Raw genomic sequence first — 57,671 nt, 5'->3', positions numbered from 1 at the left:
CGCGGTCGCCAACTACGGCATTGATATCTTCGGCCAGATCGGCAAGTTCGTGCTGGCGGACTACGCCTCGCTGCTGGCGGTCTGGGTGGTTGCCTCGATCCTGCTGGTGCTGTTCACACGGATATCCTATGCGCGCTTCGTGCGCAAGATGGTGCCGATCTGGCTGATGACCCTGTCGACCACCAGCAGCAACGCCACGTTGCCGGTGACGATGAAGGTCACCAATCAGGGCCTCGGCGTGCCGCAATGGTTGTGCTCGTTCATGCTGCCGCTGGGCGCCACGATCAACCTGATGGGGGCGGCGGCCTACCTATCGGTGCTGGTGGTGTTCGCCGCGGGCTTCTACGACCTTCCGTTGAGTCTGTCGCAGATGGTGAACGTGATCTTCATCGGTACCATCCTGTCGATGGCGGCGCCGGGCATTCCCGGCGGTGGAATCGTCATGGGTACGTTGATACTGCAACTGATGAACCTGCCGTTCGAGCTGGTCGGCGTGATCGCCGGCATCTATCGCATCGTCGACATGGGACACACCACGCTCAACGTTTCCGGGGACGTGATCGGCGCGCTGCTGGTGGCGAAGAGCGAACGCCTGCTGGACACGCAGCTGGCGGCGTCGCCGGTGGCCGCCCCGCATCCTGCCGACGGTGCCTCCTGAAGAGGGCATCCGCCAGCAACGACGTCAGTAAGCGTTGAAATAGAGCTGGTCGAAGCAGCAGGCCTGTTTCGTCAGCTCGACGATCGCGTCGTTGAGATTGGCCTGGCGATCAGCGCGGTAGAGCGCGCAATACCGCACGCGAGGCAGCCCGGGCGCGGTGTTCAGCACCTGGAGCATCCTGCGGTCTATCAGAAACTGCAGACAGTGACGGGGTAGATAGCTGATGCCCACTCCGGCCAGGGTCAGGCCCACCTGTGCCAGCAGATAGTCGCTGACGAGGGTGTTGCGCAGCCGCACTCCATGCTGGGAGAACCAGCGCTCGTAGATCAGGCCGGTGCCGGAGTGGCTGCCCTGGGAGAGCACGGTGAACTCGGCGAGTTCCGCCAGAGTTAGGGTATGGTCCGCCGCCACCGTGCCGGGTGCCGCCATCCAGGCGTTCTCCACGCTCTTCAATGGCTGTGATACGAAGCGCGTATCCGAGAACACGTCGGGCACCACGATCATGTCCAGCTTGTCTTGTTCGAGCTTGGCGAACAGATCACTGCTGAGCTCGATGGACGGTTCGATGTTGAGCCGAGGGAAGCGCCCGCGAATGCTCTCGATCACTTGGGGAAGCCAGGTCAGACCGGTGAGTTCGGTCACGCCGATACGAAAGTGGCTCTGGATCACCGACTCGTCGCTGATTCGCTCGAGCAGGTGATCGCGTCGCTCCAGCAGTTCCCGCGAGAGCGTCAGCAGCTCGGCTCCCTTATCGGTCAGGCGCGCCGAACGCCGGCTGCGGTCGAACAGCGCCACGCCAAACGTTTCCTCGAGCTCCTGTATGCGTTTTGAGATCGCCGACTGGGTAGTGTGCAGCTTGTTGGCTGCGGCTTCGAAACTGCCCAGCTCACTGACCCAGTAGATCGCGTCGAGCTGCTTGAAAGTGATCATCGAAAAAGTCCTTGCCCTCAGCACAGGCTTTCATTCTAAAAATGAATATTTGTATCTGCAAATACATCGTAAAAAAATATGCTATTCGTTTCATGAAACGCATTTGCCCCTACACGGCGCTGACGTGTGAGGTACCTCTGGAAGGGCAGTCGTTGTCTCAAATGGACTGCAGAGGCGGTGCTCAGACTTCGATTTTCAAGACTTAGTTGTCACAGCTACTCGGCCGAGTAAAATCCCGCAATCGATAAAGCCGCTCGCGATGTCATGCGTGAGTCGCTACGCATTATGCTGTCTAGTGGCAGCTTATTCTGGTGTCGTCGGAGATTTGGGCGAGCTGCAGAGTATCAGAGTTGTGCTTGGGCAGTAGTAGGCTGGGCGGAGCTAGGAGGCTCTCCTCTCAATTCTATCCGGTACATTGATAGTGCACATGATGAGCAGCTTCGGCTCCTACTTGCACTAAGTGGAACTGCGGAATGATACGCTTGAAGATTGAGCCATTTTCATCGCACTTAAGTTTGTATTAGGGAAGGGGGTCAACGGAATTGGTCGTCTGCAGAGTACTTCGCTGGGCATGTCATTGTCACCTCAATCGAGCTAATTTTCTGCGTACTATTTTAGGTGGTATTGAACCTTTCACCGGGGCGTATCCTTTCACAGAGATTGCGCCGTGGCGTGCAATCAAAGGCGGCCGCTGTTGAGCGAGGTAGAGTTGGCTGCGGCTAGGTTTTTCTCTTCTTGCAGCTTTTTGTCTTTTTTCGCTTTTCACTTGTGGTGATTTATGCATTGCCGTCGGCTTAGAATCTGCCGCTGACCGTAACCTTGGTATGTGCCGTTTTTGCTTGAACTCCCTAGTGCTCAAAAGATTCTTCTTGGCCCGGCGTTGGAATAGATTCTGCATTTTAAATGCAGATCTGAATGCCGTGAGTATCCTACATGTAACAGTTGGTAGTGTAGAGATCGACACGTACTACCGGGGATGGTCGTGAAGTACTCATGGGGAGGTCGACTTTGGATAGACACGTACTGGTAGGCCTCTGCGTTGAGCGTTCTGTCACAGTGCATATTGAACCGGTCTTCGTTTACCTTGCTAACCGAGGACGCTAGGTCGGCCGTGGTTTGACCACACTCCGCGTCGCTGGTGCGATAGTTAAGTCGGCTGAACGATATACAAGTACAGGAGCTGCTGACCAAAGACGTAGTCGGTCATGATGTGCTCAGACCCGGTGCGCGCGGCGAGCTGGCTGCTTTCGAGTCTTGTAGTAGCAGCTGGCTAGGTCTTGGCAAGAGTCTATAGAGCCCAGTGACCCATGTAGCGCTGAATACGTGTCGAGACGAGTTAACATTTCTCCTTCTCACTGCTGCAGCAAAAAGGCTTCATCGCGAGAACACTCGGCTGTGAGGGGAAATCGATGCTGCTTGAGCGACTTCGCTGGTGGGGCCGCGCGCGTTCGGTGAAGGGGCAGGGGGAGGGGCTGGAGTACCCGCGTAGTGGACCAGAACTCCTCGCCTTACCGCGTCGTCAGCAGATGCTCAAAATGCTCTGGGACACGACATCGCTGACCCAAGAGGCTTTCGACGACTACATCCTTGCACCGATTCAGCGCTATGCGGAGCTGGTGCAGCAGCTTCCCGCCTCGGAGTCTCATCACCACTCTTACGCCGGAGGCATGCTCGATCACGCGTTAGAGATGGCGTGCTACGGGCTGAAGCTACGTCAGCGTCACCTGCTACCTCCGGGGGGCAAGCCCGAAGATCAAAGTTCTTCGGGAGAGTTATGGAGTGCGGCGATCATCTATGCCGCATTGATGCATGACGTGGCGAAGACGCTCGTCGATATCGAGATTCATCTAGAGGATGGACGGAATTGGAAGCTCTGGCACGGCCCGATTCCCGGTCCTTACAGAGTTCGATACCGGGCGGGTCGAGACTACCACCTGCACGCCGCGCTAAACCCGATCCTATGTCAGCAAGTGCTGGGCCCGCACGTGCTTGACTGGCTCCTGTCGCAGCCCCGCCTGTTCGGGCTACTCACCTATACCATCTCTGGTCACACAGACCGCGGCGGCATCATTGCGGAAATCGTGCACCAGGCGGATCGCGCTAGCGTCTCAAAGGCGATGGGAGGTGATCCACTGCAGGCGCTCGCTGCGCCCGTCGAATCGCTCCAACGCAAGCTCGCTGACGGGCTGCGCTACATGGTCAAGGAGCAGTTTCAGCTTAACCAACGAGGGGGCGTGGCCTGGCTCACAAAGGAAGCGCTTTGGTTGGTATCTCCTAGGGCGATAAACGAACTTAAGGCCCACCTCTATGCTCAAGGAGTAAAAAGTATACCCGCCGACCTTGGACGGTTGTATGGGGAGTTGCAAGCACATGGTTTGATTGAAGAAGTGAGTGAGGGAAAGTCAGTATGGAAGTGCGAGGTCTCTGAAGGGGATTGGTCTCAGTCACTGAGCATGATCAGAATTTCGCCGACATTGATCTGGGGAACAGGTACAAAGCCAGAGCCCTTTAAAGGCAAAATTGAAACGAAAGGTTGCGATACGCTTGGTTCTGAATCTAACGCTGATGCCGCTTCAGTCTCAAATGATGAGGTTGCGGCTAATGAAGTGGGTGCTGATGAAAATACTCCATTGCCTGCGAAAAATAAAGACTCTTCTGATGCAGGTGGGTCTGATGGAAAAGCGGGCGTCGATCTCGAGTCAGCTTTGGATGACGAGCTTATCTCTCTGTTCGAGAACAAGGTGGAAGTTGGCGATGAATCGAATTTCGAGACATTCGATGTTCAGGATAATAAAGATGAGCCTGATGCCCCTGGGGAGGTTGGCGAGGCGAAAGGAATGGGTGAGCGGTTTTGGGGCTGGCTCCAGCAGGGGTTGGAAAGCCGGTCTATTATCGTCAACGATAGCAATGCAGTTGTGCACACCGTGTCCGGTACCTATTTTCTGGTAAGTCCCGGCATTTTTAAAAGATTCGCCAGCGCTGAGCTTGGTGGTACCAGGCGCTGGAAAGAGGTCCAGAGTGGATTTCAGAAGTTGGGTCATCATGTCAAAACCCATGGGGTTAATATCCAAAAGGTGGTTGTTGCAGGTCCCAATAAAACGACGTACTTAATGGGGTATCTGCTCAAAAGTCCCCGTGAGCTGACACAGGCGGTGCCGCCTGATAATTGGGTTCTGACACTCGAAAAAGAAGAGGGGAGGGTGGAAGATGTTTGATGTGTCCTTCGCGGAGCTGCTAAGCCGCTATTGTGCCGATACGCACTTGCGGGAAAAGTCGATTGCGAGTTACGCAGGGGCTGTGCGAGCTGCTCGACGTTATTTTGGAAAACAATGCTATCCAAGCATGGTGAGTCGAGAGATGGTGTGCGAGTGGCGCGGGGCCATTCTACGGACGCGTGACAACCCAGCTGGGATCGTTGAGGTGAGCTGGAACAACTACGTGAGACATTTGTCCGCCCTCTATAATTTCGGCATCAGGCACCAGTTGATTATGCGAGAGGATAACCCTTTCGTGAAAGTGCGAGTAAGGGAGCCTAGAAAGCCAAAAAAAACGATAATGCCGCTTACCATGAGGTATGTACGTGAGGTGATGGATGTCTGCAAGCGATTTGAATGCGCGCAGGACGATGCGTCTAAGCTGCATCCCGCCTGGTTTTGGGAAGCGGTTGTCGAGACTTTCTACTATACGGGAATGCGTCTGAGCCAGCTGTTGCACGTCAAGGCAAAGGATGTCGATCTGAAGCGAATGATCATAGTGACGTCGTGGGAGGGCTCAAAAACCTACTCTGAGTCGGTCATACCCATTGCTGACGGGTTGTATCCCTACATAGGCAAGCTGCTTTTAGAGGCTCACAGGCAAGGTTTCAGGCGTGAGGATCAGTTGTTCAATGTCAATCGCTTCTCGAAACGCCATCGCAGAGATGTGATGGACATCAATCAGATCGAGCATTTCTTCAAGCGCTTGTCAGGCTTCTGTGGGGCGAGAGTTACCCCTCATCGTTTCCGACACACCCTTGGAACCGAATTGATGGAGGATCCTGACCGTAATATTCGTGTGACCCAGATGGTTCTCGACCACTCCAGCATGCGCACGACGATGGAGTACGTTCATCCGAGTGTCGACGCGATGCGCAAAGCGCTCAATGGCCGCCGGAGCCTTTGAAGTCAGAGTCGGATGAAGAGAGTAGATTTGGAGGTTGACAAGTGTGGATCCGCCCTACAGTATTTATCATGCCAATGTAGTGTAGGCGTGACACGCACTACATAGCCCGAAGCTTTTTCGCTAAGTCGCTGATTCAGGGCGATTTTAGCTCCCGAACTGCCCAACTGACTGTTAATCATTGGGTCACAGGTTCGAGTCCTGTTCGGGGAGCCATCGCTCACAAGTGAGTTTGCGATTGGCGCTATTCCTTCTCGCTAGCGGTATCCAGTAAAAGTCCCTTCCTGTTTGTGTAATATTGGCTGTCAGACCTCATGAGCGATGAAACGCTCTTGGTCTCGATCCTCTCCGGATGGGTGCCTTCCCCCAAGGCGTCATGACCTCCAGTGGTTGAGCTCCAGCACATCCCAGCTATTTCCTACCCGTTATCCCATCAGAGGCTACCCACAGAGGGCTGAAGGTCTCGATGAGTTCCCTGCTGTCTGGCGCCGGGTGATTCGCGCACTCTTGCCTATCCGAACAAGGCCATAAGGCGCTCTTAACGTCGTGCTGACAGGGTGGCGTGTCCATTGACATGAACGTTTCACGCCCTCGATTCCGGAGCAGTCGCCGATGCTGGATGCCATCGTTACCGAGGTCACTCGACTGGCCGCACAGCATGCTCTGATGGCTTACTCCCTGGTCGGTGTGGCCGCCATGGCCGAGGCGTTGCCGGTCGTCGGCACCCTGGTGCCGGGTTCCATGTTGATCGTGGGTATCAGTGCCCTGGTCAGCACCGGTGCGCTAGCGAGTGCACCGCTGATTCTCGCTGCCCTGTTCGGAGCGATCACCGGCGACGGGATCTCCTTCTGGCTGGGTCATCACTACGGTGCCCGCCTCGCGGGCTACTGGCCGTTCAGTCGTTACCCGCGTTGGCTCGCGCGAGCCGAAGTGTTTTTCCAGCGCCACGGGGGTAAAGGGGTGTTTCTGGCACGTTTCATCCAGGGGCCGCGGGCTTTCGTACCTCTTACCGCTGGCATGAGCGGGATGTCGCCTGGGCGTTTCTACGTCTTCAACGTTGCTTCGGCGGTCTTGTGGGCCGCTACTCACGTGCTGGCCGGCGTCGCGCTGGGGGCGTCGCTGCAGGTCATTGCCCAGGTCGCGATCAGGCTGGTGCTGATGCTGGGGCTTGTATTGCTGTTGAGCTGGCTTGTCGTGTGGACGACGCGCCGAGTGCTGCTGCCCCACGGCGTCACGTGGCTAAAAGCTGGTAGTGGGCGACTGGCAGAGTGGTGCAGACCGCGTTCGACGTTACTTCAGCGCACCATCTATCGGTTGATGAATAGCCTGAGCGGTGAAGGGCTCATGCTGGTCGCTGCGATTGCCATGCTGCTCGGCTGCCTATGGATGTTTACGGCTCTTCTTGAGAACTTGATGGCGGGAGATCCGCTGGTGAGGGCCAATCAGGCGGTCTTTCACGCGATGCAGGCGCTGCGGACCCACTGGAGTGACACCGTGATGTTGGCGATCACCGAGCTGGGAGATGGCTTCGTGACCACCAGCCTCACCATCGCAGTGACGGCTTGGCTATTGCTTCGCCGCGCTTGGCATGGGGCGCTCTACTGGTTGGCAGCGGTAGGGGGAGCCGCGCTATTCACGCCGGTGATCAAGGCGATGGTGCATTGGCCGCGTCCTACTGCCGGGCTTTACAGCGGTTGGGAAGCCTTTTCCTTTCCCAGTGGTCACGCCACCATCAATACCGTTCTGTATGGCTTTCTGGCTTATCTCGTCGCTCGAGGCTTGCCGGCAAGACAGCGTGGCTGGGTGATCGGCGCGGCGATGATGACCGTCATGTGGATCGCGCTCTCTCGCCTCTATCTTGGGGCGCATTGGCTGGCCGATGTCCTCGCGGGGATGGCCATCGGTACGGCATGGGTGATTCTGCTGGCGATCAGTCATCAGCGTCGCCATGCCCCACCAGCCGAAGCAAGAGGAGTGCTCGCGGTGGTTCTGCTGACGTTGGCCGTGGTGTGGCCGTATCACCTCTACCAGAACTTGGCCGCTGATCGTGCTCGTTATACCCCGCAACCTGACATCCAGCAGATGACATGGAGTTCCTGGTCCAAGGGTGGGTATCAGCAATTGCCGCAGCGTCGCATCGATCTGGGCGGTGACAGAGAAGAACCCATGGTCATGCAGTGGGCGGGAGGGCTAGGGGCGCTGCGCCGAAGTCTGAATGATGCCGGTTGGCAGGTCGACACTCCCTGGACCGCGATGAGTTCCCTGCACTGGCTGAATCCCGCCAGTCCCGACAAGGCACTGCCGGCGCTGCCGCGACTCAACGAGGGGCGGCCCCCGTCGCTGATTGCTACCTACGCCATGCCGGGGAGGGCGCGCAGGCGCCTGGTCCTGTACGTCTGGCCCTCTGACTTCACGCTCACGGGTACCTGTCAGCCATCGCCTCAGCCGCTCTGGATCGCCTCATTGAGATGGCAGCAACGAGATAGTCTGCTGGGAGTAGTAGCGCTGGAGCGCGACACTCCGTCTCCTCGCGACGCCGGTAGGGTGTTGGCCAGGAGGCTGCTGCGTCAATCCTCTGGCCTGTCCACGCACCGGGTCACCTCCAGCGAGGCAACGGCACTTTGGCTTACGGCTGCGCAAGACTTGGGCTCCCCTTGCAAGTGAAGTATGGAGCAGAAAGATGGCGTGTCATGAGCGCCTGCGCCGGTGGTGGCGTTGCTGCCGTAGTGCAGTCGAGTTGAGATCACTCGTCGCCTGGCGGACGAACGCGTCGAGCGCCCTGTCAGCCATCTCGCCGCCGCCGTCTTCATCCCGCTTTGGTTCACGGCGGCGGTAGCTGTTTGCCGATTCTGTTATTCGGTGGGGTGGCTTGGGTAGCGAGTCTGGACAGTGTGGTCTGGATAGCCTTGCCATGGAAAATGAGGAGCTCTCAACCTCGAACCTGGGATCAACCCGTAGGCTGATCCCAGGTTCGATGCATGGTATGCCTGTCGCTGGGGACAGGGAGATCGGGAAAGAATTGCGTTCAGCTCATGATGCCGTTTCCAGCGCTCTTGCGCGCCTTTCCCGTCGAGAAAGATAGCCGACCAGGGCGATGATGGTGCACATGAAGAGGACATTGGTCCCCGTGCTACCCAGGCCAAGCCCACCGTTGGTGCCAGGCTGCGTCAGGAGGTCGCCCAGAGAGGCACCCAGCGGGCGGGTCAAGATATAGGCGATCCAGAAAGCGACAATGGCGTTGGCCTTCAGGAAGATCCAGGAAAACGCGGTGAGCGCGATCAATGAGCCAAACAGGAGCAGCGCATGCAGGTAACCGAGGCCAAAATCTTCGGCAACCAGGTCGCCGGCTGCGGTGCCCAGTGCGAAAGTGACGAGAATGGCAGTCCAGTAGAACAGTTCGCGCCGCAAGGTCGTGATCGAATGTATGGAGAGCGTTCTTTCGGTTCGTTTCCAGACGATGAAGACAGCGATTAGTAGTGTCGAAAAGACCAGTGTCGAATCTATCAGAGGAACATGTAGCTGATCAGTCAGATTATCGGTCACCAAGGTGCCGAACACGCTGACCAAGAGCACGTTGCTCCAGTAAAGCCAGGGGATATAACGTTTGGCCTTGAGCTGGGCTGCCAGGAACAAGGCCAGCAGTATCCCGGTCAATATCGAGGTGGCAGTCAACCCGAAGCCGAGATTGAAGTTGAGAAAATCGGCGCCCGTTTCTCCTACGGTCGTCGACATCATCTTGATGAGCCAGAAGACCAGCGTGACTTCTGGTACCTTGTTCGTCCAGCTTGGTCGACGTTCAGCGGATAGTGATGGTGTAGTCATGATGTCCTCACTGTGGGTGGCATCCCTTTTTTAGGGAGCCATTTCAGTGTGAGTCACAAGACTTATGACAAACTGATCGCTACTGCCGAAAAAAGCGAAATCTCGTGAAGGTTATCGATGGATGATGTCTAGTGAAGTAAGTAGATACGCGCCCTGAGATAAGGCGCGTCTTGTTATCCGGTGAGTCGATCATGTTGTTCTTCTTCGCCGCATTGCCCCGCGGAATCGGCGAAGGTTTCGACACCAGCCCTCGCCGAAGGCGCCGCACGCTCGCTCATCAATCCATGGGATGTTTCTTTTCTGCTCTGTCAGCGGGGGCGACGCAGTCTGGATCGAATGCCTCGGGCCGTATGGCGCTGATGGGAAGGATGTCCAACTGCCCGCTTCGATAGTCGAAGTGATGAACGGCACCCTCGTCTACGGTGAGTTGATCGATATCCCGATGGCGCGTGACCAGCCAACCGTCGGGATAGGCGAGACGGTATCGGCACAGAGCCTCGGCGGCATTGTCCAGGGTCATCAGGGGGCGAGTCAGCCGCCCCGCGAACTGGAACGTCGCCTGGTAGCCGCCACCATTGTAAGCCACCGGCAGTTGCCTCGACTCCAGTGTTCCCAGCAGCTCGCCTGGGGCCCTCACGTCATACCGACTCCAGAATGGCCCCATCATCCACTGGGTCGCCACAAAGATCGCGATAGCGGTACCCACGGCGAGCCCGCGTGCGGCAGAAGCGCCATCTGGCCAGCGCTGTCGCCATATCCCCACTGCCAGTAGGACGAGTGCGACGGCGCCCGTTGTCGACAGGTTATCCGGACCCACGGCCCCCTTGCCGAATAGACTCAAGCCGCAGCCAACGATGCCCAGAACGGCGATGGCGAGCGAGGGGAGGCGCGTTCGGACGACAGTATTGGGCGCTGTCGGGCTGCTGGCCAGTCGATCCATGATGAGCAGTGCCAAAGCCGGGAGCATAGGCATGAGGTAATGAATCTGTTTGCCACTGATGAAGCAGAAAATGGCGAAGGGGGTGATCATCCATATCCAGAAGAGTCGCTGGCGTGATTGACGTGGGCGCAAGGGCCAAGCGGGGCGCCACAGCAGCCACGGAAATGTCAGCAGCGGCAACAGCGGGAAGTACCACCAGAAAGGGCGGGCATGAGCCATGGAGTTCTGTAGTCGATTGACGCTCTGACCCCATAGCAGATCCTGGGCGTAATCCCTGCCGCCCAGCCAGGCGGCGGAGAGCGCCCAGCTTGCGAGCAGGGCGCTGCCAATGAGCAGGGAGAGCGCTAGCCGGCGCCAGCCGGCTCCGCCGAGCGGTGCCGAGCGCCACCAGGGTATGCTGGCCACGATCGGCAGCAGCGTGACGAATACCGCCGGCCCCTTGGCCAGCAGGGCCAGCCCCAGCCATATCCCACTGACCAGTGCCTTGCGCAAGGTGAAGTGATCGGAGACGAGTGGGCTGAGGGCTCCCAGTAAGCAGGCGGTCAGCAGAATGTCGAACATCAGCGCGCCGCTGTAGAGATTCCACATCAGCATCGCCATGAGTGCGAGTGGTGCCAGACTCGCCGATGTCTGTGCGTACCCCAGTTGCCTCGCGATGCGGTAGAGCTGCCCCAATGCGAGCAGCGATGCCAGTGGTCCGATGAGCTTTGGCCACCACTCGGTGACGCCGAAAATGGCCCAACCCGCATGTATCAGCCAAAACAGCAGCGGAGGCTTGTCGGCGTAAGTTTCGCCATTCATGTGCGGCACCCAGAATGAGTGGGTGTGCCACATCTCCCACGCGACGGATACGTAGCGCGTTTCATCGATGGGAAGGAAAGAGCGGGAGAGGGCGCTGGTGACCGTCAACAGCCACAGGAGAGCGATGACTAGCATGTCTCCGCGGGGAGGAGCCATGAGCCAGCGAGGCAGAGGGAATCTATGCATGTGAAGCAGGCCGCTCATTGGATTTTGCCGTCAGCTTGCCCAGACAGTCTTAGGAAAACATTATGTGCGGAGAAGACTAGCTGCCGGGCGCCAGATATGGGAATGATTTTTAATAACAGGTGGTGGGGATGTCGTTGAACTCAAAATAAGATTTTTTTAATATAATGATCTCGATGAAGTAACTGGCTGTCGCTTCATTGTGGTTAGTCATCTAGATGTTTTGCTGATATTTAATCATAACAATCCGTGGTTTCGGGGTGATCGAATTGCATCTTTTGATTCATGGAGAAGGTGCCCTCTCTCTTGAACTGTGGCGCCGCTGCCTGGCACGGCTTTGTCAACGAGTCACGCTGTTTCATCGCGTCGAGCAGGCGATGCCGGCGGTAGAAGCGGGCGATGTCAACGCCCTGATCCTTGTGGTCGGCGGTGCTGATATCAGCGATAGCCTGAAGACGCTGAGTTATCTTCGAGAGTTTCTAGAACTCCCCATTCTCGTCATTGTCGATGCCATGAGTTCATTACACGCGGCCCGGTTTCTGGACGCGGGTGCGGACGATTTCCTGACGGCTGATACCGATGCCAGGGAAGTCCTTGCTCGGGTGCGCTGCAAATGTAGACGTTCCGACAAACCTCCGGGTCGAGTCATCTCTGCCTGCGGCTTGAGGATAGACATGACAACGATGGAAGTGAGGTGGCAGGAGCATCCGATCCATCCCTCCGCCAAGGAACTATTGATTCTGAAGGCACTGGCCTCTCAACCTTATCGCGTGTTCACGAAAGCTCAGCTGGAACAGATATTGTATGGTGCCGGCTTTTGTGCCAAGTCGAACACGATACAGGTATTCATTCACGCGCTTCGAAAAATGACCCACCGAGATGCCATCCTCACGGTCCGCGGCGTAGGCTATTGCCTGGGCCCAGCACCTGCGTGAAAACGAAATTCCAAGTGGATCGCTCCGTAAAAGAGAACTCACAGGCGAGGCGTATATAGCTGAACGGATGAGAGCTATTCAGAGAAAAGCGACACAGAGAAGAACGATACAAAAAGAACGACATAGAGAGCTAACAGAGCCCTGCACACGCCTGCCGTTGGATTTTCGAGAGTGTCAGCAAGAGAATTGATGCCGAGCACCGATACGGTACGGCATCTCGTGGGCTCTGCGGTAGAAACGACGGTCACGCTCTCGTTCTGATGCTGCTTCGACAATGCTGCGTTAAGCTTTGGCTGCGATGGTAGGCGGCGTTTACCTCTCTCTGGAGTTCGATATGAGTGCCGTTCTCACCCAGGTTAGACGTCACGATGGGATGCGACGCTTGGGCAAGCGCCTGGAGCGGCGCTGCAAATCGATGGCATACAGCCTGCTGGCACGTTTTTCGCGAGAATCGCAGGCCGTCTCGCCGGAGACATTGCAGAACGTACATCGTGTACTGCTGGTCAGGCCGAATTTTCGCCTGGGCAACGCGGTGATCGGGGCTCGGTTGATCGAGGCCTTTGCGTCGTCCCGGCCGGATATCGCCATCGATTATCTGGGTACGGATACCACGAGCCAGCTGTTCAAACATATGCCTTTAAAGCGCTATTACGCGCACAGCCGTAGTTTTTCCTGGCGCCTCTGGGCACTGATTAGATTGATTCTGGCGCTTCGCCGCAATCGATACGATCTGGCAATACAGGTAGGAGAAGGTTCCCTCACCAGTTGGCTTTTCCTGCAGCTATGTGGTGCCAACCGGCTGCTCGGTCAGCCTGGGCGTTTACAGCATACCTATGACTGGTTGCTGGATGACACCACCCGGCATGCTTATGATTTATCAGGAAACATTGCCCGGGCCCTGGGTCTGACATGTCAGCGGCTGCCTTGGATGCTCGTGACGAAAGACGAGGCCACCCATGTGGAAACTCTCTTGCCGAGCGCCACGCGCGGTGGGGTCGTTGGTCTTTTTGTCGGTGGCCACCTGGACAAGCGGCTTCCACTGAATTTCTGGCTTTCCCTGCTCGAGTCGCTTAACGAGAGTCGTGAGCGCTATCTCGTCATGTTGGGGCCTGAAGAGGAGCAGCACCGCTCGGCGTTGACGAAGGCCTGTGGCGCCCAGGGCCGGATCTTGCCGCTACTGCCGTTGCGTGATTTTGCAGCGGCGCTGACTCATGTCATCACGCTGATCACACCCGACACTGGGCCCATGCATATCGCGAGTGCCTTGGGAGTGCCTGTTGTTGCGGTCTTGAATAGCGAAAAGTCTTACAAGTTCGTGCCTCACGGGATTGCTGACAAAGCGCTGTACCAGCCGAGTGCCGAGGACGTAATGGCATGTCTGAGACGGAGCCCGCTATTGGGCTCACCCGGGATGCGAACCGAGCACATGCTGGATCGCAAGATGCTGCTCCACTGAGAGTGGGCAGCGCTGGATCCATGGGCCTGCCCTATATGCAGTTGCATTCAGACTGGTGTGACTCGGCTGATCGCTTTCTCGTCATCGTCTCGTCAACCAGTGTGTAATCAGGCGTTGACGTCTACCACGAGCCGGCCGCGTATTTCCCCTGCCAGGAGTCGTTCGGCCGCCTCCAGCGTGTCGCCTAAGCGGATGTCGTGCGAGATCTCGTCGAGCAGGGCGGGATCGATGTCCTCGGCCAGCCGGGCCCAGGCTTGCTGACGCTCCTCAGCGGGGCGGGTGACGCTGTTGATCCCGAGCAGGCTGACGCCGCGCAGGATGAAGGGGGCCACAGTGGTGGGGAAGTCCATGCCCTGGGCGAGGCCGCAAGCGGCGACCAGGCCGTCGGGGCGGGTATGAGCGCAGACGTTGGCCAGAGTATGGCTGCCTACCGAGTCGATGGCGGCAAACCACCGCGCCTTGGCCAGGGGCTTGCCGGGGCCTGACAGCTCGCTGCGGTCGATGATCTCGCCGGCGCCCAGGCGCTCCAGGAAGGCCGATTCTTGAGGGCGCCCGGTGGCCGCGATAACGCGGTAGCCGCGTGCTGCCAGTATGGCGATGGCGTAGCTGCCGACGCCCCCGTTGGCACCGGTCACCAGTACCTCGCCGCAGTCCGGCGTCAGGCCATGGCGCTCCAGCGCCAGCACGCTCAACATGGCGGTATAGCCGGCGGTGCCGATGGCCATGGCCTGATGCGTGTTGAGAGAGGGGGGCAGTCGGGTAAGCCACTCGCCTTTGACCCGAGCGCGCTGTGCCAGGCCGCCCCAGTGCTCCTCGCCGACGCCCCAGCCGTTGAGCAGGACGCGATCGCCCGGCGCCCATGCCGAATGTTCACTCTGCTCGACGACACCGGCAAGATCGATGCCCGGCACCATGGGGAAGCGGCGCACGACGGCCCCTTTACCGGTGATCGCCAGCGCATCCTTGTAATTGAGCGTGCTCCATTCGACGCGAACCAGGACGTCGCCCTGGGGAAGTGAGTCGGTGTCGAGCTGCGTCAGCGCGGCGTGACTCCGCTGATCGGCTTCGGCCTGCTGTACGAGAATGGCGTTGAACACGTGAACCTCCTGAGCATTGAACGATGAGTCGGAGAGGGGGGGGGGGACGATCGTCGGATCGATATCAGCGGGATAACCGAGCGAAGAATTCCCGGCTGAAGAGCACCAGAGGCGTCGGCTCGCGTGTCAGGCGGGCTCGCTGTACGGCACCTTCCCAACCGATCCAGAAGAAAGCGGCCAGGGTGTCGCAATCCGTATCGGCGGCCAGTTCACCCTGCGCCTGGGCCAGCTGTAGGCAGTCGGCGACCCGGCGCTGCCAGTCCTGAAGAATGGCTTCCAGCCGTTCATCGAATCCGGCGGGTAGCAGCGTGACCTCCTGGCCCAGATTGCCCACCAGGCAGCCGCGCCGATAGTGGTGGCGCGCCATGCCCTCTTGGGCATCCTGGGTGAACCGGCGGAGTCTTTCGAGGGGCGGCAGTTCGGAAGAGAGCAGCCAGCGGTCGAGCTTGCGCGCGAAATAATCGGCATATCGCGACAACACGGCGTGACCGAACGCCTCCTTGCTGTCGAAGTAGTGATAGAACGACCCCTTTGGCACGCCGACCCGTTTCAGCACGCCGTCGATCCCGGTCGAGACGAATCCCTGCTCGGTGAGCACTTCGATACCACACCGAATCAGGGCGTCCCGAGTGTCCGGGTTGGCGCGGGGAACCTTTGGTGGTCGCCCGCGGCGTTTGCTGGGGGTCGTTGGCGTCTGCATGCGGCCCAATTTAGACCGGTCGTCTCGAAATATCAATGCACGGCAGCCGACGCCATCTGGCGCCTGACCGAAGTTGCGCTGCGTGAGCGTTTCGAGAGGTGACGATCGTGGCTTTGGCCTTCAAGAAGGGCGTGCAGCATCTAATTATAATTAGCAAACTAATTGATCGGCTATTAGTCAATAAATGATAATATGCTCATTGACCGCGTGTGCACGCCAAGGAGTGAGCATTTTCAGCAGCTCGGCTAAGTTTACTAAGCGTCGCAGGGCGATGTTTGACGGCAAAGTAGACTTTGAGTCCTCCGGCTGGATACGGGCTTTTCTAGCTAACGAAACTTAAGATCGATAACAATAAAGGGCCTGATGGGGCGTCGGAACGCGGTCGTTTAGGGGAATCTTTCACCTACCGCGAGGATAACTGTATGCCCCTTCATCATCTTGGCTCAGATGACCAATCGATCATCGGCGATATTTATACCACCGACACATCGCAAGCAAGCCTGCCTAAATTTCGCATCCCGCAGGGCCGAACCGAGCCCCACGCTGCCTACTCTCTCGTCAGAGACGAGCTGCTGCTCGATGGCAACGCCCGTCAGAATCTCGCGACCTTCTGTACCACCTGGGTCGAGGACGAGGTCAAGCAGTTGATGTCGGATGCTGTCGATAAAAACATGATCGACAAAGACGAGTATCCCCAGACGGCGGAGATCGAGAATCGCTGCGTCCATATTTTGGCCGATTTATGGCACGCCCAGAAATCTTGGGAAACGGTAGGTTGTTCGACCACAGGCTCCAGTGAAGCGGCCATGCTGGGTGGGCTTGCGTTCAAATGGAAATGGCGCCAGCGGCGCGAAGCCGCAGGTCAGGACACGAGCAAGCCCAATATCGTGACCGGCCCCGTTCAAATTTGCTGGAAGAAGTTCGCGCGGTACTTCGATGTCGAGATCAGAGAGGTCCCGCTTGAAGGCGATGCGCTGGGTCTACAGCCGGCGGATCTTAGACAATACTGTGATGAGAACACGATAGGGGTTGTGGCAACGCTTGGTGTGACGTTCACCGGTGTCTACGAACCCGTCGAGGCCCTGGCGCGCGAGCTCGATGCCATCGAACGCGACCTGGGTTTGGATATTCCGATTCATGTCGATGCGGCATCCGGTGGTTTTATCGCGCCGTTCATCCAGCGTGACCTGGTATGGGATTTTCAGATCGAACGGGTGCGCTCCATCAATGCCTCGGGCCACAAATATGGACTGGCCCCACTCGGCGTGGGCTGGATCATCTGGGCCTCAAAAGAAGATCTGCCCGAAGACCTGATTTTCTACGTCGACTACCTTGGCGGCAATATGCCGACATTTGCGCTCAATTTCTCTCGTCCCGGTGGGGAAATCATCGCACAGTACTATAACTTCCTGCGCCTGGGACGCGATGGCTATACGGCGATTCAGCAAGCCTGCGCCGATACGGCACAGTGGTTGGGCAAGGCACTCGCCAAGCTGGGGCCTTTCGACATGGTTTACGACGGCCATGGCGGACTGCCGGCGGTCGCTTACAAGCTGACCGATGCCGATCATGGCTTCAATCTCTATGACCTGTCGGAGCGTTTGCGGATGCGCGGTTGGCAGATAGCCTCTTATCCGCTGCCTTCGCATCGTCAGGAAACCGTCGTTCAGCGCATCTTGATCCGACATGGGGTGAGTCGCGATCTGGCACGTCTGCTTCTCGACGATATGAAGCGCGCGATCAAGCATCTATCGGACAACCCGGTACCCCATTCGACGGCCAAACCGGGGTTCCACCATGGTTGAGACACCTCGTCGCGGACGAACGTCGCCAGGCATCCTGATTCGCTACGCAGGCCTGTTGGCCCTTCTTTTCACCGAAACCGCCGTTGCCCAGGAAAGCGCGCCCTCCGCTGGAGGGCACGCCGTGGGTCACATCATCGATAGCGTAAGGCCCACCGCTGAAAGTGGAATCCACGGTTTTTTCGCGCTGCTCGGACACCAGCCAATCGCGTTTATTCTTCTCGCCCTGGCGCTGGGGAATCTGATCGGAAAGCTCGATGTCAAGGGCGTCTCTCTGGGCTCGACCGCCGGTTCATTGCTGGTCGGTGTCATCATCTCGATGGTGGCCGAAGCCGTCTATGGCATTACCTACTCCATTCCCGGAGTTCTCTCATCCTTCATGCTCTTGTTGTTCATGTATGCATTGGGCTTGAAGGTGGGGCCGCAATTTTTTTCGGGTCTGCGAAAAGGTGGGCTGGCCTTCGTCGGTGTCGGTGTCATCGTCTGGGTGCTGAATTGGGTCATTTGCTACTTCGGCGCATCCTGGGTCGGGTTGGCACCCGGGTATGCGACAGGATTGATTTCAGGTAGCTATACCATTACGGCCATTCTCGGCGTTGGCCAGAGCGCGCTGTCGAGCGGTGCCTATACGCCCCCTGCCGGTATGACAGTGGAGCAGGTGGGCGCCAATATGGCGGCGGCTTATGCCATTAGCTACGTATTGTCGAGCGTCGGGATCATCCTGCTGATTCGGTATCTGCCGCGGATCTTTGGGCGCGATGCCAAGGCAGACGCGAAGCAGGCCGAGAGGGAATATAGTGGCGGTGCTACCCATCCTGTTCCAGGCGCGCCAGGCGCACTGGTCATGGGATTCTCACCCTACGATCTTCGTGCCTTCTATGTGACTCACCAGCAGCTCATCGGGCGGAGTCTTGCGCAACTTGCCAAGGAGTATCCTCAGGTACCGATTCTGCGTGTCGTGAGAGACCATCAGGTTCTAGAGTTATCCGATGATCTGGTGCTCGAGAAGAACGATATCGTGACGGTGCGTGGGAATGTGCACGACTTGATCCTTGAAGAGGGGGAGTTGATAGGCCCGGAGGCCGATGAAGCGCTGGCCCGCAATGTGCCTCTGGAAGTGGCCGATATCCACGTCGGCTCCCATGCGCTCTCCGGGAAGACACTGCAGGAGCTGGAGAGTCGCGGAACGGGCGGGGTGACGGTACAGGCGCTGTTCAGGGCCGGTAATGAACTACCGCTGGGGCCGGCTAGCGTCGTGCTGTTCGGTGACGTGATACGTCTGACCGGGCCTGACGTGGCGATCAAGGCGGCGGCCAAGACCCTGGGCGGACGTGCGATCCTGCCGACCCTGAAATCCGAGGTTCTCTATCTCTCGCTGGCCATGCTGGTAGGGTATCTGGTGGGCATTGTGAGTGTGACCATCTCGGGTATCCCATTCTCATTGGGGACGTCGGCAGGGTGCATTCTGGCTGGCGTGGGCGTCAGCTACTTCCGCAGTCGCAACCCAGAGTTCGGCGGGCCGGTCCATGAGGGGGCTCGCAGTTTTCTCCAGGACTTCGGGCTGAATGCCTTCGTCGTGGTGTTATCCGCGAACGTCGGGCCTAAAGTCATCACCGCACTGGGTGGCGACACCTTGGTCTGGCTGGCGCTCATCGGCACGCTGGGGGCCTTGATTCCTCCGTTGATTGCCTTCTGGGTCGGGTTCAAGTTTTTCGGACTCAATTCGATTATCGCCGACGGTGCTGCCACGGGTGGGCGAAACAGTACGCCCGGGCTGAACGCGATCATCGAGGAGTCGGGGAGCTCGGTGGCGGCCGTGCCTTATCCCGTGAGTTACGCGCTGACGACGGTGTTGGCCCTGATCGGGGGCTATTTTTCGATGATCTTGTCCTAGCTGGCGATGGCACTGAACGGTATTGCTGTCGCGCGTCATGAGCGGCGGCGATGGCTTTGTTCAGTGTCTCGCTGAGGCCACGCCAGGCGCTGGATGCGACCATCGGCTGCGCCTCGTGCAGCCGTGGGCAGGCTCGCTCGGATGCCATCGCAGGTGTCATCGAAATATAATTTGGTTTTCGCTATCTATCGCTTCGAATAGCGCGTACCGTGAGCGCACCCCAAGGATAGGGGGTGTCGCAGGGAAGGCAGCCGGGAAGGCTGCAGCCAGGGACTTACGGGGTGCGAAGACCGTAGACGACAGCACGTCTGGCATAGCTGATCTCAAGAGTTCTGATGTTTACGTCAGACTCTTTTTTTTGTGCCTTTTTCTGGCCCTTGAGCGTTGATGCCGGGCGCTATCGTCCTGCGCTGAGGCAAGATGTTTCGACTCCTTCGTGCCGCCGGGCCTGGCGTGTTCGATCTGTTTTCTCCGTTATCAATCATCATCCGTGCGGGAGCCCCCTATGCCTGTCGAAGAGGTCGTTCTGCTGGACGAAGCGCACCGCCCCATCGGCAGCCGCGACAAGGCGCTCGTGCATGACGCCGATACGCCACTGCACCTGGGCTTCTCCTGCTACCTGCTCGATGCCGAGGGGCGGGTGCTGATCACCCGTCGGGCGCTGACCAAGCGCGCCTGGCCCGGCGTCTGGTCCAACGCCTTCTGTGGGCATCCGCTACCCGGCGAGGCGCTGGAGGCCGCGGTGGCAAGGCGAGCCCATTTCGAGCTGGGCGTGACGCTGACCGAGATCGTGCTGCTGGATAGCGAGTTCCGCTATCGTGCCCGCGACGATAGCGGGGTGGTCGAGAACGAGTACTGCCCGGTGTTCCGGGCCCGCGCCAGCTCGTCGCTGGCGCCCAATCCCGATGAGGTGATGGCGTGGCAGTGGGTGTCGGCGGAGGATCTGATCGCCGCCCAGGCCGCCACGCCCTGCGTGTTCAGCCCGTGGATGGTGGCGCAGTTGGGGCGTCCGGGCATCCGCCAGGCGCTCTAGCGGTGCTCCCGACCGCCGGTGGCGTTTTTCAGCGACATCGGCGGGCGGGCCGGGCACGCATGCCCAGCCAGGCGTTGGCCATCAGGGTCAGGATGGTGAGCGTGCCGCCGTAGAGTGTGGCGCTGGGCGGATCTTCGCCGAGCAGCCACCAGACCCAGAGGGTGCCGAGAATCGCCTCGACCAGATAGAACAGCGCCACCTCGGCGGAGGGCAGGTAGCGGGTGGCGATATTGATCAGCGCCGTGGCCAGCGGCATCTGCAACAGCCCCATGAGCCCGAGCACCACGTAGCTCTGGGTATCCAGTGCCAGCGGCGTTGCCATTGGCCAGGCGGCGAGGGCGGTGAGCACGCCGCCGCCGGCGATCAGCGGCAGCCGGTCGAGGGTGGGGTAGCGGCGCAGCAGGGTCAGGTTGGCACCCACCGCCAGTGCCGAGGCGAGGGCGTAGAGATCGCCCAGCAGGCCGTCGCCGCCGAGGGAGCCGGCGAAGACGATCACCAGGCCGAGCATCGCCAGGCCGATCGCCAGCCAGGTGCGCCCTGCCACCGGTTCGCGCAGCACGAAGCGTGTCAGCAGGGCGGCGAAGAGTGGCGCGGTGCTCAGGATCACCACCACGTTGGCCACCCGCGTGTGCACCACCGCCATCACGAACAGCAGCGAGATGGCGGCGAGCAGCGCCGAAGAGGCCAGCGCAGCACCGCGATGGGCGTTGAGCGTGGCCAGGCGCCGGCGCTGGCAGTAACACAGCCCCACCACCAGGGCCATCAGTGTCCCGCGCCAGAACGCGATATTCCAGCCATCGCTATCGGCCAGGCGTACCAGCAGACTGTCGAAGCTGAGTACCACGATGCCGCCGAAGGCCAGTGCTACGCCGCGGGCATGCCCCTGAGGGGCCCAAGTCACCATGCTGTTCTCTCCTTGAGTGATCTGCCCGACCATCATGCTCGGGCTCCCTGACGTCGTCGGGTATCGCCTGCCCGGCTAGGCGTTGCCTTGGGCGGCGGCCAGGCGTGCGCTGCCGTGCACCCCGGCGACCCGATATCCCACCGCGCCGGCCACCAGCAGCATGGCACCGCAGCCCAGGGCCAGCGCGTAGGCGCCCAGCGTGGCCGAGCGCGAGAGGCCGTAGTCGGCGGCATAGCCGGCGAGGGTGTCGGCGTACTGCAGCCACAGGAAGGCGCCGATCGCCACCCCCGCCAGCATGGTGACGATGGAGATGCCGCGGGTGCCCGACTCGGTGCTCGGCGCGGGCGTCTCGCCAGGCTGGTGCAGGCTGGCCAGATACTCCCGCTCCGCCTGACTGACCTGCGTCAGGCGCGAGGCGATCACGATCGCGACCAGGGCGGCCACGGTGCTGACGACCACCGGATGCAGATAGACCGGCAGCGTGAGCCACTCTGCCTGCAGCGCCAGCGAGAGCAGCAGGTTGCCGAGAAAGCCGACGCTCAGCCCCCAGGCCGCGCCGGCGGCGGTGATGCGCCGGCTCCAGATGCTCATCAGCGCCACCGGCCCCCAGGAGGAGGCGAACAGCGTCGCCGCGAACCACACCACCGCCATCACCGCGGGCGGCTGGAACAGTGCCAGCACCAGGGTCACCAGCCCCGAGACGAGCACCGCGATGCGGCTGGTGCGCATGGCGGCAGCGCCGCTGCGCGAGGCGGGGAGGATATCGTTGGCGATACTGAAGCCGATGATCGAGAGAAAGGTCGAGCAGGAGGAGAGGCCGGCGGCGAAGACGCCGGTCAGGATGACCATGCCCAGCCACATCGGCAGCACGTTGAGCGCCGCCCACACCATCGAACGCTCGGCGTCGAGCGTCGGCGTGTAGAGGTTGATCGCCGCGCCGGTGAGCATCATCAGCGCATAGAAGATCGCCAGCGCCACGGCGGTGAGCATCGCCGAACGCATCACCACGTGCTCGTTGCGCGCCATCAGATAGCGGCTGGACTGCCACGGGCTCGCGGCCAGCACTGCGGCCCACACCAGCCCCAGGGTGATGCCCCAGGTGGCGGACTCGCCCGGGGTCGCGAAGGCGGCATCATCGCCCTGGAGCATGCCGTGCCACAGGGCGATACCCGGCTTGTCAGTCTGCGCCAGCAGCCCGCCGATCACTCCCTGCCAGCCGCCCAGGTCGGTGATGATATAGAGCGAGCCACCGACCGCGGCCAGCGAGAAGATCACGAACATCACGGTATCGGTGAGCACCACGCCGGGCGAGCCCGAGTAGAGAATGAAGCCGGTGAAGGTGAGCCAGACCAGCAGCAGGCCGAGCCAGTAGGGCAGCCCGGTCAGCTCCTCGAACATGATCCCCGCGCCCTGCATGACGCCGAGCAGATAGGCACCCAGGCCGATCACCGTGGTGAGCCCGGCGATACGCTGCACCCGGCGCGAGGCGAAGCGCTTGCCGAAAAACTCCGGCACCGTGAGCGCTTCGCTGCGGCGCAGATAGCGGCCGAAGGCCAGCGCACCCAGCAGGCAGCCCGAGGTGCTGATGGCGGCGAAGATCAGCATCACGAAGGGGTAGCCCGCATAGGCGAAGCCGGTCTCGCCGAGAAAGGCGCTGGTACTGAGATAGCTCGCCACCAGGGTGCCGAGGATCAGGAAAGTGGGCGCATTGCGGCCGGCGACGAGATAGTCGTCGAGATGCTTGACGCGGCGCCCGGCCCAGTGGCCGATCAGAAAATAGCCGACGAGGCTTAAGACGATCGCAACGGTGTAGCTCATGGGCGTATCGCTCGATGGTGTTGGTTGTCGAGTCATCGTAAGCGCGAACGCCGCGACGACTGTTTCAGGTGCGTCATCGCGCAGAACAGGTGCGACCCGTATCGATATGGCGCAGCGGATAGTGCCATCGATGTCGCGCCGGTGCCGGTGCCGGTGCCGGTGGGAGGGTGGCCGGGGGGCGGCATGCGACGTTCCTGCCCCCGGCGATTTGGGTATATGCTGCCTGTGGGTCACGTACCCGGCCGCCGCTGGGTGCCCGCGTTTTTCGTCAATGCCTGCCACGAGGTAATGCGATGTCCTCCCGTGACGATGCCGCCGCGCGCGGCGTGCCCGGCTACGCCCATCTCGCCGAACTGGCGCTCGACCTGAGCTGCACCTGGCACCAGGAGACCGACTGGATCTGGCGTGCGCTGGACCGGCGGCTGTGGGAGCTGACCCACAACCCCTGGGCAGTGCTCCAGGCGGCCTCGCTCGAACGCCTGCGCACCTTTCTTTCCAACGCCGAGAATGCCCAGCAGCTGCAGGCGCTGATCGAGGCGCGGCACCGTCAGGCGACCCATCACGCCGCCTCGCCCCTGGGCAGTGATAGCGATCCCTTCACCATTGCCTACTTCAGCATGGAGTTCATGCTCAGCGAAGCGCTGCCGATCTACTCCGGCGGGCTTGGCAACGTCGCCGGCGACCAGCTCAAGGCGGCCAGCGATTTCCATCTGCCGGTGGTCGGCATCGGGCTGCTCTATCAGCGCGGCTACTTCCGCCAGACCCTCGATGCCCAGGGCCGGCAGCAGGCGCTCTATCCCTACAACGACCCGGGCCAGCTGCCGATTTCGCCGGTACGCACCGCCGACGGCGAGTGGCTGCGTATCGAAGTCTCGCTGCCGGGCTACGCGATCTGGCTGCAGGTATGGGAAGCGCGGGTGGGGAACACCAAGCTCTATCTGCTCGACAGCAACGACATCGCCAACTATCCCGCCTACCGCGGTATCACCAGCGAGCTCTACGGCGGCGACGAGGAGATGCGCCTGCGCCAGGAGATGCTACTCGGCATCGGCGGCTGGCAGCTGCTGGAGCGGCTGGGGATCACGCCGCAGGTGTGCCATCTCAACGAAGGCCACGCCGCGCTGGTGGTGCTCGAACGCGCGCGGGCTCGCATGGAGCTTACCGGCGAGCCGTTCGAGGTCGCCTTCGCCATCACCCGTGCGGGCAACCTGTTCACCACCCATACCGCGGTGGAGGCGGGCTTCGATCGCTTTTCACCCAATCTGATCGTGCGCTATCTCGAAGCCTACGCCGAGCAGCGCCTGGGCATCGACATCGAGGCGCTGCTGGCGCTGGGGCGCAGCAACCCCCAGGACGCCGGCGAGCGCTTCAATATGGCCTATCTGGCGTGTCGCGGCTGTCATGCGGTCAACGCGGTGAGTCTGCTCCACGAGCAGGTCTCGCGGGAGATCTTTCGCCCGCTGTTTGCGCGCTGGCCAACATCCGAGGTGCCGATCGGGCACGTCACCAACGGGGTGCATATGCCGACCTGGGCGTCACCGGCGGCGGAAGCGTTGTGGACCCACTTCTGCGGTCAGCCCCACTGGCTGGCTGGCGAGGGCGAACTCAGCAGCGCCATGGCCAAGGTGCCGGCGGCGCGGTTGTGGCAACTGCGCAAGACCTCCAGCGCCCAGTTGGTGAGCTACGCCCGTGAGCTGCTGGCGCGCCAGGTGGCGGTCTCCGGCGGCAGCGCCGAGCTCACCGAGCGCGCGCGGCACGTGCTCGACCCCCATGCGCTGACCCTGGGCTTCGCCCGGCGCTTTGCCACCTACAAGCGACCCAACCTGCTGCTGCACGACCCCGAGCGGCTGGCGCGGCTGCTCGCCGACCCGGTGCGGCCGGTGCAGCTGCTGGTGGCCGGCAAGGCCCACCCCGCGGATCGCGAAGGCCAGGCGATGATCCAGCAGTGGGTGGCGTTCTCGCGCCGCGACGACGTGCGCGGCCGGGTCATCTTCCTGGCCGACTACGACATGCGTCTGACCCAGGAGCTGGTGCGCGGCGTGGATGTATGGATCAACACTCCGCGCCGGCCGTGGGAGGCGTGCGGCACCAGCGGCATGAAGATCCTGGTCAACGGCGGGCTCAATCTCTCCGAACTCGACGGCTGGTGGGTCGAGGCCTACCGCCCGGAAGTGGGCTGGGCGCTGGGTGACGAGCAGGAGCACGGTGACGATCCCGGCTGGGATGCGACCCAGGCGCTGGCGCTCTACGATCTGCTCGAACAGGCGATCGTGCCGACCTTCTTCGAGCGTGACGAGCAGGGCATCCCCCAGGCCTGGGTCGAACGCATGCGCGCCAGCATGAGCAGCCTGACCCCGCGCTTTTCGGTCAGCCGCACCCTGCGCGACTACTACCAGCGCTACTACCGGCCGGCGGCCGAGGCCTATCGGCAGCGCGCCGCCGGTGCCGGTGAGCTAGGGCGCGAGATCGCCGCCTGGCACCACGCCATCGAGCAGGCCTGGCCGGCGCTGCGTTTCGGCGCCAGCCATGTCGACACCCACGCGGGCGGTCACCGTTTTCAGACCTGGTTGCATCTGGGCGGGCTCACTCCGGAGGATGTGCGTGTCGAACTCTACGCCGATGCCGGCGCTGATCAGCCGTCCGCCTGCCACCAGATGCACGCCGTGCCCGGGGCGACACCGGACGCCTGCGCGTTCGTCGTCGAGATCGAGTCCAACCGGCCGGCTGAGGCGTACACCATCCGGGTCAGGCCCTGGCACGCCGCCGTGGCGCTACCGCTGGAGGAGCCACGGGTGCTGTGGCAGCGCTGAAGCGCGCCAGGCATTTTTCAGACAAATCATAGGAACGAACGCCGCTCGCGAAGGGAAAGACATGCACGGTCAACTTGGCCTTGGCTTGAGGTTGACCATGGGTCATGGCACCATTCTGTCAACCCGTGAGGTATGGATGAGTTGACACCGATGACTGCCACCCCAGATACCCGCACCGCGTCTGCGGCTTCCGTGACCCGCCACGACTGGCAGCGAAGCGAGATCGAAGCGCTGCTGGCGCTGCCGTTCAACGATCTGCTGTTCCGAGCGCAGGGCGTGCACCGCGAGCACTTCGATCCCAACGCGGTGCAGATTTCCACGCTGCTCTCGATCAAGACCGGCGCCTGCCCCGAAGATTGCAAGTACTGCCCGCAGTCCGGCCACTACAACACCGGGCTGGAGCGCGAGAAGCTGCTCCAGGTCGAGGCGGTGCTCGAACAGGCGCGCCGGGCCAAGACGGTAGGCGCCAGCCGCTTCTGCATGGGTGCGGCGTGGAAGCACCCCAGCGCCAAGGACATGCCCTACGTGCTGGAGATGGTCAAGGGCGTGCGTGCGCTGGGGCTGGAGACCTGCATGACGTTGGGCATGCTCAGCCGTGAGCAGGCCGAGCAGCTCAATGATGCCGGTCTCGACTACTACAACCACAATCTGGACACCTCGCCGGAGTACTACGGCGAGATCATCACCACCCGCACCTACGCCGATCGTCTGGAGACGCTGGATCACGTGCGCCAGGCAGGCATGAAGATCTGCAGCGGTGGCATTCTCGGCATGGGCGAGAGCGTCAACGACCGCGCCGGCCTGCTGCAGCAACTGGCCAATCTGCCGACCCACCCGGAGAGCGTGCCGATCAACATGCTGATCCGCATCCAGGGGACGCCGCTGGAACACGTGGAGGATCTCGATCCGCTCGATTTCATCCGCACCATCGCGGTGGCGCGCATTCTGATGCCGCGCTCCCACGTGCGCCTGGCGGCGGGGCGCGAGCTGATGAGCGATGAGACCCAGGCGATGGCCTTCTTCGCCGGCGCCAACTCGATCTTCTACGGCGAGCGTCTGCTCACTGCCCAGAACCCGCAGGCGAGTCATGACAAGCAGCTGTTCGCCCGGCTCGGGCTTCACCCAGAACAGCGTGAAGAGGCCGATGACGCCGCCCAGGAGGCAGCGCTGCAAGCGCAAATGATGCGTGCCCGGCTGGATGCACTGACCACGGATGCCAGCGTGCCTCGGCGTGCCGCCAGCGGCGCGGCCGCGGACGTCTGATGCGCGGCGCCGAGTCACTCGAAGCGGCGCTGGCGCCGCGTCTGGCCGAGCAGCGCGCCCGCGTTCGCTACCGCCAGCGTCACACCACCCGAGGCGTGGGGCCGCGGGTACATCGCGACGGCCGCGACTGGCTCAACGTCTGCAGCAACGACTACCTGGGACTGGCCGGCGACCCGCGGCTGGCCGACGCGCTGGCGGAAGGTGCCCGGCGCTTCGGCGTCGGCGGCGGCGCCTCGCATTTGGTGTGTGGCCATAGCGAGGCCCACGAGATGCTGGAGCGGCGGCTGGCGGCCTGGACCGGCTGCGAGCGGGCGCTGCTCTTCTCCAGCGGCTATCAAGCCAATCTCGGTGTGATCTCGGCGCTGCTGGGGCGCGGCGACATCGCCCTGCATGACCGCCTGAATCACGCCTCGCTGCTCGATGGCACGCGCCTCGCCGGGGCCCGGCTAGAGCGCTTCGCGCATGGCGATGCTGCGGCCTGCGAGGCGCGTCTGGCAGCGCTCGACAGTGAGCGCCGCCGGCTGGTGATCAGCGACGGCGTCTTCAGTATGGATGGCGACTGCGCCGACCTGAACGCGCTGGCGACCCACTGCGAGCGCCACGACGCCTGGCTGATGATCGACGATGCCCACGGCCTCGGCGTGCTGGGCGAGCGCGGGGCGGGGACCTGCGACGCCCAGGGGCTGGCACCGGGGCGAGTGCCGATCCTGGTCGGCACCCTGGGCAAGGCGCTGGGTACCCATGGCGCCTTCGTCGCCGGTAGCGAGACGCTGATCGAGGCGCTGATCCAGTTCGCCCGGCCCTATGTCTACACCACCAGTCTCTCGCCGGCCCTGGCCTGGGCCACCTTGACCAGCCTGGACATCGTGCGCGACGAGCCGGAGCGCCGTGACCATCTGCAGGCACTGGTCGCGCGCTTTCGCCAGCACGGCGCCGGGCTTGCCGAGGTCGGTCTGTCGCCGATGCCGTCGATGACACCGATCCAGCCGCTGCTGATCACGCAGCACGGCGAGGGGGCCAACGAGGCCACGGCGCTGGCGTTGGCCCAGGCGCTGGAAGCGCGCGCTATCTGGTGCAGCGCGATTCGCCCGCCGACGGTACCGGTGGGTAGCTCGCGCCTGCGCATCACCCTGAGCGCGGCCCATGAGCTGGCCGATGTCGACCGCCTGTGCGAGGCGCTCTACGGCGCCGCGCGTCAGGTCATCGGGCAGGGTGGGGCGGCGATGCCGCAGAGGGCACCGGCATGACGCTCGCGGCCCGCCAGTGTGCTGATCGACATCTCTCTGATTCACACCCGGCTGACTCGGGTCTGACTGACCCGCAGGCAGCCGATCGGCACGATTCCCGGCAGTTGGTGATTCTGCCCGGCTGGGCGTTGGGCGTAACGCCGCTCGAGCCGCTGGCGAGCGCACTGGGTCAGCGTCTGCCCGGCTGGGAGATCACGCTACTCGACTACGCCACGCTTGACGCCCCCGAGGGTGGGCGGCTGGCTGGTCACGACGTCGATACCTGGCTTGCCGCGCTCGAGCGTGCGCTGCCGGATGGCGCCTGGCTGTGCGGCTGGTCACTGGGCGGCATGCTCGCCACCGCGCTGGCAGCAAGGCGTGGTGCGCGTACGCCCGGGCTGATTTCGCTCGCTGCCAACGCCTGCTTCGTGGCGCGGTCGGGCTGGCAAACCGCAATGGCGGCGGAGACCTTCGACGCCTTCCGCCAGGATTATCAGCAGGCGCCGGCGCGGACCCTCGGACGCTTTGCCCAACTGGTCGTCCAGGGCGGTGAGACCCAACGGCCGCGGCGTGTCCGCTCGGCCCGAGAGCTCGCCGCCGTCGGTGCGCAGACGCCGCCAGATCAGGCGCTGGCAGGGCTTGCGCTGCTCGAGGCGCTGGATCTGCGCACGCGACTGGGGCAACTGAGCGTGCCCCAGCTGCATCTGTTCGCGGCCGATGATGCGCTGGTGCCCGTTGCCGCCTGCGATGCCGTCGCTGAATGCCTGCCGGCGTCTGGCCGTGCCGAGCGGATCGCGGCGGCGGGCCACGCCTTCCCGCTGGCGCGTGCCACCGAGACTGCCGAGCGGATCGCGACCTTCATCACCTCGAGTCGGGCCGAACGCGCCGATGCCGGGGGCCAGCCATGAGTGCGCTGGTGGATGCCCCCAGACTGGCGCGCCAGCGGCGTATCGCCAGTGGTTTTTCCCGCGCCGCGAGCAGCTACGACGCCGCGGCGGGGCTGCAGCGTGAGGTGGCTGACGCGCTGCTGGCGCAATTGCCCGCGGAGTGCCGCCCGACGACGGTGCTCGATATCGGTTGCGGCACCGGCTATGTCACCGCTGCCCTGGCGCGGCGCTTTGGTACTACCACCCTGGGGCTGGATCTGGCCCCAGGGATGCTCTCCACCGCGCGGTGCAGCCACACTGAGCTGGCGATCCGCTGGCTCGCGGGCGCCGCCGAACGGCTGCCGCTGGCGGCGGGCAGTGTCGATCTGATCGCCTCCAGCCTCGCCCTGCAGTGGTGCGACTCGCTGGCGGCGGCGCTCGACGAGGCCTGGCGGGTGCTGCGCCCCGGCGGTCATCTCGCCTTCACTACCCTGTGCCACGGCAGCCTGCACGAGTGGCAGGGCGCCTGGCGGGCGGTCGATGGGCGCGCCCACGTCAACCGCTTCCTGCCGGAGGAGACGCTGGCCGAGACGCTGGCCCGCCCCGGCTGGCGCTGCCGGCTGCATGACGTCGCCACCCGACGCTGCTGGTATCCCGATCTGGCCGCGGCGCGACAGGCGCTCAAGGCGATTGGCGCCAACACGGTGATCGCCGAGACCGCTCCCTCCGCTCACACACCACCCCGCGGACTGACCGGGCGTGAGCGCCTGGCCCGGCTCGAGGCCGCATTCGAAGAATACCGAAGACCGGCCGGCATCCCGATCAGTTATCGTGTGGCAACTGTCGTGATGCAGCGTTGAAGCGGAGGAAGACCCCATGCAAGCACTATTCGTCACCGGTACCGATACCGAAGTCGGCAAGACCTTCATTACCGCCGGCCTGATGGCCGCCGCACGCCGGCGTGGCCTGAGCGTCATCGGCGGCAAACCGGTCGCCTCCGGCTGCGACCAGACCAGCGAAGGGCTCAGGAACAGCGACGCCACCACCATCCTGGCCGAGTGCAGCCCGGCGCTCGACTACGACAGCGTCAACCCGGTCGCCCTGGCGCCGGCGATTGCCCCGCATATCGCCGCCCGTGAGGCGGGTATCGCACTGGGCGTTTCGATGCTGGCCGAGCCGATGCGCGCGCTGCTCTCCCGTGGCGCCGATGTCACCATCATCGAAGGGGCTGGCGGCTGGCGGGTGCCGCTCAACGAGCGCGAGTCGATCTCCGACCTGGTGATCGCGCTGGATCTGCCCGTGGTGCTGGTGGTCGGCGTGCGTCTGGGCGCGATCAACCACGCCCGGTTGACGCTGGAGGCGATCCAGCGCGATGGCGTGAAGGTGGCCGGCTGGGTCGCCAACATTCTCGAACCCGATACCCCGCGCATGGAGGAGAACCTCGATGCGCTGGCGCACTGGCTCGGCGAGTACGGCGGCGCTCCCTGTCTGGGCGTGGTGCCCTGGCTGGAGAGCCCGGACGCCGAGACCACCGCCGACCTGCTCGACCTCGACGCGCTGCTCGGCAGCCTGAGCTGAGCGAACGGCGTGGGCGGGGGCGGCAAGGCTTCACTCCGCAAGAGAAGACACATGAACCGTAACAGCGATTGGATGCAGCGGGATCTGGCCAGCCTCTGGCACCCGTGCACGCAGATGAAAGACCACGAGACGCTGCCTGTAGTGCCGATCCGGCGTGGGAGGGGCGTATGGCTGGAGGATTTCGAGGGGCAGCGCTATCTCGATATCGTCAGCTCCTGGTGGGTCAACGTCTTCGGCCACGCCAACCCGCGCATCAACGCGCGCATCAAGTCACAGCTCGACGAACTCGAGCACGTGATTCTCTCCGGCTTCACCCATCAGCCGGTGATCGAACTCTCCGAGCGCCTGGGTCGGCTCGCTCCCGAAGGGCTGGGGCACTGCTTCTACGCTGACAACGGCTCCTCGGCGATCGAGGTGGCGCTCAAGATGAGCTACCACTACTGGCGCAACGTCGGGCAGCCGCAGAAGCGGCGCTTTCTCACCATCACCAACGGCTACCACGGCGAGACCCTGGGCGCGCTGGCGGTGGGGGATGTCGGGCTCTACACCGATACCTACCGCTCGCTGCTGCTGGATGTAATCAAGGTGGCCGCACCGGATGGCTTCGGGCTGCCGAGGGAGCAGTGGGTCGAGCAGGCCAGGGCGCGTTTCGCCGAGATGGAACAGGCGCTGGCGCGCCACGCCGACGAGCTGGCGGCGGTGATCGTCGAGCCGCTGATCCAGTGCGCCGGCGGCATGCGCATGTACCCGCCGGAGTATCTCACCTGGCTGCGCGAGGCCTGCGACCGCCATGGTGTGCAGCTGATCTTCGACGAGATCGCGGTCGGCTTCGGGCGTACCGGTACGCTCTTCGCCTGCGAACAGGCCGGCGTGCGGCCGGACTTCCTGTGTCTCTCCAAGGCGCTGACCGGCGGTTACCTGCCGCTCTCGGTCGTCATGACCACCGACGAGATCTATGCCGCCTTCTACGACGACTACGAGACGCTGAAGGCGTTTCTGCACTCCCACAGCTACACTGGCAACCCGCTTGCCTGTGCCGCCGCCCTGGCCACCCTCGATATCTTCGAGCAGGACGACGTGATTACCGCCAACCGTGGCAAGGCAGCGCTGATGGGTCGCTTGGCGGAGCCGCTGCGTGACCACCCGCATGTCGGCGATGTGCGCCAGACCGGCATGGTACTGGCGATCGAGATGGTCAAGGAGAAGTCCAGCCTCACCCCCTACGACTTCCGCGAGCGGCGCGGTCTGCGGGTCTTCCGCCACGCCATCTCGCGCGGCGTGATGCTGCGCCCGCTGGGCAATGTCATCTACTGGATGCCCCCCTATGTGATCAGCGACGAGGAGCTGGAACTGGTGGCCGAAGTCACCCGGGAAGGGCTCGAGATCGCCACGGCCGACGCCTGACCCCTGCCAGCGCCCCTCGACAGGCCGAGGGGCGCTCTCCCGCCGCTAGAGACTCTTCTCACAGATGCTCGCGCCCGCAGTTAACCCATGTCGTCACCCATATCGTGCCGATGTTGGCCCCAAGACGTTGCCGGCAGGGCGATATCGCGCCACAGCGTAGGAAAATTCCGTCACGACGCTTGAAAATCGGCTAGCTCCCTCTCGACCAAGGTCGTAGAGGTGTTGTCGCCTTCATGGCCGGTCGGGATCGCTCGCCGCTGCGCGGATATCCGGGCTACACGCGCACAAGGTCATGATAAAACGCTTGTTTTCATGCGCCGAGTGGTGTCACACCCAACTTGCGGCGTTTCCGGAACGGATTTTCACGCTCGTGGTTGGCCCAGGGTCATACGTCATACATGACTACAAAAACCGCCTAAACAGGCGTTTTTCGGTAAAAGCCTTACCCCCACGCCACCGAAGTACTGATTGTTATGCTGTCCCTCTGGCTTCCATAGTGACCTTGCCGAACGACGATTGATGCGGCATTGATCGAATTAAAACGCGCGTTTTTCGTCGTCAAAATTTCGGCAGCGATAGTCACGAAGCCGACGCCTCAAGGAGTACAGCATGTCTATCTACCAGAGTGACCTCGATGCATTGAATCGATTGTGCCGAGAGCAGGAAGGACGCTGGGACAATATCAATCCCGAATCGGTGGCGCGTATGCGGGCGCAGAACCGCTTCCGCACCGGGCTGGATATCGCCCGCTACACCGCCTCGATCATGCGCCGGGACATGCAGGAGTACGACCGCGACCCGTCCCGCTACACCCAGTCCCTGGGCTGCTGGCACGGTTTCATCGGTCAGCAGAAGATGATCTCGATCAAGAAGCACCACGGCACCACCCGCGGGCGCTACCTCTACCTCTCCGGGTGGATGATCGCCGCCCTGCGCTCGGAATTCGGCCCCTTGCCGGATCAGTCTATGCATGAAAAGACCTCTGTGCCGGCGCTGATCGAGGAGCTTTACACCTTCCTGCGTCAGGCCGATGCGCGGGAACTGACGCACCTTTTCCGCGAACTGGATCAGGCGCGCAAGCAGGGCAACGAAGTTGCAGCGCGGGGTGTCCTCGAGAAAATCGACAACTTCGAAACCCATGTCGTGCCGATCATTGCCGATATCGATGCCGGCTTCGGCAACGAGGAGGCCACCTACCTGCTGGCCAAGAAGATGATCGAAGCCGGTGCCTGCTGCATCCAGCTCGAGAATCAGGTCTCCGACGCCAAGCAGTGCGGCCATCAGGACGGTAAAGTCACCGTGCCGCACGAGGACTTCGTCGCCAAGATCAACGCCGTGCGCCACGCCTTCCTGGAGCTGGGGGTCGATGATGGGGTGATCGTCGCACGTACCGACTCCCTGGGCGCTGGTCTGACCCAGAAACTGCCGGTGAGCAAGGAGCCGGGCGATCTGGCCCACCAGTACAACAGCTTCCTCTACACCGTGCCGATCTGCAGCGCCGACGATCTCGACGAGGGCGATAGCGTGATCAAGCTCGACGGCGACCTGCGCAAGCCGCTGCGGCTGGCCAATGGCCTTTACCGCTTCCGCTCGGACACCGGCGAAGAGCGGGTCGTGCTGGACTGCATCAATGCGCTGCAGAACGGGGCGGACCTTTTGTGGATCGAGACCGAGAAGCCGCATATCGGCCAGATCGCCGGCATGGTCGACCGGATCCGCGCGGTGGTGCCGGACGCCAAGCTGGTCTACAACAACTCGCCGTCGTTCAACTGGACGCTCAATTTCCGTCAGCAGGTCTTCGACCGCTGGGAGAGCGAAGGCCGGGATCTCTCCGCCTACGACCGTGCCCAGCTGATGAGCGCCGAGTACGACGACTCCGAGCTGGCGGCAGAAGCGGACCGCTGGGTGCAGAACTTCCAGCGCGATGCCTCCCGGCAGGCCGGTGTGTTCCATCACCTGATCACACTGCCGACCTACCACACAGCAGCGCTCTCTACCGATGAACTGGCCCAGGGTTATTTCGGCGAGGCGGGTATGCTCGCCTACGTGGCCGGGGTGCAGCGCCAGGAGATTCGCCGTGGCATGGCGTCGGTCAAGCATCAGGACATGGCCGGCTCCAATATCGGCGACGATCACAAGGAGTACTTCTCCGGCGCCTCTGCGCTCAAGGCTGGCGGTACGCTCAACACCATGAACCAGTTCGGCTGAGACTGGCTGCCCGCCGCGACACCGCGTGATCCGCGTTTTACCCTGGCCCCGGCGATCCCGGGGCTGGTTTTTTATCGTCTACCTCCCGCCTCGATGACCGCCGTGATCCCCGCGCCCGTAGACCTGCTATTAGTGACCTGTCATCCGTAGACCTGCCATTCGTGACCTACTGCCCGGGCCACCTGTTTTGTGAAGACGCACGCATTTGCGAAGACGAACGCTTCAACTTCTTAATACCCGACATGACGGAGGGCCTCCCCCGCGGTAATGGATCTCGAAAATGGTTCCTGATTGCGGACGCGCCGCGCGCTAGATTGCCCCGAAATGACAGCGGATCGGCGGGGACAACATGTTCGGTTTCGTGGACCATATCGATGCCAGCGGCGTGGCCGGCTGGTGTGTCGGCAGGGGAACCCAGCCGCTGCCGGGAAGAGGGCGCTGGGCGTCCCGCGTGGTGGTGGTCTCGGTCAACGATATCGACCGTTTCAGCGCCTTCTGCCAGGACCCGAGGCCGGATGTGGTGCGTGCCGGAGCCGCGCGCGACCCCCATGTTGGCTTTCGCGCGCCGCTGGCGCTGAAACCGGGCGATCTGGTGCGCGTGCGCTTCGGCCTCGGCGGCCACATGCTGCAGAACGGCGTGGCGGTGATCGGCGATGAGCCGCTGCGTGGCCGCGCCAACGACTCGGGCTTCATGCCGCTGACGCCCTACGGCGGACTGGATGCTTATCGCCAGCTGCTGGAGCCGCTGCGCGCCCGGTTCAAGATCGAAGCCTTCCGCCCGCTTTTCGGCCAGACAGGCACGCTGGCCGCCATGGCCTTGCAGACGCCTGACGGGCGCACGGTGGTTCCCATGGGCATGCCTGCGGCACGTGCCCGGCGCCAGGCGCGTCTCTACCGGGAGCTGCTGGCACCTCACCGGATCGCCTGCCCAGCGATCTCGCTGCGGGTCGATGCCGCGGGGGGCGTCATGCTCTGCGCCGACTATGTCGCCGGCATCACCTTGGATAAGCACGGGCTGACCGATACGCGGGCCATGCGCACGATCATCGAGTGGGCCAAGCGCCTCAACGACCTGAAGCCGACCCCGGCGCTGGTGTCGCAGCTGCGGGAACGCACCCACGCCGACCGCCTGATCGCGCGCAGCTGGCGCCAACTGCTGGTGGGGCGGCGTGGTGGCGATCTGCGGCTGATCCTGGCCATGCTGTGGAGCGCCGGCGGGCTGCCGCGAGTCTTCTCCCATGGTGATCTGCACCGGGAGAATGTCATCGTCGAAGCGGGCAGTGGGCGGCCGCTGTTGATCGACTGGGACAACGCCGGCCTGCTGCCTCTCGGTGCCGATCTGGCCAGGCTGCTGCTCGGGGTACCGCCGCGCCAGGCCGAAGCCTGGATCGGCGGCTCGCGGCAGCTACGCCTGGGCTGGAGCCTCTTCACATATCTTTCCCTGGCCCTGCGCCAGGCCGACTTCATCGGCAGTGCGGACGCCTCCTACCTTGCCCAGCGCTTCCAGCAGCTCTCCCGCCCAACGCCAGCGTCCCAGTCTTCGCCGTCCAGAGTCAGAAGTGGCCCCCTGTAGGTGTGAACTTGCCCGTTCAGGGCGAGAAAATCACTGATTGATTGCCCGCTTAACGTGCTCTTAGATCCCTGTGGTGATCTCGTAAATCCCTATGGCATTCTCGTAAGTCTATAGCGTAATGCCCTCAGTGCCTGTGGTGTCCCCGCCAATCAACGTGCCGTTTAAAGTTCGTCTTGGGTTATCCCATTCGGGCGTGTGGTCGTGTTTTTTCATGGATTTTCCATGCCCGTTGTATAGGGCGATATCACGACGCCATCTCATGGTGACGACATCAGACTCCGTGCCAGCATTGTCTCGCGGTACAACCCAAGGAGAATGAAATGTCTGACCTGAAAACCGTTATCGACTATGGTGCCGATCCTTCTGGCAAGCAGAACAGCGCTGCTGCGTTTCAGGCGATGGCCGACGCTGCTGACAGTGGCACAGTCTTCGTCCCCGATGGCGATTATGTCATCGCCCAGACCGTTGATCTGAAGGGCAAAAGCATGCGGGGGCTGGCGCGCAACCGCGATGGTGGCGCCTCTCGTCTGCGACCTGCAGGCAACATCGACGGCCCGATGTTCACCAATCAGGGCGCTGTGATCTCTGATCTGCACATCTACGGCGGTGGCGAGAAACGTGGCATCACCGCCTTCGCCGCCCGGGGTTATAACGGCCTGTTCCACAATGTGCGTTTTGACCAGATTGGCACGGCCATCGATATCGAAAAAATCACCGTGCATTTTTCGGTGGTGGACTGCCGTTTCATCATGACCGGCACTGGGCTGCGCTGCCGCGACGTCAACAACGACGTCTCGACGACTACCCGCTTCGTCCGCAACGAATTCAACAACTGCGGTAATGGCGTCGTATATGATCGCGACCTCAAGGGGCCGTCTTTCATCGACAATATTTTCGAGTACATGAGTGGCGATGCGATCGTGGCCGCGCTCATCTACAACGGCACTTTCGTGGGCAACTGGTGGGAGAAGCGCCGCCCGGATGGCACGGAATCCCCATTCGGCAATGCCTCTCAAGCAGAAGGCGCTGGCTACCCTTGTGTCCGCACGCTGAAAAACCAGCAGATGATGCGCTGCTTTGCCTCGAGCAACAGCATGTCCTACGGCTGGGAAGATGTGTTCGCCACGGACAATCACGCTGGCAAGATGGGCGGTGTGTCTCTCAACGACGGCGATGTCGTGGTGCGCGATAGTACCGGCCGGGCTGTGCGTATCACCGATACCGGCATTTTCCGTGAATGCGCATCCCATGCTGGCCTGGGGCCGTTTGTCATCGATGCCAATTACAATAGCACCGGACGCCCGGGCATGACGCTGCGCTCTGGCGGTGGGCCGCTGCGTCTCGAGGACGACGCGGAAAACGGCTTCAGTGGCGCCCTGGTGTTCGACAAGGGCGATAACCTGGAAGAGCGCTTCACCCTGGCGCAGAACGTGCGCGGCCAGCGCACTGCCGGCCTGACGGGGCTCTCCGACGTGGTGGTCGGTGGCGAGACCAAACGCGCCATTACCGGCATCCCGCAGCATTTCCTGTGGCGTCAGGATGGGCTCTCCCGCGGTCTCGGGGCACTGCAATCGCATGACGTCTCCCAGCAAGGCGTCGTCAAGCTCGTGTTCCCGTACGTGATCGACAACCCTCTCATCCAGGTGTCGGTAGAGGACCGCGGCGTGCGCTTCGACGGCTGGAGCTACGTGGACGGCTACGTCAACAACTCGGGAACGCGCCGGCAGTGCACGGGCGTCTATCTGCATTTCACGGACCTGGCCGGCAATCCTGTCACGCCCGAGTCGTTCGCGATGCAGATCCTGACACTCGAGCCCGGCATTGATTGAACGCCATCACTGAGAGCAAGCAGCGTTGACAGGAGGTAAATGAGTATTCTGGCCGGAGCGACGCTCCGGCCAGTCTTTGTTGATCCGGCATGATCACCCGGCACAGCGAGGCGGCCCCCCCTAAGCGTGAGCGAGATAGCGCTCACGGGGCAGCGCCTCTCCGGCGACGTATGGGATCAAGCCATAGAACCCCGTCTTGGAGCTAAGCCTTGGAGCCACGTCCTGGAACCAAGCCATGAAACCCGGACTCGCGCGCACCAGCGGCAAAAGGGGGCAATGGTGAACAGCGGAACCTGTCGCGCTTCACGGACAGTCACAAGACAAATCCTGACGCTTTATTCACTCACGGTTGAGCACTTTACGTAGCGTTATCACAATCGTATGCCTAGAATCGCGGTTCGATTGAAACAGAAAATCGATTCATTGAATTCGGCATAACGTCATAACTCAATGATGTTAATTCGGCGAGACGACGCTCGGATCACGCCGTGAGTTTCAGCATCGATAACGGTAAAGATGGGGAATTGGCATGGGTATCGATGCCTGGTTGAGCATCGCGGCCGTGGTGGCGGTCCTGGGCACACTGGTCTTCACGCGTATCGCACCGGACGCCATTCTGGTCGGCGCCATGGCGTTTCTGATCTTCACCGATGTGCTCACGCCGCAGCAGGCGCTGGCGGGCTTCGCCAATACCGGGGTGATGACCATTGCCGCGCTCTACGTGGTAGCGGCGGCGCTCAAGGAGACCGGGGCGATCAAGTGGATCGCCAGCATGCTGCTCGGCCAGCCGAGCACGCTGCGCCGGGCCCAGTGGCGGGTGATGCTACCGGCATCGGTGCTGAGCGCCTTCATGAACAACACCACCGTGGTAGCGATGTTCATTCCCGCGATCCAGGACTGGTCCGGTCGCCTGCGCCTTCCACCTTCCAAGCTGCTGCTGCCACTCAGCTATATCTCCATTCTCGGCGGGACCTGCACCCTGATCGGCACCAGCACCAACCTGGTGGTCGATGGCCTGCTGCAAAGCCGCCAAGGCATCTCGCTGGGCATGTTCGAACTCACCTGGGTAGGTCTGCCGATCCTGATCGTGGGCGGGGGCTTCATACTGCTGTTCGCCGGCTGGCTGCTGCCCCAGCGTGACGGCACCAGCTCGCAGCTCGACCAGATCCGCGAGTACAGCGTCGAGGTCGACGTGAAGCCGGGCGGGCCACTGGTGGGCCGGAGTATCGCCGAGGCGGGGCTGCGCAATCTGCAGTTCGGCTATCTCACCGATATCCAGCGTGGCGGTGAGCTGTTGGCCGCGGTACCGCCGGAGACCAGACTGCAGGCGGATGACACCCTGATCTTCGTTGGCGCGCCCGAGTGCGCCCGGGAGCTGCGCGAGGTACGTGGCCTGGTGCCGACCAACGGCAACGTGCAGAAGCTGGAGATCGCCCACCATCGGCGCTGCCTGGTCGAGGCGGTGATCAGCCCTGACTTCACCGCGATCGGCCAGAGCGTGCGTGAATCGCGTTTCCGCTCGCGCTTCCAAGCGGTGATTCTCTCCATCTCCCGTCATGGGCGGCGGCTGGAGGGCAAGCTCGGCGATGTCGAGTTCCAGGTCGGCGACACTCTGCTGCTGGAGACCGGGCAGCAGTTCGTCGAGCAGTACCGCTACCGCAAGGACTTCCTGCTGGTCAGCCAGCTCAACGACTCCACACCGCCCAATTTTCAGAAGGCGCCGCTCTCGCTGGGCATCCTTGGGGTCATGGTGTTGCTCAGTGCCACCAACCTGACCTCGATTCTCGAAGCGGCCTTTCTCGCTGCGGGCGCCATGCTGGTGAGCGGCTGCCTGACCATGGGCAAGGCGCGCCGCTATATCGATCTCTCCGTGCTGATCGTGATTGCCGCTTCGTTCTCCCTGGGTACCGCGATGAGTGAGTCCGGCGCCGCTCAGGCCATCGCCGAGCAGGTGGTAGGGCAGATCCACACCCCATGGCTGGCGCTGCTCTTCGTCTATGTGATGACGGTGCTGTTCACCGAGATGATCACCAACAACGCCGCCGCGGTGTTGATGTTCCCCATCGCCATGGCGGTCTCCGACCAACTCGGGGTCGATTTCATGCCGTTCGTCATCGCCGTCACCATTGCCGCGTCGGCCAGTTTCATGACCGCGCTGGGCTACCAGACCAACCTGATGGTGATGGGCCCCGGCGGCTATCGCATGCATGACTATCTCAAGCTAGGCGTGCCGCTCAGCCTGATTGTCGGTGTGGTCAGCGTCACACTGATACCGCTGATCTGGCACTTCTAACGACGGCGTAAATATCAGCATTGATGGATAGAAGGCATCCCCGGCCTGGTCACCATCATCTGGGTTTGGTTGGCCCGCCTTCAGGAGCTAGCACTGCCCGTGAGGGATCGGCCGCCGGCGCTGGCTTGACCAGGCGCCCGCGCAGGCCAGCTGCGGGAGCGAGCGCTGCTCACGAAGGAGGGCTTGCCATGACAGATACGAGGAATTTGCCTTCGCGGTAGGCAAATCGGGCCCGGCCCAATACAATCGTGTGGCTCAAGGGCCACGGATTCGGCCTACTAAATGTATCAATGTGTTCGAGGGCAGGGATTTTGCCATCGGTTATTTTTTTGGACTGCCCTGATGCTCTGGGCCTAATCCATTCCCTCCGGCCGATGCCATCGCGCGTATCGGGCATATGCCCGCGCGGTGAGGCTCGGCGTCTTAGTCAATCGGGTTGATCACAAAACATGTCAAACGCTTTCCATGGGGTGTCCCGCCGCGCTGGCCGGCTCGGGAAATTCTTCCAGCTGGGGGTGCTCTCTGTCGCCATCGCCGGATGCGCCACACAGAGCCAGCAGGGCATTCACAACGTGCAGAACATGCGTGGTGGTGCCGCCCTCGGCCCCGAGATCTCCACCTTTCTCGATAACGCTACGCCCGGCAGCATTGCCGCCTTCCCCAAGAGCCCATGGGGCTCGAACGTTTCGGTCATCGTCCAGGAGCGCTACTTCGCCGCCAGCGGTAGGCTCTGCGCGCATCTGGATGTTGCTCGCGAGAGTGGGGTGGCGCTGCATCAGGCCGAAGTCGCCTGTCTGGTCAAGGACAATGGCTGGTTCTCGCAGCGCCTGGTGACACAAGTGCTGCCCGCAACCAGCAATCAGTAACAAAAATCCGCTGCGACCGCGCCCAGCGAGCCGAGTATCGTCGACGACGATGTAGGCGGCGCGGAAGCCGCACGAACACCACAGGAAGTCTTGCATGAAACGTGCAGCATCGTTTTTCCGGGCCGGGTGCCTGGTGGCGGTAGCGTGCCTGAACGCCAACCTGGCGAGCGCGCAATCCTTCGAATCGGGTAGTGATATCCTGCCGCAGGGCCAGCAGGCCCAGTCTATGACCATGCAGCCCCAGGGGGCCAACGGCCAGCAAGGAGCCAACGGCCAGCAGGCGGTGGATGACACCCCGCGTGCCAATTGGAACAGTGATCAGTACGGGCCGATCGACCCCAACCAGGCACAGATCGACCCCAATATGCTGCCGCCCTTCGGCGCCAATCTCTTCAGCGGTGGCTTCCGCGGTGTGATGGCCGACGGGCTCAACCCTGCCTACACCATCAAGCCGGGCGACCAGATCAATCTGCGCGTCTGGGGCGGGGTAGAGATGCAGCAGGTGTTGACGGTCGACTCCCAGGGGAATGTCTTCCTGCCGGGTATCGGCCCGCTCAACGTTCAGGGCACCTCCAACAGCGAGCTCAACAAGCGGGTCACCTCGGCAATCAAGTCCGTCTACCCGGAAAACGTGCAGGTCTATACCAACCTGCAGGGCGTGCAGCCGGTGGGCGTGTTCGTGACCGGCTACGTCAAGAATCCCGGCCGCTACTCCGGCACTCCCAGCGACTCCATCCTCTACTTCCTCGATCAGGCCGGCGGCATCGAGCAGGCGCTGGGCAGCTATCGCCAGATCGTGGTCAAGCGTAATGGCCGCGCGATCGAAACGGTCGATCTCTACGACTTCCTGATCAACGGCAACATGCCGCGCACTCAGTTCCGTGATGGCGACACCGTGGTGGTAGAGCAGCGCGGCCCTGCGGTCGCCGTGGTCGGTGACGTTGAGAAGCCGTTCCGCTACGAGCTGGCGGGTGAGCAGCTCACCGGTGGCGATGTGACCAACCTCGCGCGCCTGCGCGCCGGCGTCTCTCATGTGCTGCTGCGCGGCAGCCGCCCCAGCGGCCCCATCGCGCGCTATCTGACGCTGAGCGAATTCCGCGAAGCCAACGTCGAGAAGGGGGATGAGGTGCTTTACAGCGCCGATCAGCGCGCCGAAAGCATCGTCGTGCAGGTAGAAGGCAGCTACTACGGCCCCTCGCGCTATGTACTGCCGCGTGACGCTCACCTGGGTGAGTTCCTCAACGCGATCAGCGTGCCCAAGAGCATGACCAGCTACAAGGACATCTCGATCCGCCGCGAGAGCGTCAAGGAGCAGCAGAAAGAGTCTCTCAACGAAAGCCTCGACCGGCTCGAGCAGACCTATCTGGGCTACCCCTCGCGCACCGCGAAAGAGGGCGAGATTCAGGTGCGCCAGGCCGAGCTGATCCAGAAGTTCGTGCAGAAGGCGCGCCAGACCCAGCCCACCGGGCGCTTGGTCGTGGCCCGCGGCGATAACATCGCCGATGTGCGCCTCCAGGATGGTGATGTGATCACTATCCCCGAAATCTCCGATTCCGTGCTGCTGAGCGGCGAAGTCACCATTCCGCAGGCGATGGTCTTCACCCCTGGCATGAGCGCCAGTGATTACATCCAGCAAGCGGGGGGCTTTACCCCGCGCGCGGATGACGATCAGGTACTGGTGGTGCACAAGAACGGTGCCGTGGTTCACGCCGGCGATACCAAGATCCGTGCCGGTGACGAGATCATGGTGCTGCCCGCCGCCCCGACCAGCAATATCGAGCTGGCCAGCAGTATTACCCAGATCCTCTATCAAGTGGCCGTGGCGACCAAGGTCGCGCTGGATCTTTAACTCTGACTCAGCGGCGAGGCGGCAACGTCTCGCTGTTTAATACAAGGTAATGCCCATGCCTTCGTTGAAGTACTCTGACGGTGCCAGGCATCCGGTAAAAGTTACATGGGATGTATGGTCTGCTATGTTTTTGCGGGAAATGATCTCAAGGACCATGTCTGATCGAATGGCATGGTTTTGGATGATTTTTGAACCGATTGCAACGATTGGCGTTATGGTGCTGGTGCGAACATATTTCTTATCGGGGAGACATGTTGCCGGTGCGGATTTTATACCTTGGATGGTAGTGGGACTTATGGGGTTTTACTTGTTTCGCGAGAACATGACGCGCCCTATGAGCGCGATAGACTCTAGCAAAGGCTTGTTTACTTATCGACAAATATTGCCAATAGATCCAGTGCTTGTTAGATGCTACGTGGAAGGCTCTTTGAGAACATTTGTGTTCTTGGTTTTTATTCTTATAGGTGAGCTGCTGGGGTTGAATCTCCTTCCCGATTTTGGCTTAGGAGCATTGTTTGATTGGTTTTCACTATGGTGTCTTGGTATTGGTTTGGGGGTTTTTTTATCAGCTGCCGCCACGCTTGTTTCAGAAATTGGCAGGGTGGTTAAAATAATAAGTCTGCCGCTTTTGATATCCTCTTGCGTCATTATTCCAATATCATATATACCGCATGGGATACAGAAGTATGTCCTGCTGAACCCCATAGTCCATGGTATTGAGAGTATGAGGCTTTCCTTTTTTAGCGGATATCATACTGCTTCAGGGGTGGATCTGAGTTATCTATGGGTTTGGGCATTGGCCTCTTTAAGTCTGGGGCTGTTAATGCATAAGCGTTTCGAGTACAAGTTGAAAGCGATTTAGGCCAATTGAAATGATCTCAATCAGAGGGGTTTCAAAAAAATATACCATCAATGGCGTCGCGAATTGGGTCCTTAAAGACATTGATATAGACATACCAGATGGTGTGAATGTTGGCCTTATTGGGAGAAATGGTGCCGGTAAGTCTACTTTATTGAGGCTGATAGGGGGAATGGATAGGCCTGATAAGGGGAAAATCATACGGACTACTAAAGTGTCCTGGCCAATTGGTCTGGCTGGTGGCTTCAAAGGAGCCATGACAGGGCGGCAAAATGTGAAATTCGTAGCCAGAGTACACGGGATAAAAGAAAATTTAACAGAGATCATTGGTGAGATTCAAGAGTTTGCACAAATTGGAAAGGCTTTTGATCAACCAGTAAGTACGTATTCTTCTGGCATGAAATCGAGATTGTCTTTTGGGTTGTCTCTTGCGTTTAAATTTGATGTTTACCTATCGGATGAAGCGACTTCGGTGGGGGACAGAGCTTTTAAGAAAAAAGCACAGCGAGCATTTAAAGACCGGGTGTCAGGAGGGAGTTTAATCATGGTTTCCCATGGCGAAGGCGTATTAAAGGAAATGTGTGAAGCTGGCATTTATCTAGCAAATGGGAAAGCAACCTGGTATGACGAGATCGGTGATGCAATCAAACAGTATCACGCTGATGATGAGAGCTAAGCGAGCCCCTAAATGAGATTTAAAATATTTTTCCTTAAGTACCCCCATTGGGCGGTGTGCGCGTTAGTTGTAGTTTTGAATTCTTTTTACTGGTTTGCGGTGGCGAGCGACCGCTATGTTTCGCATGCGAATGTGGTATTAGAATCTCCTCAGTTAAGTCAACCACAACTGAATTTCGGTGCGTTGCTTTCAGGCGCTAGTGGTAACGCGGACATGCTTATCCTTAGAGATTACATGCGTTCGACCGATATGTTGAAGCTGTTGAATAAAGAGCTCGATTTTTCCAGTAAGTATTCCGATGGCAGAATAGATTTTTTCAGCCGACTTTCATCGGCTAATGCACCATTAGAGGTGATGCACGACTATTTTTTGAAAAGAGTGTCGGTTGAAGTTGATGATTATGCTGGAGTTCTAAGAGTTGATGTTGAGGGTTTTGATCCTAAAACAGCTCATGCTGTAAATGAGACGCTACTTTCCGAAGGTGAAAAGCACATGAACGCTCTTGGTAGGCAGCTTGCACAAGAGCAGGTGAAGTTTCTAGAAAAGCAGGTCGATCAACTCCGTGCTAATTATAAAGAAGCCCAGCAGTCACTACTGGATTATCAAAATGATAATGGATTAGTTTCACCCACCGGTACTGTGGAAAGCCTCAGCTCGGTTGTTGCCAGTCTTCAAGCAAAAAGAGCTAAGTTAGAAGCCGAAAAAAATGCCTTGATGAGTTACCAGAGTAAAAATGCACCTCAGGTCGTTCGGGTTAACAGTGAAATCCAAGCGATTGCAAAACAAATTTCTAATGAACAGTCTCGTCTGGCCGCAAATTCTGGTACTGCACTTAACGCTATTTCATCCGAATATCAAAGCCTTCAGTTGGAAGCTAAATTTGCTCAAGAAAGCTACTCCGGTGCGCTCGCTGCACTAGAAAGTACTCGTATTGAAGCTGCGAGAAAGCTAAAGCAGCTTTCGATACTGCAAAGCCCGACGTTGCCAGAATATCCAGAAATGCCCAAGCGGCTTTACAATAGCGTGCTTTTTGGATTGATTGCTTTATTTGTCGCTTTTATAATCAACATGCTAATCGTGATAGTCAAAGATCATCGCGATTGATGTTTTGGCATTTCTATGGTCTTGGTTGCAGATGAAAATGAAAAGTCTTAGACAAATTTACAGCTCCGCTCGCAACATTATTTCCCAACGCTCTGGGAAAAGGTTTTTAAAAGGTGGTGTGGAACTGGTGGGTGATAACTGGCTTTTTTCCAACAAGAAGCCGGTAGCAATAATGTATGGCTTTAATCCTTGGAAGAGAGAGGTTGTTAGTCAGTATCTTAGTGACTATCGTACAGCCTTTGTGAGAGGAAAAACTCCTTTTTATAAGCTTAAGTATAAGTTCCTTAATCATCTTTCGGATGACGAGCAGGTCGTTTTTATAGGGTGGGGTAATAAGCTGCCCGAATCATACAAGCGTTATGCTAATGCTAGAAGATTAGCCCCATCTTCCAAAACTCGATCCAACGTTGCTACGATGGAAGATGGCTTTTTGAGATCCATTGGAGTGGGGTTGCTGCACACAAGGCCCGGCTCGCTTTGCCTCGATTGGGAAGGTATTCACTTTAAATCGAAAGGAGGTAGTGATCTAGAAACCTTGCTTAATGATTTTGATTTCGCTGGCGAGACCGCGTTAATCAAACGCGCTGAAAAATGCATGGAGCTTATGCGAGCGGCAAGGCTTACTAAATATTACAACCCTAAGCCTTACGACAAAACTACCACGGTCCAAAAACTTGGAAGATACTCCATATTGGTGATCGGCCAAGTCGAAGATGATGCTTCAGTTTTAAATAGCGGTTCTAAAGTTTTAGATAATTATTCGTTAGTCTTGCAGGCGAAAAAGGACTTCCCTGAGGCAAATATTTATTTCCGCCCGCATCCCGACTATTGGACAGGGACTAGAGATTCGACAAAAACAAGAAAGCTTGAGTCGCTGGAAAATATTTGCGCAATTGTTCCCCCTACAATTAGCTTGTATGCTCTTTTTGATGTGGTTGATAGAGTTTATACAATATCTTCTTTGTCTGGTTTTGAAGCGCTAGTGCATGGCCTCGAAGTTACTACACTGGGGGCGCCGTTTTATTCAAACTGGGGCGTAACTGACGATAAGGTAAAAGTTCCCAAACGTACTGCTAAACGAACTGTGGCAGAAATTTTTGCAATTGCTTATCTGATTTATCCTCGTTATATCTCGATGGTGACCTCGCAGCGAATTAGTTACGAAGAGCTTGCTGAGGAGCTGATACTTGAAAGTCTTAAACACGAGATGCTTCTCGACTTTAAAAAAAATGCCTTGTTTCAGGCCGTCAGACCTCATAAGGAATCGCTTTCGTCGGGTTTTGAGCTTCTTGAATATTTGGTAGAAAGTGAGAGTTTTGGAGGAGCTGATCCGGAATTCTTTTTTACTAAGCTTGTTCCAGACAGAACTTGCGCTGAGTATGAACGAGCTGTTCGCTATTTCCCATATTTGTCAGTCGTGCTGATTAATAGCTCTAATTTTGAAGTGCTTACTAAGTATATAGAATTGTGTCTACATGCGTTAAGTGATCATAGCTCGACTCTTTTTAGAGATGCAGAGATGTTAGAAAACCTTTTCTACTACATCTCTTTGAGCCTTTATCATACCAATGGTCGCGTGGTTGATGGGGTCCCTGATTTTATTGGTTCTATAGAGAAGTTTGTTTTTTGTAGCTCTGATAGGCTTGAACGAATCTATAAGCTATACTTCAAGATACTTTCTGCAAATCTGCAATATGAACTTGCGAAAAAGGTTTATCTTGAGATTAGTAGGTTGTCAGATGGTGTGACAAATGAGGTTTCTTTCCGCGCGCATCAAGATATTGATAGTTATATTCGGGACCAATTTGTCAAAAAAATAGAGAGCGAGTTTTCAGTTTATACAAGTTTAGGTTCGAGTCTTACGGCGAGACCCTCTAGGTCAGAACGCGATTATGTGTCCAGGCACTCTCTTTTAGTTGAAGTGACAGATCGCTATCATGAGGGGCTGGATAAGAAATTCAATGATGAAAAAGATGTCTTTGTAAATGCGGCTCTTAAAGCTGTGCTGCTGGGTGACGAAACAAGGGCCACTACTTACGCAAAGAAAATATCTGAGGTTATTGGTTGGGATAGGATCGTAAGCGAGAAGGTCCGGATAGGAGATGCATTTTCTCTTTTTAATTACTTTATACGTAGGCGAAATTATACGATCGCTAGTGAAATATTGCCGCATTTGCTAAAAATCAATAATGTAGCCTCTAGCATGGCAGGGTTAAATTACTACCGATCAGTTCAAGATGATGCAGGCTTCTTTTCTTTTTATTCAGAACTTGAGGAGGATGTAAGGTCTCATGTTAAAGTTCTTGCTATCTACGCCAGGCAGTTAAGAAATGCTGGTATGTTTTCTAAATCTAAACGTGTTTATAAAGAAATCCTGTCTAAGCCCGCGACGGTCGCAAAAAAAACTAGTATACAGGGAGAGATAGATAAGATTGATTTTTGCATTGAGTCTAGTGAGATATTGAATTCTGTGCCACAGCCTCGCTTGCCAAAGGGTGTTGTGTTTCTCGCGTCTCAAACTTGCTTTAACACTCTTGCAATGATGGTTCCATCTTTAGTTGAGCTGAAGAAAGAGGGCTATGCGGTAGTTAATTTATGCTCAGGGATGACTGAAGAACAGCCTACTGGTATAGATTTCATAGACCGGTTCTTTGGGGTAATACCTCTGGATTTGGTTTTCTCCGAGAGAAAAAATGAATGGCTTGTGGATTGGCCTGCAAGAAGAGTTGAGTCAAAAGGCATTAATTTCTATCAGGGTTTTTATGAGCGTTTGTCGACGTCAGCAAGACGGTTCTTTGTTGATATCAACAATGACGGCGTTTGGAAGGATTTTGAAATAAATCTTTTGCGCTCTGACACCTGTTTGAGTGTATGTGACGAAATATATAGATCGGTGACTAAAAAAGGTATCCCTACAGTTTTTGTTTCGGGGAATAGCCATGTTACTCCTTTTAGTGTTTTTCGTGATTATGCTCGATTTAAAAATGACAGGTTGTTGACTTTTGTTAACTGCAATGTTGCTTACGAAGCGTATTTTTCTAATTTGGGTAGCAAGACGGCTAATACCATGTGCGTGACGGACATGACACTTTATCCGGATGTTCGTGCTCCATTTATGGCTAGGCACGATAAGTTCAAAACTTGGTACGAAAAAAACAAAAAAAATGGAGATTTTGTCGAAAAAGCTAATTCAATTATAAATGTGAACAGGGTCGGTCAGAAAAGCCTTGAAGCAGAATCTGCTTTGCTTGAAAGGATATCCACGGCAAAAAATAACGGTGTAAAAGTGGTGTGTGCCTTTGGCAAAGTGCCCGTCGATCTTAATGTCCCATACGATGGCGGAGCTGCACACTCTGACATGTCAGATTGGATAACTCATACTGTCGAGACGGTTGCCAACAAGAGTGATGTGCTTCTTCTTATCAAGCCCCATCCTCATGAGCTTCGCCCAGAAATAGCTCTAGATCTCGTTGAAAGTTTTTTTGACTTGATAAAGTGTGAAATACCCGAGAATGTTGTTCTTATGGGGCATAAAGATATGAACAGTCACGCTTTGGGCCCTTATCTTGACCTTGCTCTATTATACAATGGCTCCACCGCTCTAGAATTGACGACGCAAGGAGTGCCTGTAGTTATGGCATCCTATTTTGGTAAACATGATTATCCTGTTTCTCTACAATACCCCGAGTCAAGAGATGATTATGAACAGCTTGTTCTTTCCGAGGGTTACCGTAGACCAACGGAAGAAATTCAAAAGCAGGCTGCATTCTTGATATGCTATCTCGGCACAGATGAGATAACTACACTGAATCAGTTCTCTATTCGCCAGCTTACCAACGATAAAATTGGAGTTCCGAAGTGGAGGAGAGATAAGGTTAAAGAATTCCTTCTTCGGGGTGATGTTGGCATGAAGAAGATTGCTTCTCAAATTGTTGAGAAGTTTGAATTGTGAAAAATGGAGATTTTTGAAATGTTTGAAGGTTCAACAATCCTTGTGACAGGTGGTACGGGCTCGTTTGGCCATAAATTTGTTCCCATGGTGCTCGAAAAATATAATCCCCACAAGGTTATTATCTATTCTCGCGACGAGATGAAGCAGTGGGAGATGGCAAAGCTTTTCAAAGACGATGATCGGGTGCGCTTCTTTATCGGTGATGTCAGGGACCGCGAGCGGATCTATCGGGCGCTTGATGGTGTGGACTATGTTGTCCATGCGGCCGCTACCAAGATCGTGCCCACGGCTGAATACAATCCCTTTGAGTGTGTCAAAACTAATGTCATGGGCGCCATGAACCTCATCGATGCCTGCATCGACAAGGGCGTCAAGAAGGTGGTTGCGCTTTCTACGGATAAGGCAAGCAGCCCGGTAAACCTCTACGGCGCAACCAAGCTGACCTCGGACAAGTTGTTTGTCGCAGGCAACTCTTATGCCGGTGGGCACGATACTAGTTTCTCCGTGGTACGCTACGGTAACGTCATGGGCTCCCGCGGTTCGGTTATCCCATTCTTTATGTCTGTCAAAGATAAAGGCATTTTGCCGATCACTGACCCGCGTATGACTCGCTTCATGATCTCATTGGAAGAGGGCGTCGAGCTGGTCTGGCACGCTTTTGAGGATATGGAGGGTGGTGAGATCTACGTCAAGAAGATCCCGTCGATGAAGGTGACCGATCTAGCGCGTGTCGTCGCGCCTGATGCCAAGCAAGAAGTGGTTGGTATTCGGCCGGGCGAGAAACTGCACGAGCAGATGATCGGCGAAGAAGATGCTATCTACACCTACGAGTATCCTGAGCATTATAAGATTCTGCCTGCCATCAACAATTGGGACAAAGATGTCAACCGCATCAAGAATGGTGTCAAGGTCAAGGATGACTTTAACTACTCCAGCGACAATAACGCCGAGTGGATGACTGATGCGCAGTTGCAGGCGTGGATTGACCGTAACTGGGAAAAGATTGGAGCCATCTAATGATTCCTTACGGTCGGCAGGAAATCGATCAAACAGATATCGATTCTGTGCTTTCCGTGCTGCAGTCGGACTTTTTGACGCAGGGGCCACAGGTGCCCCTGTTCGAAAAAAATCTGGCTGAGCACGTAGGCGCTCGACATGCATTGGCGGTCAACAGTGCTACGTCGGCGCTGCATATCGCCTGTCTGGCGCTGGGCCTGGGGGAGGGCGATTGGCTCTGGACCAGCCCAGTGACCTTCGTCGCTTCGGCCAATTGTGGCCGTTACTGCGGTGCACGTGTCGATTTCGTCGATATCGATCCCAAGACCTACAACTTGTGTCCCAAGGCGCTTGAGGACAAGCTGCTAGAGGCGGAGCGTCAGGGGTGCTTGCCAAAGGTGGTGGTTGCCGTGCATCTGTGCGGTCAGCCCTGCGAGATGCAGGCGATCCATGCGCTGGGTAAGCGCTTCGGCTTCCGTATCATCGAAGACGCTTCGCACGCGGTCGGCGGCAAGTATCAGGGAGAGTTCATCGGCAGTGGTCGCTACAGCGATATCACCGTGTTCAGCTTTCATCCGGTCAAGATCATCACCACCGCCGAAGGCGGCATGGCGCTGACCAACGATGACAGTCTCGCCGAGAAAATGGCGCTGCTGCGCAGCCACGGGATTACGCGTGATCCGGCTACTATGACGCATGAAGCCGATGGGCCCTGGTACTACCAGCAGGTCGCGCTGGGCTTCAACTACCGCATGACCGAGCTGCAGGCCGCGCTGGGTGTCTCTCAGCTCGAGCGGCTGGATCACTACGTGGCTGAGCGGCACCGTCTGGCGGCGCGCTACGACGCTGCGCTGGCCGAGTTGCCGGTGGTGACACCCTGGCAGCATCCGGATAGCTACTCCGGGCGTCATCTATATGTGATTCGGCTCGAGCTGGAGCGGATTTCGGCCTCTCACCGTGAGGTGTTCGAGGCACTACGTTCGCGAGGTGTCGGTGTCAATCTGCACTATATCCCGGTGCATACCCAGCCCTATTACCGCGCATTTGGGTTTGGTGACGGAGATTTTCCGCAGGCGGAGCGCTATTACGCCGAGGCGATTAGTCTGCCTCTGTTCCCAAGCCTGAGTGAGTCTCAGCAGGACGAGGTGATTCGCGTGCTATCCGAGGTGCTGGTGTGATGCGGCTGGCAGTGATCCCCGCGCGGGGTGGTAGCAAGCGGATTCCGCGCAAGAATATCAAACCTTTCTGCGGTAAACCGATGATCGCCTGGTCCATCCAGGCGGCGCTGGCGAGCCGCTGTTTCGATCGCATTATCGTCTCGACGGACGATGACGAGATCGCCGCAGTGGCCAGGGAATGGGGCGCGCAGACACCCTTCATGCGCCCGGCGGCGCTATCGGATGATCATACCGGTACGGTACCGGTCATCGCCCATGCCATTACGGAGATTCAACAGGCGGGAGTCTCTCTTGAGGCGGTTTGCTGCCTTTATGCCACGGCGCCCTTCGTTGCTGCCGATGATCTGATCGCGGGGCTCGATCGCCTCGAGGGAGAGGACGTCGACTATGCCTTTTCGGTGACTAGCTACGCTTTCCCGATCCAGCGGGCGCTGCGCATGACGCCCAAGGGGCGGGTGGCGATGTTCGAGCCGGAACACTTCAACACCCGTTCCCAGGATCTGGAAGAGGCGTGGCACGATGCCGGCCAGTTCTACTGGGGGTGCCCGGCCGCCTGGCTGGCAGGTAGGTCGCTGTTCTCGGAGCGCGCTGTGCCGGTCAAGCTACCGCGTCATCGGGTGCAGGATATCGATACGCCGGAAGATTGGCAGCGAGCCGAATGGTTGTTCAAGGCTTGGAAGGCGGCATCGGGAGAAAGTGTCTGATGTCATGCGTGGCTTTTCGCGTCGATGCCTCTGTGGAGATCGGTACCGGCCACGTCATGCGTTGCCTGACGCTGGCGACGGCGCTGCGCGAGCATCACGCGGCGCGATGCTACTTCTTGTGTCGCGAGCTTCCCGGGCATTTGATCGGGCGTATCGAAGCAGAGGGGTTCGAGGTGCTGCGCCTGGCGGCGCCCGTGGCTGCAGGGACATCGCCCTCGGGCCTGGATGCATACGAGACCGCCCATGCGGCCTGGTTGGGCGTCGGCTGGTCGCAGGATGCCCGCGAGAGCGCGGACCTGCTCGCGCCACTCGACGCCGATTGGCTGGTGTTGGATCACTATGCCCTGGATGCGCGCTGGGAGTCGGCAGTGCGTTCGTCGTGCACGCGGCTGCTGGTCATCGATGATCTCGCGGACCGTAAGCATATCGCCGATCTACTGCTGGATCAGAACTTGGGCAGGCTGGCAGAGGATTACGCCGACCTAGTGCCGGCAGACTGCCGGCTGATGATTGGCCCGGATTACGCGCTGCTGCGCCCGGAGTTCGCCGAGTGGCGTCGGCCGAGTCTTGAAAGACGCGATAGCCAGCCAGGGCTGTCTCAGTTGCTGATTAGCTTGGGTGGGGTAGATAAAGACAATGTCACTGCTGAGGTACTGGGGGTTTTGCACGATACCGAGCTGCCGGGAACGTGCCGGATCACGGTAGTGATGGGGGCCACCGCGCCATGGATCGAGGCGGTGAAGCGTGTGGCGGAAACCCTCGAACAGCCCACCGAGGTCGTCACCAATGTCAGCGACATGGCGCGACGCATGGCTGAGGCCGATCTGGCGATCGGCGCGGCGGGCAGCACATCTTGGGAGCGCTGCTGTCTGGGCCTGCCGACCCTGATGCTGGTGCTGGCCGAAAATCAGCGCGATATCGCTGCCAATCTCGAACTTCGGGGAGCGTCCATGACCCTTGATCGGGAGGCACTGAAAGATAATATGATCGAGGCAATTTCCGAAATTAAAAACATCCAGCGTCTTTCTAGCCTTAGTGTCTGCGCTCGTGAGCTGACAGGCGGGCTCGGGGCATCTCGAATAGCTCGCGAGTTGACTCAAGCAAGTTGAGGAACATCAATGCTTACAAAGATCCGACCTATCCGGCGTGAGGATCTTTCTTCCGTCCTATCTTGGCGTAATCATCCAGATGTGCGTCAGTACATGTATACGCAGCAGGAAATCGCTTGGGAAGAGCATCTCGCTTGGTTCGAAAGCGTTTGCGCTAGGGATAATTCTCATGTGATGATTTTTGAGAATGATGGCATTCCTTCTGGCGTGCTCAATATTGATATTGTTTCTAAAAGTGATAAAAGGGCCGAGTGGGGGTTCTACCTTTCTCCTATGGCTGCTAAGGGCAGCGGTCCCCTTCTTGGGAGTCAAGCATGTGAGTTTGTGTTTGAGTCTTTAGGTTTACATAAGCTCTGCGGAGAGGTGTTGGCATATAATCACCGGTCGATAAAATTTCACGAGCGGTTGGGCTTCAAGCAAGAAGCAATATTGCGTGAGCATCACTGCGATGGAAGTCGTTACCATGATGTCATTGGCTTTGGGCTACTGGCTGCTGAATGGAAGGTGCAGAGGAGAACTTAAGTAATGCAGGCTCCCTTTATTGAAATAGCAGGTCGGCGCATCAGTGTGAATGACTCGCCCTATATTATTGCTGAGTTGTCAGCCAACCACAATGGCAACATAGAGAATGCATTTCGTATCCTCGACGAAGCCAAAAAAGCAGGCGCTGACGCCGTCAAGCTCCAAACTTATCGCCCGGACACCATTACTCTCGATAGTGATAATGAAGAGTTTATCATCAAGGGTGGCTTATGGGACGGACGCAAGCTATATGAGCTTTACGAAGAAGCTCATATGCCATGGGATTGGCACAAGCCTCTGTTCGAGCGTGCGCGAGAGCTAGGCATCACAATTTTTAGCTCTCCTTTCGATGCCACTGCGGTCGATTTGTTAGAGGAGCTTGGAGCCCCTGCATACAAGATCGCCTCGTTCGAAGCTGTCGATATTCCACTGATCGAGTATGTGGCGAGCAAAGGCAAGCCGATGATTATCTCCACCGGCATGGCTGATGCGGAGGAAATTCAGGAGGCGATAGAGGCTGCCCAAGGAGCTGGTTGCAAACAACTGGCCATTCTGCATTGTGTCAGCGGTTATCCGGCGCCTGCAGAGGACTATAATCTTCGCACTATATCTGACATGATTGAGCGCTTTGGTGTGGTTACCGGGCTGTCAGATCACACGATCGATAACACTACAGCGGTAACCAGTATTGCACTAGGTGCTAGTATCGTTGAGAAGCATGTTACATTGGACCGTAATGGTGGTGGGCCAGACGACAGCTTTTCTCTGGAACCTACCGAGCTAAAGGCGCTTTGTCGCGATACAAAAACCGCTTGGAAAGCGATGGGTAGAGTCGACTATGGTCGCAAGTCGAGCGAGCAGGGCAATGTTCAGTTTCGGCGCTCTCTGTATTTTGTTAAAGCATTGAAGTCCGGTGATCTTATTACTGAGGATGCAGTTCGTAGTGTAAGGCCTGGTTATGGAATGGCGCCAAAGTATCTTAAGTCTATTTTGGGGAAAAGGGTTAAAGATGATGTTGCTGCCAATTCACCAGTAGTCGATTCCTTGATTGACTGATCGTGGCCGGGGCGATGGATATTGCCCCGGCTGTAAAGTCTTTAAGCTGCACCTGTAATCTTCGGATTTCCTAGTCTTTCTTGTTTTAGATATGTTTGTGATGTAGGTTTGTTGTTGATGGCTTAGGTGCTAGATATGTCGTCGCAATAAAGATAAGTTATTTCAAATAAGGTTAAAAATTGCGTAATGTCCACTCATGTTTCGTCCGGTGATGGTGAGCCGATGACAGCTTGTTCTCTTGAACTCGCTAAAGGTGTTTTCGAGGAACAGTCACGTGCACTGAGCCATATCGGGCGCTCTCTCAGCGGTGGGTTTCTGGATGCAGTAGAGCTAATTTATGCCTGCGCCGGCAAGGTGATAATTTCCGGGATGGGCAAGTCGGGAATCATTGGTCGCAAGATCGCTGCAACGCTGGCTTCTACTGGCAGCCCTAGCTTCTTTGTTCATCCTGGCGAGGCGTATCACGGCGATCTGGGTATGATTGGCGGCGACGACCTGGTCATTCTGATCTCCTACAGTGGCGAAACTGATGAAGTAATCAAACTATTGCCCTATCTGCGTCATATTCAAGCATGCACCATAGCGATTACCGGTAATCCGGCTTCCACGCTAGCAAGCAGTACGGATGTACATCTGAATGTCTCTATTGAAAGAGAGGCTTGCCCGAACAATTTGGCGCCAACCACATCGACCACGGCCACCTTGGTCATGGGAGATGCGCTGGCTGTCGCGTTGATGAATCGACGCGCGTTCATGCCTATCGATTTCGCGCGTTTTCATCCTGGCGGGTCACTTGGGCGCAAGCTATTGACGAAAGCCAGGGACGTGATGCACCACGTGCCGTCTCTAGCGCGCACGTCACCTTTCGCTGAGGTGGTGCATGAGATAAGCGAAGGCGAGCAGGGAATTGTCTGCGTTATCGATGATGCCGGGAAACTGATCGGCGTAGTCACGGATGGTGACCTGCGGCGTGCCATTGAAAGGAGGGGGCAAACCGAGGATCTGACCGCCAATGATATCATGGGCACCATGCCTGTGGCCGTCTCCGCCGATGCCAATCTCTACGACTGCGAACATCTGATGCGTGAGCGTAAATTGACCACGTTGGTCGTTGCAGAAGAACGTTACCCTATGGGTGTGGTAAAGAGCTTCGATGCTTGATACTTCATTGTGGTCGAGGGGCTTTTTCCAAGCCTGATACTGCAAGTGAAGGCTCGTAGTCGTCATTTACTTCAGACGTAAATGTTGAGAGGGTGACAGGATTATGGCCTGTTCATTATTTTTATTGTTCCAATATTGTGAGTTGGTGGTTAAAATCTAAGAATACTATATGGCAACGGTGATGGTGAAGCTGTTTAATTTTTATGGGGCAAGATTGACGCTTAACATGAGGGGTGATTGAAAAAGCCTATCACTACCTGTTTTATTCTTGGCATTTTGTGAAGTGAATAAACTAATGTGCTGCCCAAGGAGGGCGCCTTCATGAAACGGGTCTTGCGGTATCCGATCTGGCTCGGTGAGCTGTTCACTGGCGCCAAGTCGTTCAAGGGCAACCCGGTGCTCGGCAGCGAGCGGCTCAACCGCTGGGGGCTACACGCGGCCAGGGTGTGGCTGGCTTACTGGATGTCGCGCCTGCGCATGGCGATGTTCGCACCCGGCGTGCCCAAGGCGGATCGGGTCGCGTTCCAGCGCCAGGGCTATGTGCTCAAGGAGAACTATCTACCACCGGCGCAATTCGAGTCGCTGGTGGCCGCGGTGCGCACCTACGAGGGGGAAATCCGCGAGTGCTGCCAGGGCGATACCGATACCCACCGCATTTTGCTGGCGCCGGAAGTGGTCGCGCAGTTGCCGGAGGTGAAGGCGGTGTTGGAAGACCCGGCCTTGAAGCGGCTGTTCCGCTACTGCGCAGGGCACGCACGCCTGCCGATCTGCCATATCGAGAACGTGCACAACGGAGATCGCCCCGAGGAGCACAAGCGCGACCCGCAGAAGAACCTGCATGTGGATACCTTCCAGCCGACCATGAAGTTCTGGCTCTACCTGGAAGACGTCACTGACCAGAATGGGCCTTTCGTGTTCGTGCCTGGGTCCAACCGGCCGCACCGGGAGCGGCTGAAGTGGGAGTATGCGATGAGCGTGCGTGCGCGCCAACACGCTGATAGCTACACCGCGCGGGGCTCGTTCCGGGTCAGTGCCGAAGAGGCGGAGCGCCTGGGTAATTGCGGGCCGCAGGCGTTCCGGGTCAAGGGCAACACCTTGTTGATCGCCAATACCTTTGGCGTTCATGCGCGGGGCGAGGCCGAGCCCGGAAGCTCGCGCCTGGCATTGTGGGGTATGAGCCGCACCAATCCTTTCGTGCCGCTGCCGGGGCTGGGGTTCGATTACGTCAACCGGCTGCAGTATCGGGTGCTCCAGCGCATGCGCCGGAAGGAGGATGCCCGGGCCGCGGCCAAGGGGGGGCGCTCCTCTTGGCACGTGATCCCGCGCAAGCGCATCTGAGTTGTCGCTAGCCTGCCTGCCACCTGGGATGGTCGGTGGTAAGCAATCGTCGAGAAATCGCCGAAAAAAGCCTTTCCTGTCCGGGTGTAGACCCGGCACCGGAAAGGCTTTTTTTTGGTT

At 58.9% G+C, this 57,671-nt stretch carries 41 protein-coding genes (1 of these 41 running past the window's edge); 34 read left to right on the top strand and 7 right to left on the bottom strand.

Going from position 1 to position 57,671, the window contains the following annotated elements:
- A protein-coding gene (locus DOM67_RS03040) for a dicarboxylate/amino acid:cation symporter (RefSeq protein ID WP_157958776.1) crosses the window boundary here: on the top strand, nucleotides 1-658 show its final stretch. It extends 680 nt beyond the left edge of the window; 658 of the gene's 1,338 nt are visible here — the last part of the coding sequence; the start codon falls outside the window, past its left edge; it ends in the stop codon at nucleotides 656-658.
- A gap of 24 nt (nucleotides 659-682) precedes the next feature.
- Here the strand turns inward: DOM67_RS03040 and DOM67_RS03035 are convergent, their stop codons facing one another.
- Entirely contained in the window at nucleotides 683-1,588 is a 906-nt protein-coding gene (locus DOM67_RS03035) for a LysR family transcriptional regulator (protein ID WP_110674202.1), read from the bottom strand.
- Between the two features lie 1,409 nt (nucleotides 1,589-2,997).
- Between DOM67_RS03035 and mobH the strand changes: the two genes are divergently transcribed.
- The 3 genes from mobH to DOM67_RS03020 all read left to right on the top strand — a co-directional run bounded on the left by mobH (nucleotide 2,998) and on the right by DOM67_RS03020 (nucleotide 8,410).
- Nucleotides 2,998-4,803, top strand: a complete 1,806-nt coding sequence (gene mobH, locus DOM67_RS03030; RefSeq protein WP_110674201.1) for a MobH family relaxase — start codon at nucleotides 2,998-3,000, stop codon at nucleotides 4,801-4,803.
- Complete coding sequence (locus DOM67_RS03025) at nucleotides 4,796-5,749, top strand: site-specific integrase (protein ID WP_110674200.1); 954 nt, start codon at nucleotides 4,796-4,798, stop codon at nucleotides 5,747-5,749. Before mobH ends, DOM67_RS03025 begins: the two co-directional genes overlap by 8 nt.
- 609 nt (nucleotides 5,750-6,358) lie before the next feature.
- Nucleotides 6,359-8,410, top strand: a complete 2,052-nt coding sequence (locus tag DOM67_RS03020; protein WP_110674199.1) for a bifunctional DedA family/phosphatase PAP2 family protein — start codon at nucleotides 6,359-6,361, stop codon at nucleotides 8,408-8,410.
- Nucleotides 8,411-8,776: 366 nt separating this feature from the next.
- Here DOM67_RS03020 and DOM67_RS03015 read toward each other — a convergent pair whose 3' ends face one another.
- Together DOM67_RS03015 and DOM67_RS03010 are read right to left on the bottom strand one after the other, a co-directional pair.
- On the bottom strand, nucleotides 8,777-9,568 hold the full coding sequence (locus DOM67_RS03015; RefSeq protein WP_110674198.1) for a hypothetical protein: 792 nt from the start codon (nucleotides 9,566-9,568) through the stop codon (nucleotides 8,777-8,779).
- Nucleotides 9,569-9,845: 277 nt separating this feature from the next.
- Nucleotides 9,846-11,444: a glycosyltransferase family 39 protein gene (locus tag DOM67_RS03010; RefSeq protein WP_157958775.1), complete on the bottom strand. Its 1,599-nt coding sequence runs from the start codon at nucleotides 11,442-11,444 to the stop codon at nucleotides 9,846-9,848.
- A gap of 308 nt (nucleotides 11,445-11,752) precedes the next feature.
- Here DOM67_RS03010 and DOM67_RS03005 point away from each other — a divergent pair, with 308 nt between their 5' ends.
- Together DOM67_RS03005 and DOM67_RS03000 are read left to right on the top strand one after the other, a co-directional pair.
- On the top strand, nucleotides 11,753-12,427 hold the full coding sequence (locus DOM67_RS03005; RefSeq protein ID WP_157958774.1) for a response regulator transcription factor: 675 nt from the start codon (nucleotides 11,753-11,755) through the stop codon (nucleotides 12,425-12,427).
- Nucleotides 12,428-12,761: 334 nt separating this feature from the next.
- Nucleotides 12,762-13,883, top strand: a complete 1,122-nt coding sequence (locus DOM67_RS03000) for a glycosyltransferase family 9 protein (protein WP_110689400.1) — start codon at nucleotides 12,762-12,764, stop codon at nucleotides 13,881-13,883.
- Between the two features lie 107 nt (nucleotides 13,884-13,990).
- Here DOM67_RS03000 and DOM67_RS02995 read toward each other — a convergent pair whose 3' ends face one another.
- Nucleotides 13,991-14,980: an MDR family oxidoreductase gene (locus DOM67_RS02995; protein WP_110674194.1), complete on the bottom strand. Its 990-nt coding sequence runs from the start codon at nucleotides 14,978-14,980 to the stop codon at nucleotides 13,991-13,993.
- A gap of 64 nt (nucleotides 14,981-15,044) precedes the next feature.
- Nucleotides 15,045-15,578, bottom strand: coding sequence for a TetR/AcrR family transcriptional regulator (locus DOM67_RS02990; RefSeq protein ID WP_232825115.1), 534 nt, complete (start codon nucleotides 15,576-15,578; stop codon nucleotides 15,045-15,047).
- A gap of 524 nt (nucleotides 15,579-16,102) precedes the next feature.
- Between DOM67_RS02990 and DOM67_RS02985 the strand changes: the two genes are divergently transcribed.
- The 3 genes from DOM67_RS02985 to idi all read left to right on the top strand — a co-directional run bounded on the left by DOM67_RS02985 (nucleotide 16,103) and on the right by idi (nucleotide 20,409).
- On the top strand, nucleotides 16,103-17,485 hold the full coding sequence (locus DOM67_RS02985; protein WP_110674192.1) for a glutamate decarboxylase: 1,383 nt from the start codon (nucleotides 16,103-16,105) through the stop codon (nucleotides 17,483-17,485).
- Between the two features lie 121 nt (nucleotides 17,486-17,606).
- Nucleotides 17,607-19,376 (top strand): transporter, encoded by a 1,770-nt coding sequence (locus DOM67_RS02980; protein ID WP_232825114.1) that lies wholly within the window; start codon nucleotides 17,607-17,609, stop codon nucleotides 19,374-19,376.
- A gap of 505 nt (nucleotides 19,377-19,881) precedes the next feature.
- Nucleotides 19,882-20,409 carry an isopentenyl-diphosphate Delta-isomerase gene (idi, locus tag DOM67_RS02975; RefSeq protein WP_110674190.1) on the top strand — a complete coding sequence of 176 codons (528 nt, stop codon included), beginning with the start codon at nucleotides 19,882-19,884 and terminating at the stop codon, nucleotides 20,407-20,409.
- A gap of 28 nt (nucleotides 20,410-20,437) precedes the next feature.
- Here idi and DOM67_RS02970 read toward each other — a convergent pair whose 3' ends face one another.
- Both DOM67_RS02970 and DOM67_RS02965 read right to left on the bottom strand, forming a co-directional pair.
- On the bottom strand, nucleotides 20,438-21,313 hold the full coding sequence (locus DOM67_RS02970; RefSeq protein WP_110674189.1) for a DMT family transporter: 876 nt from the start codon (nucleotides 21,311-21,313) through the stop codon (nucleotides 20,438-20,440).
- Between the two features lie 75 nt (nucleotides 21,314-21,388).
- Complete coding sequence (locus tag DOM67_RS02965) at nucleotides 21,389-23,131, bottom strand: sodium:solute symporter family protein (protein WP_110674188.1); 1,743 nt, start codon at nucleotides 23,129-23,131, stop codon at nucleotides 21,389-21,391.
- Nucleotides 23,132-23,424: 293 nt separating this feature from the next.
- Between DOM67_RS02965 and glgP the strand changes: the two genes are divergently transcribed.
- The 25 genes from glgP to DOM67_RS02840 all read left to right on the top strand — a co-directional run bounded on the left by glgP (nucleotide 23,425) and on the right by DOM67_RS02840 (nucleotide 57,551).
- Entirely contained in the window at nucleotides 23,425-25,941 is a 2,517-nt protein-coding gene (gene glgP, locus DOM67_RS02960; protein ID WP_110674187.1) for an alpha-glucan family phosphorylase, read from the top strand.
- A 150-nt stretch (nucleotides 25,942-26,091) separates the two neighbouring features.
- Nucleotides 26,092-27,204 (top strand): biotin synthase BioB, encoded by a 1,113-nt coding sequence (gene bioB / locus DOM67_RS02955; protein ID WP_110674186.1) that lies wholly within the window; start codon nucleotides 26,092-26,094, stop codon nucleotides 27,202-27,204.
- Entirely contained in the window at nucleotides 27,204-28,451 is a 1,248-nt protein-coding gene (bioF, locus tag DOM67_RS02950; RefSeq protein WP_110674185.1) for an 8-amino-7-oxononanoate synthase, read from the top strand. The genes bioB and bioF overlap by 1 nt, the downstream gene beginning before the upstream one ends.
- A 107-nt stretch (nucleotides 28,452-28,558) precedes the next feature.
- A complete protein-coding gene (locus DOM67_RS02945; RefSeq protein ID WP_232825125.1) occupies nucleotides 28,559-29,338 on the top strand; it encodes an alpha/beta fold hydrolase in 780 nt (259 codons plus the stop codon).
- Nucleotides 29,335-30,156, top strand: coding sequence for a malonyl-ACP O-methyltransferase BioC (bioC, locus tag DOM67_RS02940; protein ID WP_110674183.1), 822 nt, complete (start codon nucleotides 29,335-29,337; stop codon nucleotides 30,154-30,156). Before DOM67_RS02945 ends, bioC begins: the two co-directional genes overlap by 4 nt.
- A gap of 16 nt (nucleotides 30,157-30,172) precedes the next feature.
- Complete coding sequence (bioD, locus tag DOM67_RS02935; protein WP_110674182.1) at nucleotides 30,173-30,874, top strand: dethiobiotin synthase; 702 nt, start codon at nucleotides 30,173-30,175, stop codon at nucleotides 30,872-30,874.
- Nucleotides 30,875-30,925: 51 nt separating this feature from the next.
- The gene (locus tag DOM67_RS02930; protein ID WP_110674181.1) at nucleotides 30,926-32,278 is read left to right on the top strand and encodes an adenosylmethionine--8-amino-7-oxononanoate transaminase; all 1,353 of its coding nucleotides are present in this window, start codon (nucleotides 30,926-30,928) and stop codon (nucleotides 32,276-32,278) included.
- Nucleotides 32,279-32,887: 609 nt separating this feature from the next.
- Nucleotides 32,888-34,486 (top strand): isocitrate lyase, encoded by a 1,599-nt coding sequence (locus DOM67_RS02925; protein ID WP_110674180.1) that lies wholly within the window; start codon nucleotides 32,888-32,890, stop codon nucleotides 34,484-34,486.
- 349 nt (nucleotides 34,487-34,835) lie between these two features.
- Nucleotides 34,836-36,059: an aminoglycoside phosphotransferase family protein gene (locus DOM67_RS02920; RefSeq protein ID WP_110674179.1), complete on the top strand. Its 1,224-nt coding sequence runs from the start codon at nucleotides 34,836-34,838 to the stop codon at nucleotides 36,057-36,059.
- 320 nt (nucleotides 36,060-36,379) lie between these two features.
- A complete protein-coding gene (locus DOM67_RS02915) occupies nucleotides 36,380-37,888 on the top strand; it encodes a hypothetical protein (RefSeq protein WP_110674178.1) in 1,509 nt (502 codons plus the stop codon).
- A 529-nt stretch (nucleotides 37,889-38,417) separates the two neighbouring features.
- Nucleotides 38,418-40,181, top strand: a complete 1,764-nt coding sequence (locus tag DOM67_RS02910; protein ID WP_110674177.1) for an SLC13 family permease — start codon at nucleotides 38,418-38,420, stop codon at nucleotides 40,179-40,181.
- A gap of 449 nt (nucleotides 40,182-40,630) precedes the next feature.
- A complete protein-coding gene (locus tag DOM67_RS02905; RefSeq protein WP_110674176.1) occupies nucleotides 40,631-41,047 on the top strand; it encodes a DVU3141 family protein in 417 nt (138 codons plus the stop codon).
- A 94-nt stretch (nucleotides 41,048-41,141) separates the two neighbouring features.
- Complete coding sequence (locus tag DOM67_RS02900; RefSeq protein ID WP_110674175.1) at nucleotides 41,142-42,896, top strand: polysaccharide biosynthesis/export family protein; 1,755 nt, start codon at nucleotides 41,142-41,144, stop codon at nucleotides 42,894-42,896.
- Between the two features lie 55 nt (nucleotides 42,897-42,951).
- Nucleotides 42,952-43,758, top strand: coding sequence for an ABC transporter permease (locus DOM67_RS02895; protein ID WP_110674174.1), 807 nt, complete (start codon nucleotides 42,952-42,954; stop codon nucleotides 43,756-43,758).
- 10 nt (nucleotides 43,759-43,768) lie between these two features.
- Nucleotides 43,769-44,431: an ABC transporter ATP-binding protein gene (locus DOM67_RS02890; RefSeq protein WP_110674173.1), complete on the top strand. Its 663-nt coding sequence runs from the start codon at nucleotides 43,769-43,771 to the stop codon at nucleotides 44,429-44,431.
- A 12-nt stretch (nucleotides 44,432-44,443) separates the two neighbouring features.
- Nucleotides 44,444-45,535 carry a chain-length determining protein gene (locus DOM67_RS02885; RefSeq protein ID WP_110674172.1) on the top strand — a complete coding sequence of 364 codons (1,092 nt, stop codon included), beginning with the start codon at nucleotides 44,444-44,446 and terminating at the stop codon, nucleotides 45,533-45,535.
- Between the two features lie 31 nt (nucleotides 45,536-45,566).
- Complete coding sequence (locus tag DOM67_RS02880) at nucleotides 45,567-49,487, top strand: hypothetical protein (protein WP_110674342.1); 3,921 nt, start codon at nucleotides 45,567-45,569, stop codon at nucleotides 49,485-49,487.
- An 18-nt stretch (nucleotides 49,488-49,505) separates the two neighbouring features.
- Nucleotides 49,506-50,504, top strand: coding sequence for a UDP-N-acetylglucosamine 4,6-dehydratase (inverting) (gene pseB, locus DOM67_RS02875; protein WP_110674171.1), 999 nt, complete (start codon nucleotides 49,506-49,508; stop codon nucleotides 50,502-50,504).
- Nucleotides 50,504-51,661 (top strand): UDP-4-amino-4,6-dideoxy-N-acetyl-beta-L-altrosamine transaminase, encoded by a 1,158-nt coding sequence (gene pseC, locus DOM67_RS02870; RefSeq protein WP_110674170.1) that lies wholly within the window; start codon nucleotides 50,504-50,506, stop codon nucleotides 51,659-51,661. The genes pseB and pseC overlap by 1 nt, the downstream gene beginning before the upstream one ends.
- Nucleotides 51,661-52,365 (top strand): pseudaminic acid cytidylyltransferase, encoded by a 705-nt coding sequence (pseF, locus tag DOM67_RS02865; protein WP_110674169.1) that lies wholly within the window; start codon nucleotides 51,661-51,663, stop codon nucleotides 52,363-52,365. The genes pseC and pseF overlap by 1 nt, the downstream gene beginning before the upstream one ends.
- Entirely contained in the window at nucleotides 52,365-53,474 is a 1,110-nt protein-coding gene (gene pseG, locus DOM67_RS02860; protein ID WP_110674168.1) for a UDP-2,4-diacetamido-2,4,6-trideoxy-beta-L-altropyranose hydrolase, read from the top strand. Before pseF ends, pseG begins: the two co-directional genes overlap by 1 nt.
- Before the next feature lie 9 nt (nucleotides 53,475-53,483).
- Nucleotides 53,484-53,996: a UDP-4-amino-4,6-dideoxy-N-acetyl-beta-L-altrosamine N-acetyltransferase gene (pseH, locus tag DOM67_RS02855; protein WP_110674167.1), complete on the top strand. Its 513-nt coding sequence runs from the start codon at nucleotides 53,484-53,486 to the stop codon at nucleotides 53,994-53,996.
- A 3-nt stretch (nucleotides 53,997-53,999) separates the two neighbouring features.
- Complete coding sequence (gene pseI / locus DOM67_RS02850; RefSeq protein ID WP_110674166.1) at nucleotides 54,000-55,052, top strand: pseudaminic acid synthase; 1,053 nt, start codon at nucleotides 54,000-54,002, stop codon at nucleotides 55,050-55,052.
- Nucleotides 55,053-55,238: 186 nt separating this feature from the next.
- Complete coding sequence (locus tag DOM67_RS02845; protein ID WP_232825113.1) at nucleotides 55,239-56,213, top strand: KpsF/GutQ family sugar-phosphate isomerase; 975 nt, start codon at nucleotides 55,239-55,241, stop codon at nucleotides 56,211-56,213.
- Nucleotides 56,214-56,534: 321 nt separating this feature from the next.
- Entirely contained in the window at nucleotides 56,535-57,551 is a 1,017-nt protein-coding gene (locus DOM67_RS02840) for a phytanoyl-CoA dioxygenase family protein (protein ID WP_110674164.1), read from the top strand.
- The last annotated feature ends 120 nt before the right edge of the window (nucleotides 57,552-57,671 follow it).

The sequence above is a fragment of the Salinicola sp. RZ23 genome, assembly GCF_003206675.1.
GTDB lineage: Bacteria > Pseudomonadota > Gammaproteobacteria > Pseudomonadales > Halomonadaceae > Salinicola > Salinicola endophyticus.
Note: the sequence above shows the minus strand (reverse complement) of the source record. Positions and strands in the feature narration are given on the sequence as shown.

Coding starts and splice junctions, on each gene's coding strand:
- bioF (WP_110674185.1), top strand. CDS start 27,204: ATGCGCGGCGCCGAGTCACTCGAAGCGGCGCTGGCGCCGCGTCTGGCC.
- bioB (WP_110674186.1), top strand. CDS start 26,092: ATGACTGCCACCCCAGATACCCGCACCGCGTCTGCGGCTTCCGTGACC.
- mobH (WP_110674201.1), top strand. CDS start 2,998: ATGCTGCTTGAGCGACTTCGCTGGTGGGGCCGCGCGCGTTCGGTGAAG.
- DOM67_RS02840 (WP_110674164.1), top strand. CDS start 56,535: ATGAAACGGGTCTTGCGGTATCCGATCTGGCTCGGTGAGCTGTTCACT.
- DOM67_RS02885 (WP_110674172.1), top strand. CDS start 44,444: ATGAGATTTAAAATATTTTTCCTTAAGTACCCCCATTGGGCGGTGTGC.
- DOM67_RS02910 (WP_110674177.1), top strand. CDS start 38,418: ATGGGTATCGATGCCTGGTTGAGCATCGCGGCCGTGGTGGCGGTCCTG.
- DOM67_RS02905 (WP_110674176.1), top strand. CDS start 40,631: ATGTCAAACGCTTTCCATGGGGTGTCCCGCCGCGCTGGCCGGCTCGGG.
- DOM67_RS02925 (WP_110674180.1), top strand. CDS start 32,888: ATGTCTATCTACCAGAGTGACCTCGATGCATTGAATCGATTGTGCCGA.
- glgP (WP_110674187.1), top strand. CDS start 23,425: ATGTCCTCCCGTGACGATGCCGCCGCGCGCGGCGTGCCCGGCTACGCC.
- DOM67_RS02895 (WP_110674174.1), top strand. CDS start 42,952: ATGCCTTCGTTGAAGTACTCTGACGGTGCCAGGCATCCGGTAAAAGTT.
- DOM67_RS03000 (WP_110689400.1), top strand. CDS start 12,762: ATGAGTGCCGTTCTCACCCAGGTTAGACGTCACGATGGGATGCGACGC.
- DOM67_RS02985 (WP_110674192.1), top strand. CDS start 16,103: ATGCCCCTTCATCATCTTGGCTCAGATGACCAATCGATCATCGGCGAT.
- pseG (WP_110674168.1), top strand. CDS start 52,365: ATGTCATGCGTGGCTTTTCGCGTCGATGCCTCTGTGGAGATCGGTACC.
- pseI (WP_110674166.1), top strand. CDS start 54,000: ATGCAGGCTCCCTTTATTGAAATAGCAGGTCGGCGCATCAGTGTGAAT.
- DOM67_RS02920 (WP_110674179.1), top strand. CDS start 34,836: ATGTTCGGTTTCGTGGACCATATCGATGCCAGCGGCGTGGCCGGCTGG.
- DOM67_RS03035 (WP_110674202.1), bottom strand. CDS start 1,588: ATGATCACTTTCAAGCAGCTCGACGCGATCTACTGGGTCAGTGAGCTG.
- pseB (WP_110674171.1), top strand. CDS start 49,506: ATGTTTGAAGGTTCAACAATCCTTGTGACAGGTGGTACGGGCTCGTTT.
- DOM67_RS03015 (WP_110674198.1), bottom strand. CDS start 9,568: ATGACTACACCATCACTATCCGCTGAACGTCGACCAAGCTGGACGAAC.
- bioD (WP_110674182.1), top strand. CDS start 30,173: ATGCAAGCACTATTCGTCACCGGTACCGATACCGAAGTCGGCAAGACC.
- pseF (WP_110674169.1), top strand. CDS start 51,661: ATGCGGCTGGCAGTGATCCCCGCGCGGGGTGGTAGCAAGCGGATTCCG.
- DOM67_RS02970 (WP_110674189.1), bottom strand. CDS start 21,313: ATGGTGACTTGGGCCCCTCAGGGGCATGCCCGCGGCGTAGCACTGGCC.
- DOM67_RS02900 (WP_110674175.1), top strand. CDS start 41,142: ATGAAACGTGCAGCATCGTTTTTCCGGGCCGGGTGCCTGGTGGCGGTA.
- idi (WP_110674190.1), top strand. CDS start 19,882: ATGCCTGTCGAAGAGGTCGTTCTGCTGGACGAAGCGCACCGCCCCATC.
- DOM67_RS02965 (WP_110674188.1), bottom strand. CDS start 23,131: ATGAGCTACACCGTTGCGATCGTCTTAAGCCTCGTCGGCTATTTTCTG.
- pseC (WP_110674170.1), top strand. CDS start 50,504: ATGATTCCTTACGGTCGGCAGGAAATCGATCAAACAGATATCGATTCT.
- DOM67_RS03010 (WP_157958775.1), bottom strand. CDS start 11,444: ATGCTAGTCATCGCTCTCCTGTGGCTGTTGACGGTCACCAGCGCCCTC.
- DOM67_RS02890 (WP_110674173.1), top strand. CDS start 43,769: ATGATCTCAATCAGAGGGGTTTCAAAAAAATATACCATCAATGGCGTC.
- DOM67_RS02915 (WP_110674178.1), top strand. CDS start 36,380: ATGTCTGACCTGAAAACCGTTATCGACTATGGTGCCGATCCTTCTGGC.
- DOM67_RS03025 (WP_110674200.1), top strand. CDS start 4,796: ATGTTTGATGTGTCCTTCGCGGAGCTGCTAAGCCGCTATTGTGCCGAT.
- DOM67_RS03020 (WP_110674199.1), top strand. CDS start 6,359: ATGCTGGATGCCATCGTTACCGAGGTCACTCGACTGGCCGCACAGCAT.
- bioC (WP_110674183.1), top strand. CDS start 29,335: ATGAGTGCGCTGGTGGATGCCCCCAGACTGGCGCGCCAGCGGCGTATC.
- DOM67_RS02845 (WP_232825113.1), top strand. CDS start 55,239: ATGTCCACTCATGTTTCGTCCGGTGATGGTGAGCCGATGACAGCTTGT.
- DOM67_RS02880 (WP_110674342.1), top strand. CDS start 45,567: ATGAAAATGAAAAGTCTTAGACAAATTTACAGCTCCGCTCGCAACATT.
- DOM67_RS02930 (WP_110674181.1), top strand. CDS start 30,926: ATGAACCGTAACAGCGATTGGATGCAGCGGGATCTGGCCAGCCTCTGG.
- pseH (WP_110674167.1), top strand. CDS start 53,484: ATGCTTACAAAGATCCGACCTATCCGGCGTGAGGATCTTTCTTCCGTC.